This window comes from Rahnella sp. RcJ3 (genome assembly GCF_009498575.1).
Classification (GTDB): domain Bacteria; phylum Pseudomonadota; class Gammaproteobacteria; order Enterobacterales; family Enterobacteriaceae; genus Rahnella; species Rahnella aceris.
Genome location: NZ_QSNX01000002.1, coordinates 552 through 56,700 on the forward strand (window position 1 = coordinate 552; position 56,149 = coordinate 56,700).

Below are 56,149 nucleotides of genomic sequence, written 5' to 3' on the forward strand. Positions count from 1 at the left end.
GCATAGTCCCTGAATCGAAAGATTCAGGGACTTTTTGCATTTATTTTCCAGTGAAAATGCAAACCGGACTCCTTTCTTTCTCTGATATATTTATTATCTCACAGGCTCACGTTTATCTCATCGGCGTTTCTTACAGGATTTAATCCTGAGGAGTTAACTGATATTAAACTATTATCTTTAACTAAATAGAATGGTTATCAGTTTGAATTTATCAAAGAATAAGTATATCCAGACATCCAGGGAATACTTTGTATCAAATTGAAAAATTTGTGTGTTCAGATAAACCTGCAAAGTACTAATAAAGCTCATAATAAATGAGTACTAAAATTCTTAATCCAGTTCAATAAGTTGTCAGATTACAGATGCAAGTTCCAATAAAATACCATAAAGTCTCAATTTGGAATAATCACAAAGATCATCATTATGAAATTCTCATTGGATATACTGGACTGGCGGGCAGTGGCTCCGGGAGTCGATAGTTGTGAGCACTGGATCCAATGGGCTCAGTGCTCAGATATAAATACATTTTCCGGTGAGAACCCCAAAAGCCAGCAAATTCCAATGATGTCAGCACGTCGAATGAGTACCGGCAGTCGTTTTGCTGTTGATGCCGGGCTTGCATTGCTCGTCAATAACAACGTAGATGCGGCAATTTTTACCAGCCGCCATGGTGAGCTGGAGAATACAGGGCGCATTTTGCATTCTCTGGCAGAGGAAGACGCTTTATCTCCGACTGAATTCTCCATGTCAGTACATAATACCGCAGCAGGTTGGCTTACCATTATTAGCAAAAATCCGTTGCCGGTAACCTCATTAGCAGCCGGAAAAGACAGTTTTCAGCAAGGGATACTGGAAGCTCAGTCGATGCTGGCAACCGGTGCTTCCAGCGTCATGCTGGTCGATTTTGATGGTGAAATCCCCGATATATATAACGAATCGGTAAATTCTGAGTTTCTACCTTACGCTGTAGCAATAATATTAACTTCTGGCGATAGTTTGCAGTGCCAGCGTATTTCATTGCCGGGTGAGGATCTGAATTCAGAAATTCCGCAGAGTCTGCAATTTCTGCGAGGTTATCTTTCTTCCTCTTCTTTATTCAATGTCAGTGCAGATAGCCGCCATAGCTGGCAATGGGTTCGGGATTTGTGATGAGAGAAACGCTAGTACCCGAAGAAAAGTCTTCTCTGGTAAATCGCATCTGGCGATGGCTGGTAACTGGATTCTTTTTCGCACTTTTCGGAATTGGCGGGCTGTTGCTTTCTATTATCTGGTTTAATCTGTTGCGACTGATCATCCGGCAACCCGACAGATTGCACCGAATGACGCTAAACAGCATCCGTAATAGTTTTAGGTTTTTTCTGAGTGGATTACGGAGGGTGGGAGTGATGGATTACCGGTTTACCGGTGATGAAAAGTTTCAGCAAGATACCGGGTGTCTGATCGTGGCGAATCATCCCAGCCTTCTTGATTATGTGATCCTGGCATCCCGGATGCCGCGTTGTGACTGCATCGTCAAACAGGCTTTGTTGCAAAACCCATTCTTAAGCGGAGTGATAAAAGCGGCGGGCTACCTGATTAACTCTGGGTCTGACGCTCTGTTGCAGGCCTGTGAAACCCGGTTGCAAGCAGGCGGTACGCTGTTAATTTTCCCGGAAGGAACGCGCTCCTTACCTGAGAAACCGATGACGCTGCAGCGTGGTGCCGCTAACATTGCTCTGAGGGCGGGGTGTGATGTCAGGATTGTCCATATTTCATGTCAGCCACCCATGCTGACAAAAAATGGGAAGTGGTACGAAATTCCCCGTGTAAAACCTCAGTTTGTGATTACCGTTGCCGATAAGGTAAAGGCTGAAGACTTTTTAGATGAAAGCGATCTTTCACCTGCTTTGGCTGCACGGCGTCTGACGCAGTATTTGTGCACTGAGTTGATGCGCAGCAATATGCAAAATAATGAGAATTAAGTCATGGATTCATTAAGTAACGACATAAAAGCACTTATCATTGAGACGCTGAATCTGGAAGGAATGACGCCAGATGAGATAGAGACGCAGGCCCCACTTTTTGGTGACGGATTAGGGCTGGATTCTATTGATGCCCTTGAGCTTGGTCTGGCATTAAAGAAGCAATACGGTGTGATCCTTTCGGCGGAAAGTCAGGAAATGCGCGAGCACTTTTATTCTGTTGAAAGTTTGGCCAGATTTATATCAGTACAGCGTGGTTAAAGAGATTCCTATGCAGAAGCAAGAAATTTACCAGCAGATTAGCGCGTTATTAGTCAAGCTATTTGAAATCGATGAAGATGATATCCGCCCGGATGCAAAACTCTATGAGGATTTGGAATTAGACAGCATTGATGCTGTTGATCTGGTGGTTCATTTGCAGAAAATCACTGGCAGAAAAATTAAGCCTGAAATGTTTAAATCTGTTCGCACCGTTCAGGATGTTGTTGATGCCATAGATGAATTACTTAATTCCCCGGCGCCATAGTATGTGTGGGTATCTTTTTTGTGGATAAACCCCGGCGCTTCTCATTTTCTCAGGTTGCGAAGATTGCCCGCTGGGCGATGCCGGTGGCGGTTATTGTCTATCCGCTAGCCGTATGGTGCGGTTTAAAAAGTTGGGGAATTAGCGTTCTGGCACCTGTGCTGATTGCTGTCTTTATTCTGCGATTACTGACTTTTCGCGGAAAATTATCCCAGTTAACTTTTTTTGGAAAAGCGATTGCGGCCTCAGGGATTGTGCTGGTCGCCAGCAGCCTTTTATTACGCGAAACCTCTATGCTGTTGTATTACCCGGTCGCGGTAAATGCTTTATTACTGGGGGTATTTTTCAGTTCCTTATACGCCCGGCAATCTTTGGTTGAACGTCTTGCGCGACTGAATGAACCCGATTTACCGCCCGAAGGTGTTGTTTATACACGCCGTGTCACCCAGGTCTGGTGCATTTTTTTTCTGTGGAATGGATCATTTGCTTTATATACCTGCCTGAAAGGCGATATGGCCCTATGGGCTCTTTACAACGGCGGGATCAGTTATCTGCTGATTGGCTTATTAATGGGTATTGAATGGATAGTCAGAAAGCGTCTGCGCCAGCCATGACGCTGCCAATGTGCAAATGGCTAAGCACGGAAAGAGCAGATGATTATCTGGTTGCCTGGAGCGAAAGCCGGGAATGGCGTCAGTGTGATTTCCGCCAGGACGTATTATCTCTGCTGACTCATATCAGCGCGACATCGCATACCCGCTGGGCATTGTGTTTTGAAGATAACTATTCATTTGCCGTGGCGCTGCTGGCAGTGCTTTACAGCGGTAACACGCCGGTTTTACCTGGACATTTTCGCCCGGCCGTTCTGGCTGAACAACGCGATGAATTTGATGCGTTAATTACCGATCTTGATTTGACGATTGATTGCCCTGTTCTGCGTTTGCCTTGCTCAGTGGATCAGCCATTGACTGTTTTACCCAACTGGCCAGAAAATCCCGCGCTTCACTTATTTACCTCCGGTTCGACCGGTAAACCGCAAAAAATAATCAAACCAATTACCTGTCTTGAACTGGAGAGCCAGTGGCTTTCAGCGCGATGGGGCGATCAATTCGCAGATGCACACTTTGTTGCCACCGTGGCGCCTCATCATATGTACGGCCTGAGTTTTGCTTTTATGTTGCCGCTGTCGCTTGGCCGGCCTTTTGCGACGAAAAGTGTGGAGTATCACGAACAGTTGCAGTCACTTGCCAGTAAAAATACTTTGGTGCTGACCAGCAGCCCGGCCTTTCTTAAACGCCTTGATCCGGCTTTGGAGCCAACTCACTGCCGGCATGTCTTTTCTGCCGGAGGCCCGCTAAGTAATGAGGCCGCCTTGCTGGTAGAAAATGTCTGTGGTTGTCTGCCGACAGAAATCTATGGCACCAGCGAAAGCGGCATTATTGCTTTTCGTACGCAACATCAGCCAGACGAAGCCTGGACGCTTTTTGAAAATATCCGATTCTCTTCCTGTGCTGATGGCAATATTTCCCTGATTTCTCCGCTGATCCCGCAACCGGAAGGCATGATCCTCAGTGATAAAATCCAGCTATTGCCCGCCGGACAACGCCAGTTTGTTCTTTTAGGCCGTAAGGATCGGATCGTTAAGATTGCAGAGCAGCGGATCTCACTGACTGAAATTGAGCAGCGTTTGTGTGCGTTGGATCTTTTAAGCGACGCCAGCGTGCTGACACTCGAAAAACAGGGGCGGCTTTATATCGCAGCCGTACTGGTATTAAGTCACGGCGGAGAGCTGTTATTACAGGCGCAGGGGCAGGCCGCGCTGCTTGGGCAGATTCGCCTGACGCTGCACCAGTGGTTATCGCCGGTCTCTGTGCCGCGATACTGGCGTCTGGCGTCTGCCATTCCTCTTAACCAGCAAGGCAAACGCGCGACTGCTGAATTACAGGAACTGTTCTTATGATTTTGCCGCAAGTGCTGAACCAGCAACTCGTCAGCGACACCCGTCTGCTTCTCACGTTCCGGTTGTCTGCGGATTTATTCTGGTTTAAAGGCCATTTCCCGTCGTCTCCGATTTTGCCTGGCGTGACACAGGTGAACTGGGCCATGGGCTACGCCGAAGAACTTCTGGGGCTGGATAAAGCGTTTTCCGGCATGGAAGTGGTGAAATTCCAGCGACCACTTTTGCCTGAAGAAACCGTAGATTTGCACATCGACTGGCTGAAAGAAAAAAACCGGCTGGTATTCCGGTACAGCGTAGGTGATGCCGTCGCCAGCAGTGGAAAAATTACCTTATGTCCATAATGCTGTCAGTTTCTTTTTCTCCCTGCCTGATTATTCCCTGCTACAACCACGGGCCGATGATGGCCGGTGTACTGGAGAGTCTCCGGCCATTCGGTTTGCCCTGCATTGTGGTGGATGATGGCAGCGACGAGCAGACAGCAGAAGAGTTGCAACGCCTGGCCAGTGTGACGCCGTGGATGAGCCTGACGCGATTAACTGTAAATCAGGGGAAAGGTGGGGCTGTGATGGCGGCCCTGCGGCTGGCCGTTGAAAAAGGCTTTACGCACGCCTTACAGGTGGATGCCGACGGCCAGCATCAGCTTTCAGACGTTCCCGCGATGCTGTCTGAAGCCAGAAGTCATCCGGATTGTCTGATCTCCGGACAGCCGGTTTACGATGACAGCGTGCCGAAATCGCGCCTGTATGGCCGCTATATCACCCATTTCTGGGTCTGGATTGAAACCCTGTCATTCTCAATCAAAGACAGTATGTGTGGATTTCGCGTGTATCCTCTCAAACCTTGTCTGCAACTGATGGCGGAAAAAACACTGGGTTTACGGATGGATTTCGATACGGAAATCATGGTGCGCCTTTACTGGCAGGGCACGCGCAGCCGTTTCCTGCCCACGCGGGTGACCTATCCCGAAGATGGCCTCTCGCATTTTGATGCAGTGAAGGACAATCTGCAGATTTCCTGGATGCACACGCGGCTGTTTTTTGGCATGTTGGCGCGTATTCCTTATTTGCTGCGTCAGCGAAGAAAATGTCCCCGGCACTGGTCTGCTACACAGGAACGCAAAGGATTGTGGGGTATTCGCCTGATGCTGGCGGTTTACCGGACACTGGGATATCAGGCTTTTCGTCTGCTGCTTTATCCGGTCATCACCTATTTTTGGCTTACCGGCCGCAAACAGCGCAATGCCTCTGCCAGCTGGCTGGAACGTGTCCGCGTAACGGCCGCACATCGCAATATTTCCCTGCCTTATCCGCTGAGCACTTTCCGGCATTTCATGCGGTTTGGTGAATCTATGCTGAGTAAACTGGCGAGCTGGCAGGGCGATAAAACCCTGACCGATGCGGTACTGGTCAATCCCGAAATTTGCGAATCGCATATTGCCTCGGGGCGTGGCACGGTGATCCTCGCCTCGCATTTAGGCGATATCGAATCCTGCCGCGCGATTGGCGCGCTCAATCACCGCATTACCGTCAATGCGCTGGTATTTACCGAACATGCCGAGCGGTTCAATCAGGTAATGAAAGAGATTAATCCGCAGGCCGTGGTTAACCTTATCCAGGTAAGCAAGATGGGGCCGGAGACCGCCATTTTATTGCAGGAAAAACTGGATGCCGGTGAGTGGGTGGCGATTGTCGGCGACCGGACATCTGCCAGTCCTCATCAGCGTGGAGAGCATGCCCGCGTGATTTACAGCGAGTTTCTGGGTGAACCCGCCGCATTCCCGCAGGGGCCCTTTATTCTGGCTGCAGCGCTACGCGCGCCCGTCATGCTGATGTTTGGCATCATGCAGCGACAGCGTCTGCATATTTACTGCGAATCTTTTGCGGATCCTCTGATCCTGCCGCGTACCAGCCGCCTGTCTGCGTTACAGTCTGCCGTCGATCACTATGCCGCACGACTTGAGCATTACAGCCTGCTGGCGCCTCACGACTGGTTCAATTTTTATGATTTCTGGCAACATCCGACGGATGTTGCCCCTGACAGGAAACCTGACTGATATGACTTCCAAACTTGATCCGCGTTTTAACGATCCGCGATTTTCTACCCGCGTTGAAATCACGGTTCCTTTCCACGACGCAGATGCAATGGGCGTGGTCTGGCATGGCAACTATTTCCGTTATCTGGAAGTCGCGCGCGAGCAGTTACTCAAGCAATTTGATTACGGTTATCGTCAGATGCAAGCGTCAGGTTATGTCTGGCCGATCGTTGATACCCGCGTGAAATATATCGCGCCGCTGCTCTTTGAACAGCGTATTGCCGTTCATGCGCAGCTTGAGGAAATCGAAAACCGTTTGCGCATCGGCTATCAGATTTACGACATCGAAACCGGTAAACGCACAACGACAGGTTACACGTTACAGGTCGCGGTAGACGCTGCCACCAAAGAAATGTGTTTTGTCTCGCCGCAGGTTCTTTTTGATAAAACAGGAGTCAGCCTGTGAAAGCCTTTTTGCTATTTGTACTGACGGTTTTCAGCGTAACGGCAAACGCTGTTGCCCTGGAAGAATTACAACAGCGCTTCAGCCAGGTGCCGGTACTCCGTGCTGAGTTTGCGCAGCAAAGAACCATCAGCGGGATGGCGCAACCGCTCAATTCCAGCGGAAATCTGCTGATTGCCCGGCAACAAGGGCTGTGGTGGCAGCAGGAAAAACCGTTCAGCCTGACATTATTACTGACTGAAAACCGCATGGTGCAAATCATGGCGGGGCAGCAGCCACAGGTGGTCACGGCGGAGACGAATCCGCAAATGTTCCAGTTTAATTCCTTGCTCAGCGCGCTGTTCCACGCAGACCGCAAGGTGCTGGAAGAGAATTTTTCGCTTGATTTTACCGATCACGGTAAAGGCGCCTGGACGCTGATTCTGACGCCGAAGGTCTCGCCGCTAAACCGTCTGTTCCGCAGTATTACGCTCAATGGCGAAACCTTTCTGAACAATATCGATATTAATGACATGCAGGGAGACGCCACGCATATTCGTTTCTTCAATCAGAAAACGACGCCAGCCATGCTGACTGACGCAGAGAAACGCCATTTTGCATCCTGACCTTCATCGAAAACTGGCGCAAAGCTGGCTGCTGATTATCGTGCTACTGGTCGCGGCGCTGTTCTGGTTACTGCCACGCAGCCAGATTAACAGCAGCGTTCTGGCGCTGTTGCCGCAGCAGCAGGAAACGGATATTCCGCAGGCTTTTTCTGACGGCTTTACTCAGCGTCTGGATCGCCAGCTGATGTGGCTGGTCAGCCCGCCGCCGGGAGCGGGTATTCAGCCCGCTGCTGAGTGGCTGCAGCATTTGCAGGCGCTGCCTGAACTGAGTCAGGTACAGGGCCCGATGGACGCACAGCGTCAGCAGGAGTGGGGCACTTTCTTCTTCAAACATCGCAATGCGTTGCTCGATGACGCCACACGCCAGCGTCTGATGGCAGGTGCTGAATCGCAAAGCCAGTGGATCCTCGGCCAGATCTATTCGGCGTTTGCCGGTGTCAGCGGCAAAGAGCTGGCAAACGATCCGTTATTGCTGGTTCGTGCCTCGCAGATGGCGCAACAGCAGAGCAGCGGCGGTATGACGCTGGATCAGGGCTGGCTGATGGTCCGTGATAAAAAGGGGCGTAGCTGGTACATGGTGCATGGCGAGCTGAAGGCGTCTTCTTATGACATCACGTCGGCTAAACAAACCGTAGCGGCTCTTGGTGCGGTGAAAGAAGCTTTTGAGGCGCGCTGGCCGGGTGCAAAAGTGCTTGAGCGTGGCACGATTTTCTACAGCAATTATGCCAGCCAGCAGGCTGAGCACGATCTTTCCACGATTGGTGCGGCGTCAGTAACTGGCGTGTTTGTGCTGATTTTACTGATGTTTCGTTCGGTCCTGCCGATGCTGCTCAGCTTACTGTCAATCGCTATCGGCGCGCTGTCAGGCACGGTGTTTACCCTGTGGGTATTTGGTGAAATCCACGTGATGACATTGGTGCTGAGCACCAGCATTGTTGGTATTTCTGCCGATTACACGCTGTATTTCCTGACCGAACGGCGGGTGCATGGCGATTCCAGCACACCGCTGGAAAGTCTGAAAAAACTGTTCCCTGCGTTATCGGTGGCGCTGCTGACCACGGTGGTGGCCTATCTGCTGTTGCTGATTGCGCCATTCCCCGGCTTGCGGCAACTGGCAGTGTTTGCCGCCGCCGGGCTGAGTGCGGCCTGCATCACCGTGATGTGCTGGTATCCGTATTTGTCCAGGCGTTTGCCGACAGGGCCAGCGCCGGGGCTGACGCTGATCATGCGCTGGTTACTGGCCTGGCGCAGTCGCAAGGCTGTGCGCATTGGCCTGCCGTTACTGATTTTAGTGCTGGTGTTGGCAGGAATATCGCGGCTGAAAATCAATGATGACATTGCGGATTTGCAATCTCTTCCGGCTGGTTTGCAACTACAGGAACAGCAAATCGCCGCGCTGACCGGGCAGACGAACGATCAGAAATGGCTGGTGGTATACGGCGATAGCGCAGAGCAGACACTGCAACGTCTGGAAGCATTGCGGCCAAAGCTGGCGCAGGCTAAAGAGAAGGGGGGGATTGACGGATTCCGGGCGATCACTCTGCCTTCTCAGGCACAGCAGCAGCGGGATTTATCGCTGCTTCGCCAGCACGCACCGCAAATTATTGCGCAATTGCAGCAGGCGGGGATCCCGGTGGCGAAGCCGGATCTCAGTGCGCAGACGGTTGATGTGCCGGAATGGCGCAACAGCGTGGTCAGTGAGGGCTGGCGTTTGTTGTGGCTGTCCCTGCCGGACGGGCGCAGCGCCGCACTGATCCCGGTGAATGGCGTTCATGACAGCGCAGCCATGGCGGCGCTGGCGGCATCCATGCCGGGGACCGGCTGGATCGATCGTAAAACTGAATTCAGCGAACTGTTTTCGCAATACCGTGTTTATCTGACCTGGCTACTGGCGCTCGCCGTTGCAGTCATTGCGGTCACTTATCTCTGGCGTTTTCGCCTGCCACACGGGCTTGTTTGTCTGGTTCCGACCTTACTTTCCCTTGGGATGGGCGTCGCTGCGCTGGGCTTCAGTGGCCATAATCTTAATTTGTTTTCCCTGCTGGCGCTGATTCTGGTGCTGGGGATCGGCATCAATTACACCCTGTTTTTCACCAATCCACGCGGCACGCCGACGACATCCATGTTTGCCATTTTTATGGCTGCGGTCACCACGTTGCTGACGTTCGGTATGCTGGTGTTCAGTTCCACGCAGGCGATCAGCAGTTTTGGCATCGTGCTGAGCTTTGGCATATTAACGGCATTTCTGTTGTCGCCACTGACCTTGCCAGCTAAAAAAAGAGGACGCAAAAAATGACCCGGTTTATGCTGCCAGCTCTGACACTCCTGATTTTTATGCTTGGCGGGTGCGCGACAAATCCCCCTTCAGATACGCAGCCTCAAGCCTGGCTGAAACGCGGCGTGCAGGTGAAATTACCCGCGCCCACCCTGGATAAACCGGTCAGCCAGCAGCAGTTGCTGACAGCCACAGTGAAAGGTAAACAACAGTCTTTGCTGGTGCTGCTCAATGCAGATGGAAAGTCGTTACAGCTTGCCGGGCTTTCCCCTCTGGGGATCCGCCTGTTCAAAGTGGTCTACGATCAAACGGGGATCCACACCGAACAGGCCATGAAGATCGACGGTTTACCTCCAGCAAATCAAGTTCTGGCCGATATTATGCTGAGCTACTGGCCAGCGCAGCGCTGGCAGCCGCTGTTGCCGGCGGGCTGGAAACTGGACGATCAGCCGCTGCGCCGCACATTACTGGATAACAAGGGCAAAACGATCACCCGCATCGACTATCTGCCACAGGGCAGCGGACGTCAGCCGGTATCAATCACGCAGATGGCGTTCCACTACCAGATAACTATCCAGAATGTGGGTGACTAACATGATTTATTTTTCGGCTGTGGGCATGGTTAACGCGCTGGGAAACAGCAATGCGCAAATCGCTGCCAGCCTGACATCAGGTGCCGCGCCGGGAATGTCGTTGCAGGAAGGCTGGCTGACGGAAGAACGGCCGGTCTGGCTCGGCGCGGTGACCGGCGAACTGCCCGCGATCCCCGGCTCTCTGTCAGCGCACCGCAGCCGCAACAACCAGTTGTTGCTGGCTGCGCTGGCACAGATTGAGCCTCAGGTTCACGCGGCTGTCAGCCGGTACGGTAAAGATCGTGTCGCGGTCATTATGGGCACCAGTACCTCGGGCATTGCCGAAGGTGAAGAGGCGGTGCGCCATCTGCACCGGCATGGGCAATTTCCGTCGGGCTATGATTACCAGCAACAGGAACTGGGCGATCCTTCACTTTTTATGGCGGAGTTGCTGGATCTCTGTGGCCCGGCTTACACATTATCAACAGCCTGCTCATCCAGCGCGCGAGCGATTATCAGCGGGAAACGCCTGATTGACGCAGGGCTGGCCGACGCGGCGCTGGTGGGTGGCGCTGACAGCCTGTGCCGGATGCCGGTGAACGGCTTCAACAGCCTGGAATCTTTCTCCCGCGGACGCTGTACGCCGTTCGGGCAAGATCGTGATGGCATCAATATCGGTGAAGCCTCGGCGTTGATCCTGCTGACCCGTGAGCCCGCAGACGTCGCATTACTGGGGGCTGGCGAATCATCCGATGCGTGGCATATGTCTGCACCGCATCCGGAAGGCCTCGGCGCGGAACGGGCAATCCGCATGGCACTGGCGCAGGCCGGGCTGAGTGCGGCAGACGTGGGTTACATCAACGCACACGGTACCGCCACACCGCTCAATGATCAGGCAGAAGCCGCTGTCATACACCGGCTGTTTGGCAGCCAGACGCCGTGCAGTTCGACCAAGCATCTCACCGGCCATACGCTGGGCGCGGCGGGTGCGACAGAAGCGGCGCTGGGCTGGCTGATCCTGACGCAAAATCTTAACCTGCCGCCACAGGATTTCAGCGTGATGCCCCGTGATACCCATCTGGCGGCGATCCGGCTGGTGGAAAAAGGCGAAGCGCTGGCGAAACCCGTTATTCTCTCCAACTCGTTTGCCTTTGGCGGTAATAACGCCTGCATTGTGATCGGGAGGCCGTCATGAGTATGCTCAGCGCGGAGCATTATCTGCCGCATGAATCACCGATGGTTTTGCTGGATAAGGTACTTAGCGTCACAGAAGAGACCGCGCTGTGCAGCGTGGTGGTGTCCGAAAACAGCGTGCTGGCACCGTTTCTCAATGTCCGTGGCGCGTTACCTGCGTGGTATGCCCTTGAGCTTATCGCGCAAACGGTCGGCGTCTGGAGCGGCTGGCACGGTGCACAAAGTGGCGAACCGCCTCAGGTTGGCATGTTGCTGGGCGGCAGGGCTTTGAAATGCAGCGTGCCGGAATTTGCGGCAGGCAGTGAATTATTCATCAGCGTCTCAATGGTGCTGCGCGATGAAAAACTCGCCAGCTTCGAAGGCGTGATCTGCATTAAACAAGAAAAAGACAACCTGCAGGTTGCAAAAGGACGGCTGAATACATACCAGCCAGACAAGGATGAACTTATTAAGTTAACTCAGGGGAAACAGGAATGATGCGTTCGGTATTAGTAACCGGTGCCAGCAAAGGGATCGGCAAAGCCATTGCCAGCCAGTTAGCCGGCGATGGTTTTTTGGTGGTCATTCACTACCACAGCGATAAAGCAGGGGCAGAAAGCACCCTGCAACAGATAACCGACAACGGCGGCAGCGGGCGAATTGTGCAGTTTGATATCAGCAACCGCCAGCAGTGCCGCGACGTTATTGAAGCCGATATTGAGGCGCATGGCGCGTACTACGGTGTGATCAATAATGCCGGGATTACCCGCGACGCGGCATTTCCGGCACTGACCGACGAAGACTGGGACGGCGTGATCCACACCAATCTCGACAGCTTCTACAATGTTTTACAGCCCTGCGTGATGCCGATGATTGGGCTGCGTCAGGGCGGGCGTATAATCGCGCTTTCCTCGGTTTCCGGTATTACGGGCAACCGCGGACAGGTCAACTACAGCGCGGCGAAAGCCGGAATTATCGGTGCCTGTAAAGCGCTGTCGCTGGAACTGGCGAAACGCAAAATCACTGTTAACTGTATTGCGCCGGGGCTGATCGACACTGGCATGCTGGATATGGAAAAAACGGCACTCGATGCCGCAATGGGTATGATCCCGCTCAAACGTATGGGCCGGGCAGAAGAAGTTGCCGGACTGGCAAGCTATCTGATGTCAGATATCGCCGGTTATGTGACCCGCCAGGTGATCTCCATCAACGGAGGCATGGTATGAGCCAGCGCGTAGTCATTACCGGTATGAAAGGCATAACGGCGTTCGGCAATCATTGGGACGAGATTTCCATCCGCCTGCAACAGGGTAAAAACGCTGTCCGCCACATGGACGAATGGCTGATTTACCAGGGGCTGAATACGCATCTGGGTGCGCCGGTGGATGATTTTGTTATCCCGGCGCATTACACCCGCAAGCGCATCCGTTCGATGGGCCGCGTCTCCCTGCTGTCAACCCGTGCGGTTGAACTGGCGCTGGAGCAGGCCGGTTTACTGGAAGACCCGGTGCTGACTGACGGCGAAACCGGTATTGCCTTCGGGTCATCCACCGGCAGCACGGGTCCGGTCAGCGAATTCGCGACCATGCTGACGGAAAAGCACACTAACAATATTACCGGTACGACTTACGTGCAGATGATGCCGCACACCACAGCGGTGAATGCAGGTTTGTTCTTTGGCCTGAAAGGACGGGTGATCCCAACCTCCAGCGCCTGCACCTCGGGCAGCCAGGCGATCGGTTATGCCTATGAAGCCATCAGACACGGTTACCAGACGGTGATGGTGGCAGGCGGCGCGGAAGAACTTTGCCCGTCAGAAGCTGCTGTGTTTGACACGCTGTTCGCCACCAGCCAGCAAAATGAGCACCCTGAACTGTCGCCGCGTCCGTTTGATACGCAGCGCGACGGACTGGTGATCGGCGAAGGTGCCGGGGCACTGATCCTCGAGTCACTGGAACATGCACAGGCGCGCGGTGCGAAAATTTACGCCGAGATCGTGGGTTTTGCCACTAACTGCGACGCGTCCCATATCACTCAGCCGCAGCAATCGACGATGCAGATTTGCATCGAAAAAGCGCTGAAAAATGCCGGTATACCTGCTTCTGAAATCGGTTATATCAGTGCACATGGCACGGCCACCGACCGCGGTGATATTGCCGAAAGCCACGCGACCGCTGCGGTGTTTGGCAATCAGACGCCAATCTCGTCACTGAAAAGCTACTTCGGTCATACACTCGGTGCCTGCGGTGCACTGGAAGCGTGGATGTCGCTGGAAATGATGCGCGAAGACCGGTTCGTGCCGACTATCAACCTGACGCAGCCGGATCCGCTTTGCGGCGAACTCGACTACGTAATGGGCGAATCACGTCATATTCAGACTGAATTTATCCAGTCGAATAACTTTGCATTCGGTGGAATTAATACCTCTTTAGTTTTCCGTCGCTGGCCGTAACGATGAATTTTGCGCGTGTCATTACTGCGTCGCTGGATGACAACTTTTCGTTGTCACGTTTGCCCGCAGAATGGCTCGAAAAAAGTGAAGGGATGAATCCTGCCCGCCGCCAGCAATGGTACGCGGGCAGGGCGCTTCTGGCCGAGGCCATGTCAGTTTTCAACGGCTGTGACAACTTACCCGTCCTGCAGATTTCCGCGCAGGGAAAACCGTCTTTTGCGGATGCTTCTCTGCCACATTTCTCCCTCAGCCACAGTAAAAATCATCTGCAACTGTTGTTATGTCCGGCGGGTGAAAGTGGCGGTGATGTGGAGCAAATCCGCCCGCGCCCACGTTATCTTGACGTGGCACGCGCAGCATTCAGTGATATCGAATGTCAGTGGCTGGTGGAACAGGCTTGCCCGCAAACGGCGTTCTGGCAGCTATGGTGTCTGCGTGAGGCGTGGCTGAAACAGCAGGGTGGCAGTGTGTGGCAGATGGACAGGCTTCGCCTGGATCCAGGCAATCAGCGGTTTACTTCACAATCTGCCGCTGAAAGCCGGTTATGGTGCGCTGCGGATGAGTCCGTGATGCGCGCGCTGGCGTTGCCTGCCGGTGTCTCTGACGTTGATGAATATCGGTTTGATGCCGCGTCAGGCGGTTTTATCTGGCAGGTTTCACGGCACTGGACCCGTTTTTCCCTTTCCTGATTATTGCGCTCACATCAAAAGTCTTCTGGCAAAGCGGTCGTTTTTATCCATGAATGCGCAGTCCATACTCTCTCCAAGATTTATCTTCCTGAAACATTAAAAGAGAGAACAGTATGAGTATTCCTGCATTCGGTCTGGGCACATTCCGCCTGAAAGATGACGTGGTCAAAGCGTCCGTAGCCACCGCCGTGGAACTGGGCTATCGCGCCATCGATACCGCACAAATTTATGACAACGAAGCGGCTGTCGGCGATGCACTGGCTGAAAGCGGTGTCTCGCGTGAAGAGTTTTACATCACCACCAAAATCTGGATTGAAAACCTTGCGGCTGACAAAGTCATCGACAGCCTGAAAGACAGTCTGCGCAAACTGAAAACCGATTATGTCGATCTGACGCTGATCCACTGGCCGTCACCGAATCAGGCCGTCAGCGTGGCAGAAACAATGCATGCGCTGGTTGAGGCGAAGAAAATGGGCCTGACCCGTGAAATTGGTATTTCCAACTTTACCGTTGCACTGATGCAGGAAGCGATCGACGCGGTGGGCGCGGATCAGATTGCGACTAACCAGATTGAACTTTCACCGTTCCTGCAAAACCAGACCGTAGTCGATTTTGCCCGCCAGAACGGTATTGCCGTGACGTCTTACATGACGCTGGCTTACGGCGACGCGTTGAAAGATTCGACGATTATTGAGATTGCCGCCCGCCATAACGCAACACCTGCACAGATCGTTCTGGCCTGGGCATTGCAACTGGGTTACGCGGTGATCCCGTCATCGACCAAACGTGAAAACCTGCAAAGTAATCTGCTGGCGCAACAACTGACGCTGACAGATGCGGATATGCAGCAGATCGCTGCGCTTGAACGCAACGGGCGTCTGGTCAGCCCTGAAGGTCTGGCGCCTGCGTGGGATTGATCCACAACGCCTTCCCCTGCAAAGGGGGAGGCGCAGGCATTTAAGCTCTTCCAGCCCCAAGCTTCTCACTCAGAAAATCAATAAAACACCGGATACGTGTGCTGACGGTCTGATCGCTGTAATACACCGCGTGCAACGGCATGGCGATGCGCATAATGTCCGGCACCAGCAGTTTTACCAAATCACCCCGCGCCACATCTTCATCAGTCATAAAATCCGACAGACAGGCAATACCATTGCCCTGCAAACACAGCCTGCGCAGTGTTTCACCGCTTCCTGAACTGATAAATGGTGTGACCGTCAGTTGCTGACCGTCAGCGCACAGCAGCGGCCATTTATTCAGCGCAACCACTTCGTTAAAGCCCAGACAACGGTGTTTCAGTAAATCATCGGCGCTTTGCGGCGTTCCCCATTTTTTCAGGTAATCCGGCGAAGCCAGCACGCTGCGATAGCTCAGCATCAGTTTGCGCGCCCGCAGGCTGGAATCTTCCAGCTCACCGACGCGGATCGCCACATCCACTTTATGGTCGATCAGATTGATATTGCTCTCGGAGGAGAACAGCGCGAGCGACATCTTCGGGAAACGTTCAGTAAATTCCGCCACCAGCGGTGAAATGACATGCAAAATGACCGGCGTTGCGGCATCGATTCGCAACAGCCCCTGCGGATCGTCGCGGTTCTCCAGCAAATCATCTTCTGCAGCCGCCATCTCATGCAGGATTTTTTGTACCCGGACGAAATAGCGCTCGCCTTCGTGCGTCAGGCTGATCTGACGCGTGGTGCGGTTGAGCAGGGTGATCCCCAGCTTTTGTTCCAGACGTTTTAATGTCCGGCTGACCACTGAATTATCCTGACCCAGTTGTTCAGCGGCACGGCTGAAACTGCCACTTTCCACCACAGTCACAAACGTAATCAACTCTTCGGAACTGGCTCGCATTGTTGTTACTCCAGCATAAATAAATTGATACTTTGGTTATTTAAGTCATTTAAGCACAAGCTGATAATCGTCGCCATCAAATCGATATTCATGTGGAGTAAAGGTTATGCCGCTTGCACTATTAGCACTGACCATCAGTGCGTTTGCTATAGGAACAACAGAGTTTGTCATCGTCGGGCTGGTGCCGACTATCGCGCAGCAACTGGGGGTTTCGGTCCCGTCAGCCGGTTTGCTGGTGTCTATATACGCCCTCGGTGTGGCGATTGGCGCGCCGGTTCTGACGGCGCTGACCGGCCGCGTACCGCGCAAAGCGCTGCTGATTGGTTTGATGGTGTTGTTCACGCTGGGTAATCTGCTGGCGTGGCAGTCACCGAATTACAGCACGCTGGTGATGGCGCGTCTGCTGACCGGTCTGGCGCATGGCGTTTTCTTCTCTATTGGCTCGACGATCGCCACCAGTCTGGTGGCGAAAGAAAAAGCGGCTTCTGCGATTGCGCTGATGTTTGGCGGTCTGACCGTCGCGCTGGTGACCGGTGTGCCGCTCGGGACATTTATAGGTCAGCATTTTGGCTGGCGCGAAACCTTCCTCGCCGTGTCAGTTATTGGTGTCGTGGCGATTATTGCCAGCGCTATTCTGGTGCCCAATAACATCAAAAACAAACCTGCGTCACGCATTGTAGATCAGGTAAAAGTGCTGATGAATCCGCGACTGTTACTCATTTACGCCATTACCGCGCTGGGTTACGGTGGCGTATTCACTACCTTTACGTTCCTTGCTCCGATGATGCAGGAACAAGCCGGTTTCTCAGCCAGCATGGTGAGCTGGATCCTGCTGGCGTATGGCGTGTCGGTGGCCATCGGGAATATCTGGGGCGGCAAACTGGCTGACCGTCATGGCGCAGTCAAAGCGCTGACGATTATTTTTGCCGCACTCGCTGTGCTGCTCCTGATTTTCCAGTTCACTTCAGGTTTCGGTATTCCGGCGTTAATCACGCTGTTGGTGATGGGCATCTTTGCTTTCGGTAACGTACCGGGATTACAGGTTTATGTGGTGCAGAAAGCCGAAGAGGTGACGCCAAATGCGGTCGATGTTGCTTCCGGCCTGAACATTGCGGCCTTTAACGTCGGTATTGCCCTGGGGTCAGTGATTGGCGGGCAGGTGGTTTCCACCCTTGGCCTGGCGCAAACGCCATGGATTGGAGCGGTTATCGTCGCGGGCGCGCTGCTGCTTATCTGCCTGAGCGGGCATCTGGACCGAAAACCCAAAGCGGCGCTGGCCTGATTATCCTGTCATTCTGCGTCTGCACGGCTCGCCTCTGGCGGGCCGTTTTTATTTTTATGCTAGCCTATAGATGTGACCAGGTTGTATACCAATGTAAACAGATTTGGCCTGAGCGCTTGCGGGCGTATACTGAGCTTTCGCTGTGAGAATCTCTCTCATATAGCAACGATATAACGGGTAAACAGGCGATTAGCGTGCGGAAAAAAACATATGCAATGAGGTATGTCGCAGGTCAGCCCGCAGAGCAAATCTTTCCGGGAGTCCTCGCACATTTAGGACCAGATTTGCCGCCGGGTGCTGCACTGCCCAATTCGAATATTTTGCGCGTGATGGTGTGGAATATCTTCAAACAACAGCGGGCTGACTGGTTGTCAGTTCTGCGTGATTATGGCAAAGATGCGCAACTGGTCTTGCTTCAGGAAGCCCAGACAACCCCTGAACTGATCCGTTACGCGACCTCAAATTATCTGGCCGCCGATCAGGTGCCTGCCTTTATGCTGCCTCAGCACCCCTCTGGCGTGATGACACTCTCTGCGGCACATCCGGTTTATTGTTGCCCGCTGCGTGAGCGTGAGCCGCTTCTGAGGCTGTCTAAATCGGCTTTAGTTACGGTGTATCCGCTTGTAGATGGTCGTTTATTGATGGTGGTGAACATTCATGCGGTCAATTTCAGCATTGGCATCGACGTTTACAGCAAGCAGTTGGATCCGATTGGTGAGCAGATTGCTAATCACAAAGGGCCGGTGATCATGGCCGGGGATTTTAATGCGTGGAGCAAACAGCGTATCAATGCCTTGTTTGGCTTTGCGGGAAATATCCATCTGGAGGAAGTCCGTTTTCCTTCTGATTACCGCAAGCGGGCGTTCGGCAGACCGCTGGACTTCATTTTCTACCGGGATCTCAGCGTCACCAGCGCATCGGTGATGGAAACACGAGCCTCTGACCATAACCCGTTGCGGGTAGAATTTATGGCGGGAAAACCGCTGACGCAATAACGCTTAATTCGTCCGCTAAAAAACGCAGACATAAAAAAAGCACCCGGAATATTCAGGGTGCTTTTTTATTACCGGTACCTTTCGAATCAGGTATCAGGACTCATCTTGTTGCTGACGAACAACGTTAACTTGTTGCCCGGCTGCAGGTTGTCGGCATTGGTGTTCCAGCGCATCACATCCTTGATGTTGACGCCGTGACGCTTAGCAATGCTCGACAATGAATCACCTTTACGTACCTGATAAGTGATACTGCCGCCATTGGCACTGGTATTGCTGACGCTGTTATCCGCCACCTGCAGTGTTTGCCCAACTTTTAACGCGCCTGCTGAGCGCAAATTGTTCCAACGCTGTAAATCACGGGTCTTCACATTCAGCCGGGCTGCAATGCCAGACAAGCTGTCGCCGGAGCGAACCTTGTACTGTTTTGCACCTGACGGAGTGTTGCTGGCCAGTTTGGTTTCCTGTACTGCGGCAATATCGCCATCAGCCAGTGAATCTTTTAACTGGTCGGCATGCGCCTTCGGCAGAACAATGTAATGCGGGCCATTCGGCGCGGTTACATTTTTCTTGTAGCCAGTGTTAAACGACTTAAGCTTGGTCAGGGACATGCCCGCCATCTCAGCCGCCTGGGTCAGTTGCATCTGCTGTCCGACTTCAACACGCGCAAGAGCACGGTCTTCACTCGGTTTCGGCAGATTGATACCGTATTTCTTGCTGTGCTTGAGAATGTCGCTAAGGGCTAACATTTTCGGCACATAAATCGATGTTTCACGTGGCAGCGCCAGTGCCCAGAAATCCGTGGAACGGCCTCTGGCTTTGTTCGCTTTCACCGCTTGCATGACACGGCCTTCACCGCTGTTATACGCAGCAACGGTCAGTAACCAGTCGCCACCAAACATCTTGTTCAGACGTTGCATCATATCAAGCGCAGCAGTTGTCGAAGCCACAACATCACGGCGTCCGTCATACCACTGGTTTTGTTTCAAACCATAGTTTCGACCCGTCTGCGGCACAATTTGCCACAACCCTGCAGCGTTAGCTGATGAGGTTGCTTTGGGGTCAAAAGCGCTCTCCACTATGGGTAGCAGTACCAGTTCCATCGGCATATTACGTTTCTTAATCTGCTCGGTGATCCAGTACATGTACGGCTCTGCCCGTAATGTTACATCGTGGAGATAGCTCTTATTTTTTAAATATTTAACTCTTTGCTCGCGGATCCGGGGATTATCCGGAACCTTCATCTTCAGCTCGTCGCCTATGAAGTTCCACAGATTTTGTTGGGAGACGGTGTCGTTTCCATCCAACCATCCCCCAGAGGCCGCTCGGCCATCACCTGTGAACTGTCCTGCTTCTTCACTTTGACTTGCTGAAGACAAACTCTGTGCATGTTGTTCCGGTACCTTCACGCCCTGCCTGGACGCCTGGCAACCTGTGAGCAACATGGAGGCGATTATTAGGATCGCGTTTGCCTTCATGTGTGTGTCATAGTTGCTTAAAAGACGAGCGATAATACTTTGCTTCGGAAAAAAACACAACCTTTGGGTCTAGTAGCTATCCTTGAGTGCCCTTAAATAGGCAAAAACCTGCCAGTCAGGCTTTAAGGGATCGTTAAGGTTTAATTTGTTTTGTAAATCAACGTCATTGCATCGTAAAAAGAGGTTGATTTTACGCTCAAGACCGAGGGTTGAAGGCAGGGAAGATTGTCCCTTTTCACGCATTTGTTGCACTTTGTGCTCATGAGAAAGAATATCATCATCCTCCGGTAAAATAGAGCGCGCAAACTTAAGATTTGAAAGAGTGTACTCATGTGCTGCGCAGACTAATGTTTCGTCAGGCAACGCCGCTAACCGTTGAAACGACTGGTACATTTGCTCCGGCGTCCCTTCGAACAAACGACCACATCCGGCGGAAAACATCGTGTCTCCACAGAAAAGATAAGGCGCGCTATAGTATGAAATATGACCAAGCGTATGACCGGGCGTAGCAAAGATCTGCCATTCCAGACCGCCAATTACCCTTTTTTCACCATTTTTAAGACTAGTCTGACTAAATTTATTCTCAGTTTCGTGAGGTCCGTATACTTTTAGACCCGGAAAATGGCTCGAAATCTCATCAACGCCCCCCACATGATCGTGATGATGATGTGTCAGAAGGATGGCTGTCGGGGTTAAATTGGCCTTTTTCAACGCGGCCAAAACAGGCGCTGCTTCGCCGGGATCGACGATCAGGCAATGCCCCTGCTGGTCATCGAGCATCCAAATGTAATTGTCCTGCAACGCCGGAATACTGATAAGATTCATGGCAACCTCTCTTTGGCAACTGCTTGAAAGAAGATAATAAACTATGCGACCAGCCCGCATCCGCAAGACCATTGTTGCTCCGGCTTCCTGGGATGAGATCCCGTGCGGCGGCTACTACCGTGCCGCGCTTGAGCAACAACTGCAACCCTGGTGGGGGAAACTTTACGGTTTCCACCTGCTGAAAATCGGCGCATTAAGTGCCGAAATCGACGCCCGGGCATGCCCGATCTCGCATCAGGTAAACTTTGCCCAGGAAGGCGAGGGGCTGCATGTTCGGGGTGATCCGTACCATTTACCTTTCGCAGCAAAATCAGTGGATGCCTGCCTGCTCAGCCATACGCTGGCCTACGCGGATGACCCGCACCGCATTCTGCGCGAAGTGGACCGCGTGCTGATTGATGATGGCTGGATGGTGCTCAGTAGCTTTAATCCGCTCAGCCTGCTGGGCATTGGCAAACTGATGCCGCTTTTTCGCAAGCGTCAGCCGTACAGCAGCCGCTTGTTTACCCAAATGCGTCTGCTCGACTGGCTGTCGTTGCTTAATTATGAAGTGATGTTGCACCGGCGTTTTCACGTGCTGCCGTGGAAAAAGAATGGCGGAAAATTGCTGAGTACGCACCTTCCCGCGCTGGGGTGCATGACGCTGATTATTGCCCGTAAACGGACTTTCCCGCTGACGCCAACGGCGAAAAAAGTTCTTGCGCAGAAACAGAAAATACCGCAGGCGGTGGGCGCAACGAAGAGTTACCGGAAGGAGCATCGCGACTGAAGTCTTGCGCCTTCCCCTTTCACAAGGGGAAGGTTGAGATGGGCTGTGGGGCCTGCGGAATTAATTCTCCGCCTGATAGCCTAAATCGTCCAGCGTCGGATTCCCTGCGGCTTCTTTCGCCAGTACATCACAGCGTTCATTTTCAGGGTGTCCGGCATGGCCTTTCACCCACATCCAGTTCAGTTCATGCGTCTGGATCGCGGCATCAAGACGCTTCCACAAATCGACGTTTTTCACCGGTTTTTTATCGGCAGTTTTCCAGCCACGTTTTTTCCAGTTGTGGATCCACAATGTGATCCCCTGACGAACATACTGGCTGTCGGTGCTCAGCGTCACTTCGCATGGTGTGCTCAGAGCTTCAAGCGCCACAATCGCCGCCATCATTTCCATGCGGTTATTGGTGGTCAGACGAAAACCCGCGCTGAACTCTTTTTCGTATTGCTTATAGCGTAAAATCGCGCCGAAACCGCCGGGGCCGGGATTACCCAGGCAGGAGCCGTCGGTGAAAATTTCTACCTGTTTGGTCATATCTGGCAGGCTCTTTCATCAAATGTAAAAACCAAGTCTGACATAAACCGCCGTGCCGGGCACAGCAATATCTTGAGGTGTAACTGTCTGAAAGCGGGGGGATGAAACAGGTTGCCCGGGCATTCATCACTCTTTTGGCTGGAGAGCGCTGTCTTTTGCAATATAATAGGAAAATGCAGAGTGCCAGTTCAAAACTCTGAGCGAGTTGAGCCTTTCATAGTTTTTTCACTGCCAATTTTTCAATGCTTTAAGGATGTCTGATGAGAAATGTAACGGTTTCTGCAACACAAATGAGCTGCAGCTGGGATCTGGAAAATAATATTGTTAACGCCGAAAAGCTGGTTCGCCAGGCACATGCCAAAGGCGCGCAAGTTATTCTGATTCAGGAACTTTTTGCTGCACCTTACTTCTGTATTGATCAGAGCCCTGAGCATTACAGCCTGGCACAGGAGCTGGACAACAGCGCGCTTATCCGCCATTTCTCTGCGCTGGCGAAAGAACTGGAAGTGGTGCTTCCTCTGAGCTTCTTTGAGAAGTGCAATAACGCCTATTATAACTCGCTGGTCATGATTGATGCTGACGGCAGTGTGCTGGATGTCTATCGCAAAACTCACATTCCGAACGGCCCGGCCTATCAGGAAAAACAATTCTTCATTCCTGGTGATACCGGCTTCAAAGTGTGGAATACCCGTTACGCGAAAATCGGCGTGGGTATCTGCTGGGATCAATGGTTCCCGGAAACTGCCCGCTGTCTGGCATTGCAAGGCGCGGAAATTATCTTCTATCCGACAGCGATTGGTTCCGAACCGGCCTATCCGGAAATTGACAGCCAGCCACACTGGACACGTGTTCAGCAGGGCCACGCTGCGGCAAATCTGGTGCCGGTGATCGCCTCAAACCGCATTGGTACTGAAAAAAGCAAATTCATTCCTGATTATGAAATGACCTTCTACGGTTCTTCCTTCATTGCTGATCAGACCGGTGCGCTGGTTGAGCAGGCCAACAAAACGGAAGAAGCCGTGCTGGTTCATACCTTTGATCTGGATGCTATCGCTGCACAGCGCGCATCCTGGGGTCTGTTCCGCGACCGCCGTCCTGAAATGTATGGCGCAATCGCGACGTCCGACGGTTCAACAAGGAAATAACTGATGTCTTCTATTGATATCAATCCTCAGGCTGAAGGTTTTGCGATGCCCGCTGAATGGGCTGCGCAGCAGGCTGTCTGGATGATCTGGCCTTATCGCACCGATAACTGGCGCTCTAACGGGCGTCCGGCCCAGTTGGCTTTTGCTAACGTAGCGGCAGCGATTGCGACCAAAACGCCGGTATTTATGGCGGTTCCGGCAGCAGAAATGGCAAATGCACGCGAAGTGATGCCAGCACAAATTACGCTGGTGGAAATGGAAAGCGATGATGCGTGGATGCGTGATACCGGCCCGACCATTGTGGTCAATCCGCAAGGTGAACGTCTGGCAATTGACTGGACATTCAACGCATGGGGCGGCTTGCACGGTGGCCTTTACTCAAGCTGGGAGCGTGATCAGCGGGTGGCGCGTCAGGTGGCGAACTATCATCACATTCCTTATGTTTCAACGGATCTGGTACTGGAAGGTGGCTCCATTCATGTTGATGGTGAAGGCACTTTGCTGACCACCGCTGAATGTTTGCTCAATCCTAACCGCAATCCTGATTTGTCGAAGGCAGAGATTGAGGCGAAATTGCGGGAACTCCTCGGTGTTAAGCAATTCATCTGGCTGGAAGACGGCGTATTTAACGACGAAACAGACGGTCACATTGATAACATGTGCTGCTTCGTGCGTCCGGGAGAAGTCGCATTGCACTGGACTGACGATCAGCAGGATCCGCAATACGCGCGTTCGGCGGCAGCGTTGAAAGTGCTGGAAGCGGCGAAAGATGCCAAAGGGCGCAGCCTGAAAATCTGGAAAATGCCCTCACCTCCGGTTATGCATGCCACTGCGGAAGAAACGATCGGGGTGTTGCCGGGCACAGCCATTGAGCGTGTGGAAGGTAACCGTCTGGCGGCGTCTTACGTCAATTACCTGATCAGCAACAACCACATTATCTTCCCGCTGCTGGACGCTAAAACGGATAAGCAGGCTGAGAAGTTGCTGGGTGAAATGTATCCTGAGTACAAAATCACGGGTATTCCTGCCCGTGAAATTTTGCTGGGTGGTGGTAACATCCACTGCATTACACAGCAAATCCCTGCGTAAGAAAAAGTGCCCGGCGCGTCACCCTGTCTCGCGCCGGGCAGATCGTTTCTGTAATTGACTGTCAGCGTTGGATAATGAGCCATGGATTTACAAAACACCTCTAACAGGATCGTCGTTCTCGATACTGAAACCACCGGTATGAATAAACTCGGCGTCCATTATGAAGGGCACCGGATTATCGAAATCGGTGCTGTTGAAGTGGTTAACCGCCGCCTGACAGGGCGCAATTTCCATGTTTATCTCAAACCCGATCGTCTGGTGGATCCGGAAGCCTTTGGCGTTCACGGTATCAGCGACGAATTCCTCGCTGATAAACCGACGTTTGCCGACGTGGCCGACGACTTCATTGAATACATTCGCGGCGGCGAATTAGTCATTCATAACGCGACGTTCGACATCGGCTTTATGGATTACGAGTTCGACATGCTCGGCCGTAATCTGCCGAAAACCGAGACGTTCTGCAAAATTACCGACAGCCTGGCCATGGCGCGCAAGCTGTTCCCGGGCAAGCGTAATAACCTCGATGCCCTGAGCGATCGCTACCTGATCGACAACAGCAAGCGTACGCTCCATGGCGCGTTGCTTGACTCCGAGATTCTTGCCGAAGTCTATCTGATGATGACCGGCGGCCAGACCAGCATTAAATTCACCCACGAAGGCGAGCAAAATACTGGCGCTGACGGCTTGGGGATCCAGCGTGTTGCGCGGCCAGCCTCCGGGTTAAAAGTCATCGCCGCCACTGATCAGGAACTGGCGTGGCATGAAGAGCGTTTAGATTTAGTGGTGAAAAAGGGCGGCAGCTGTTTGTGGCGTTCGTAAGCCGTTTTTCTGACTTTTGGATTGAAATTGTTCAGCCTGCGGAAAAACTGTGCGGTTGATTGAAAATATCAGGAAAAGCATTGACGTAACGGCGGCCATTCCTTAATATCCGCTCCGTTCTTAACCAGAACACAACGCGGAGCGGTAGTTCAGTTGGTTAGAATACCTGCCTGTCACGCAGGGGGTCGCGGGTTCGAGCCCCGTCCGTTCCGCCACTATTCAGAAGCCCTGAGTGAGAAATCACTCAGGGCTTCGTCGTTTCAGCCGTCCTGGCTATTTCCTTCCTGTTATTCCGCTTCGGTTTTCATATAGCCAATTGCGCCGCTGGTCGCACGATCATGACGGGCGATGTAACGATAGAAACCGCCAGCCAGGAAGGCACCAATAAACCAGCTGAAGTTCGCTACCTGATGCAGGCTCGGCGTAAAGCTTATCACCAGACCAATCACCACCGCCGGCACCAGCGCGGCAATCGCTTTCGGGTTGAACCCGTTGCGGTACCAGTAACGGCCGGAAGGCGTGGCGTTAAACAGCGCATCCACATCCATATGACCGCGTTTAATCAGGTAATAATCCGCCAGTAAAATCCCGAACAGTGGCCCGATAAAGGATCCCAGCACGTCCAGCGTATAGTGGATAATTTCCGGTGACTGGAACAGGTTCCACGGTGTCAGCAGAACAGAACCGACTGCGGCGATCATCCCGCCGGTACGGAAACTGATTTTCTGCGGAGAACAGTTAGAGAAGTCGAACGCAGGAGACACGAAGTTCGCCACGATATTGATACCGATGGTCGCGATGATCATGGTCAGCAGGCCGAGCGCCACAGCCACGCTGTTACCCACACGGCTGACGGTTTCGATAGGATCGGTGATCATCTGCCCGAACAGTGATTGTGTCCCTGAAACGATCACTACGGTCACAATCGAGAACAGCAGGAAGTTAAACGGCAGGCCCCAGCGGTTACCACGACGGATTTCGCCCATGCTTTTCCCGTAACGTGAGAAGTCGCCGAAGTTCAGCAGCGGACCGGAGAAGTAAGACACCACCAGCGCCGTGGCGGTCAGCATTTCCCAGCCTTGCTGGCCGACCGTCAGGGTTTTGGTGGATAACGTAAAGGAGATATTGCTCAGCCCGGTTTTATACAAAATCCAGCCCGCCAGCATCAGCATAACGACATATACCGCCGGACCCGCCACATCGATAAAACGCTTAATCGCGCTCATCCCGTGCCAGAACACCATCGCCTGCAACACCCACATAATGCCGAAACACACCCATCCCAGCGCCGACAATCCCAGCCAGTGCGGAAGGGTCATAGGTGTCAGCGATGGGAAGAATTTGAGCAGCACCAGCATTAACGCATTAGCCGCCAGATAGGTCTGAATGCCGTACCAGGCGAAAGCGATCAGCCCGCGGATCACTGCCGGTATATTCGCTCCGAATACGCCAAATGCCTGACGGCAAATGACCGCGTAAGGCACACCGGCCTGCTGGCTCGGTTTCGCCACCAGGTTGGCACAAATCTGCACGATACAAATCCCGCACAACAAACACAGCAGAACCTGCCAGCTGGTCAGGCCGAGCGTAAAGAAGCTCGCGGCCACCACATAGCCGCCCATACTGTGTACATCGGACATCCAGAAAGAAAATATGTTGTACCAGCTCCAGTTTTGGTCACGGGTGGGCGCTAAATCATCGTTACACAGCTTCGGGCTGTAATAAGGTTTGATGATCCCGGCGCTCTGTTCTGATGACGCCGTGGCGGAGGTGATTTCCTGATTTGGCATAAATCGTGCTCCTGTCATAAACAACATGTGAAAGTCGGAAGCCGGATGCCGGCTGCCAAAAGTTAAAAAGCAGTCACAGGAGCACTGCATGAATCAGGCCAAATTTCATTTTTTGTATACAAAAAATAACTTTCATGTATACGATTAAATTCTCGAACGGTATACGGAGTAACGGCAATGACCAGTTGGAACGGGCTTAATACGGCCTATTTTACCGAGGATAAGGACGACCATATTTATAACGCGCTGGTGAAATCTATTGTGGAACACCAGCTTTTGCCGGGCAGTAAATTGCCGGAAGAAGCGCTGGCTGAGGTGTTTTCAGTCAGCCGCACGGGGATTCGCCGCGTCCTGCAGCGCCTTGCCGCAGTGCAACTGGTGACGTTATTGCCCAAGCGTGGTGCGCATGTCACCACGCCGGACGCTGAAGAATCGCGCGATGTCTTCGCAACCCGTAAAATCCTGGAGTGCGCCAACCTGCCGCTGGTGATTGCGCATTGCCAGTCGCCACATCTGGTGGCGCTGAAAAAACTGGTGCAGGAAGAAAAGCGTGCGCACGATGAACGTGACGGTGCCGCTGCGATCCGCCTTTCCGCCGCCTTCCATGTTCAGCTTCAGGCTATTTCCGGCAATAAAGTGCTGACTGAATCTGTCTCGCAACTGACCCTGCGTTCCTCGCTGGCGATTGCTGCCTGGGGCGCACCGTGGCAACAGGGCTGCCGTTGCCATGATCATGACGACCTTATTGAGTTGCTGAAAAAGTGCGACGTCGCCGGGCTGACGGCAAGCATGGCGCATCATTTCGACACCATCGTCGCCAGTCTGCGTTTTGAGCAACATAACGGGCAGACCCCCGATTTTGCGCAGATATTTGCGGTTCAGAAGCCGGTTGCAGGTAAGGAGCCAGGCTGATGGTCAAATCACTTTGTATACAACTGATCAATCCGAACACCAGCCAGGCGATGACCGAAGTGATGGCGCAAACTGCCCGCTCGGTTGCGGGGATGGATACACAAATTCTGGCCGTTTGCCCTGAAGAAGGTGCGCCGTCAATTGAAGGCCACTTCGATGAAGCGATTGCCACGTTGGGCGTGTTGCAGCAGATAAAAGCCGGGCGCGATGCCGGTGTCGACGGCCATATTATTGCCTGTTTCGGTGACCCCGGATTACTGGCTGCCCGCGAGCTGGCGCATGCGCCGGTTATCGGTATTGCGGAAGCGGCAATGCATCTGGCGACGATGCTGGCGACGCGATTTTCTATCGTGACGACCTTGCCGCGCACACTGACGATCGCCCGGCATTTACTGCATCAGTACGGGTTCGAACGCCATTGCGCGGCCTTGCACGCCATCGATCTGCCGGTGTTATCACTGGAAGACGGCAGCGGGCTGGCGCAGGAAAAAGTGCGCGAGCAGTGTATCGCGGCGAAAAAATCTGACGGCAGCGGGGCGATCGTGCTCGGTTGTGGCGGAATGGCCGATCTGGCGCAGGAACTGACGCGCGAGCTGCGTATACCGGTGATCGATGGCGTCAGCGCGGCAGTCAAAATGATCGAGTCACTGGCAGCTCTTCGCCTGACGACCAGTAAACACGGTGATCTGGATTATCCGCTGGAAAAACCCTTGTCTGGCCGTTTTGCCGGGCTGAATCTGAGAGAACACTATGTCTGATACTGAATACGGTTTTACTGATGCTTACCCGCGCGATTTAATCGGTTACGCCGGACGCCCGCCCCACGCTAACTGGCCGGGCAACGCGCGCATTGCGGTACAGTTTGTGCTCAATTATGAAGAGGGCGCAGAGAATAACGTTCTGCATGGTGATGCCGGTTCTGAACAATTTTTATCGGACATTATCGGTGCCGCCAGTTTCCCCGACCGCCACATGTCGATGGATTCGCTGTACGAATACGGTTCGCGTGCTGGTTTCTGGCGCATCCACAATGAGTTTCAGAAACGCGGCTTACCGCTGACCGTTTTCGGCGTGGCGATGGCACTGGCTCGCAATCCGGAAATCGTCAGTGCGATCAAAGCAGCGGATTACGATGTTGTCAGCCACGGCTGGCGCTGGATCCATTATCAGGACATGAGCAAAGCCGAAGAGGCGGAGCACATGCAAAAAGCCATCACCGTGCTGCGTGACTTGTTCGGCAAAGCGCCATCCGGCTGGTATACCGGACGCGACAGCCCGAACACCCGTCAGCTGGTGGTGGAATCGGGCGGGTTGCAGTATGACAGCGATTATTATGGCGATGACCTGCCGTTCTGGACGCCGGTAAAACTGGAAAATGGCGAAACCAGGCAGCATCTGGTCATCCCTTACACGCTGGAAACCAACGACATGCGGTTTGCCTCTCCGCAGGGTTTCAACACCGGCGAACAGTTTTATACCTATCTGAAAGACACATTTGACGTGTTGTACGCCGAGGGCGAAACCTCACCGAAAATGATGTCGATTGGGATGCATTGTCGGATCCTGGGACGCCCGGGGAGATTTCGCGCTTTACAGCGGTTTCTCGATTACGTCGAATCGCATGATCGCGTGTGGGTGTGTAAGCGGCAGGAAATTGCGGAACATTGGGTTAAACATTTCGGTGTTTAATCTCGAAATTCAAATTCAAATTCAAATTCAAATTCAAAACCTTGGGCTCGCCGCCCAAACTGGCCCAGAGGACGCGTAAGCGCGCGCCCTCTGGACTCCCGCGCTTTTTCACTGCGCGCTATCGCTAGATAATATGTTTCAGGTATCACCGTGACAGGCTGGAAATCTTGCCGCTGCGCGGTTCCCTCTCTCGGTCCTGAAGCCTTAGGTCTTCAGGCCGCTCCGTTCGGCAAGATTTCTGAATCGCCCGCGCGATTTTAAATTCAAAGGCAGACTGCTTTCATCTTTTAGAAAAGTGCATTGGCGTGATCAAAAATTTTGCTGAACGGAGCGGCTTCGAGACCACAGGCTCGAAGACCGAGAGAAGGAACCGCGAAGCGGCAATATTTTGCGGCACTCTCTGTTCTACCGGAACATGTCCGTCATGCCTGCGATAGCGCGCAGTTAAAAGACGTGGGAGATCCAAGAGGGGCCCGTCCTGGCCCCTTTTGGGCGGTTTCGGCGCAGCGCGATAAGTGATCGCTGTTATTGAGAAACCGAAATTATCACCGTTCAGATTTCCCCTCGGTGGGAACCGAAATTGTCACCGTCCATTCCTGGAAAAGAACAGTTTCCTCAGCTTTCCAAAGCTGAACCGCCCATTGGTTCGGTCAAACCATCAGACTCACATGCGCCGCCACAATCTTCCATCCACTCGCCATCTTCACCCACGTTTGCTGCTGGCGACCAATCTTGTCGCTGCCTTCCCGGCGGAATTCTGTGCTGGCGACCGCCATGTCATCGCCAAACGTGGTGATAGTCGTGTTGACCAGTTCCCGGTCTAACCCTTGTGACGATCGCGCGGTGCGGAATGCGCGGATGGCGTCAATGCCGTAAAGATTTTCTCCCGCGCCGTAGCGCACGGTACGCGGGTCGTGCCAGAACAGTTCGTCGAGTACGGCGGTATCGTTGGTGATCAGCGCCTGTTCATAGCGATAAAACGCCGCATTCATTTCGGCGAGGATCGCCGGGCGGTCGATATGTTCAGTTTTCATAGTGACTCTCTTTACTCTTTTCACTTCACCCTGGGAAAACGGGGATGCGGGTTGTTACGCGGGCATCACCGGAGAACTGCTGACATTCACTATTCCCTGCTGCTCAAGTGCCCAGGCGGCACGCAGGCAGAGATCTTCGCGCCACGGTGGCGCAATCAATTGTAATCCTATCGGCAGGCCGGTCGACGTGGTGACCGGCACCGTCACCACCGGCAAGCCGAGGAACGAAATTGGCTGCGTCAGCATGCCCATGTTGGCGCGTGTCGGCAGATCCTGACCGTTGATGCGAATGGTTTCCTGACCAAGCAACGTTGCCGGACACGGCGTGGCAGGGGCGATCAGAATGTCCCAATGATCGAACAAGGGCAAGATTTGCTGCTGAAATTGCTGACGGAAACGCTGCGCCTGAACATACCATGCCGCCGGGATCATTGCGCCAGCGAGCAGACGCTCACGTGAAAGTGGCTCAAACTGTTCCGGAATGCTGCGCAGTTTTGGCAGGTACTGATTGCCGCCTTCCGACGCGCTGATGATAAACGCGGCGGATCGTGCCAGCCCGGCCTGTGGCATTTCAATTTCTTCCTGGGCTTCCAGTGCCTGCGCTATCCGGTGTACGGCTGCTTTGGCGTGGTCGTCACACCAGAGAGAAAAGTATCCGCCCAGTACGGCGCTGCGCAGGCCCTGTTGCCCGCGCTTAAGCTGGGAAAATGTTTCTGTGACAGGTTTGTCAGCCTGAAAGTGATCCTGCGGATCCGTGCCCTGTATGGCGTCATAGACCTGCGACAAATCTTCGCTGCAACGTGCCATCGGGCCGATGTGATCGAGGCTGGCGACAAACGGCTGGCTGCCGCGACGTGAAATCCGCCCGAAGGTCGGTTTCAGGCCGAGAATACCACTTAATGAGGACGGCACACGGATCGAACCGTTGGTATCACTGCCGAGGGTGAAATGCACCAGCCCGGCAGCCACGGCGGCGGCCGAACCACCGGAAGAACCTCCGGCTACCCGCGCCAGATCCCGCGGGTTACGGGTGGCACCGTAATGGCTGTTTTCTGTGGTGAAACCGTACGCGTAAGCATCCATATTCAGCATGCCGGAAAGCATCGCGCCCTGAGAAGCCAGGCGTGAAACCGTCCAGGCGTCATGGCGTGCAGCGGCGTTGCTGCTGTTGAGGCTGGCACCGGCCAGCGTCACTTCACCGGCCACGTCCAGCAGGTTTTTCACCGCATAAGGAATGCCCGCCAGCGGCGGAAGTACGGCACCGCTGGCGCGGCTTTTATCCACTTTCGCTGCTTCACTCAGCATGCGATCGCCGGTGATCTGCGTCCAGGCGTTGATGACCGGATTGGCCTGTTCAACGGCGTCAAGCGTAGAGGTGGCGATTTCTGTGGCCGAGATTTCGCCCTGCGCAATCGCCTGATGTAACTGGCTGATGGTAAAGCTATCAAACGATTTCATGCGCGGTACACCCCGGCAATTTCCAGACGCGGATCCAGCGGTAAATCCATCAGCGGTTGTGCCATTTGGGCAATGCGGCTGAACTGCACCAGCAATTCCTGACGGCGTGCGTCGTCGAGTTCCAGCGCCAGAACGGATTCCATCTGGCGGATATAGGCGGCCCAGTCGGTCGCTGCGGAGGTATTTTTCATTCTGCTTCCTTATCCATTCTGTTATACAAACCCTGATCAAAAACCGGCGGCGCTGCCGTTGCTGCGCGGGTCGGAGGCACCTTCGAACATGCCGTTGGTATGGCGAACGATGGCACCGGCGTGACCGACGGCTTCACTGAAATCCGGCAACAGTTCGACGTCGTGACCACGCTGCCTCAGCCCGGCCAGCGTCGGATAGGCAAAACGGCCTTCGAGTTTCAGTGAATCCGAACTCTCGCCCCAGGTACGGCCAAGCAGCCAGCGCGGGCCGCTGATCGCCTGTTGCAACGATTGCCCCTGTACTACATGGCGGATAAACACGGCGGCCTGCGTCTGCGGCTGGCCGTCACCCCCCATCGAGCCGTAAACCATGGTGCGCCCGTCGTATAAGCGTGCGGCGGCAGGATTGAGGGTATGGAACGGTTGCTTGCCCGGTGCCAGCGCCAGTAAATGGCTGGCGTCGAGGCTGAAGGACGCGCCGCGGTTTTGCCACAACACGCCGCTGCCCGGCAGCACCACGCCACTGCCGAACTCGTGATAAATGCTCTGGATAAAAGAAACCGCCAGCCCGCTGCTGTCCATCACGCCCATCCAGACGGTATCGCCTGGCCCTTTACCTTTACCCCAGTCGGCGGCGCTGTGTGGTTTGATGCGGGTCGCAAGAGCATCGAGATACTGTGGATCCAGCAGTTCCTGTGCATCCTGCGTCATCATGCGCGGATCGGTGATAAAGCGATCGCGCAGACCGAACGCCAGTTTGGTGGCTTCCACCACGCTGTGAATGGTGGCACTTTCGTCCATGGTTTCCAGCGGCAAACGGTCAGTCAGGCCGAGGATCGCCAGCGAAACCAGCCCCTGCGTCGGGGGTGTCAGGTTGTAGATTTCGCCTTTACTGTGTTTGAGCCGCAACGGCACACGGCGCTGTGGCCTGTAAGCCGCGAGATCAGCGCGGGTCACCGGCATGCCGAGCTTTTCCATGTCGGCGGCCATATTGTCGGCCAGCTCACCGCGATAGAAACTGTTCAGCCCGTCCTCGCACAGCATCGATAACGTCTGCGCCAGTTGCGGCTGAGTGAAGCGGTTTCCGGCGCGGGGCACATCGCCGTTAGGCAGAAAAACATCGGCAAAGCTGCGGAAATCTTTCAGTTCGTGTTGCTTGGCGCGGGTCGCCGCTTCCTGCGATGCTGTCACCGGAATACCATCAGCGGCATAACGGATGGCGTCACGCAGCAGGCGGGAGAGCGGTTTTTGCTCGCCGCCAAATTCAGCCGACACATTCAGCGCTTCCTGCCAGCCGCCGACGGTGCCCGCTACCGTCAGCGCGGCTTTCGGGCCACGGTGCGGAATGTGCGTTTCACCGGCGTAGAAATCGAGAGAGGCGAGGGAGCCTGCGGCACCGCTGGCGTCTATCGCCACCGGATTGCCCTGCGGCGGCACGATCAGCCAGAAGCCATCGCCCCCCAGCCCGTTCATGTGCGGATAGACCACGGCAATCGTCGCGGCCGCAGCCACCATGGCTTCGATGGCATTGCCACCTTCGCGCAATACCGCAAGCGCACTCTGGCTCGCCAGATGATGAGGTGTGACCGCCATGCCCAGCGGTGCGCTGTTACTGTTAATCATGCGATGTCCTTTTTAGAAGCGCTTTTTATGCTGCCCGTGCTTGCAGGGTTGTGGGCGCGTAGGGATAAAGTTAAGCAAGAGGTGTTCCACATCGGCAAAACCTTGCAGCTTTAGCGCTAATTTATCTTGCATTGGCAAGCATAGTGCATGGTATGTTCCGCTGATTTACTGAAACATTGGTTACAAAAGGGCCAGAGATGAAACAGATTGATGAGCGTCTGCGTGACCATTACGCAGAACTGACGCCGCAGGAACAGCGGGTGGCCGACTTTATTTTTGCCAGTATTGACGACCTGATGAGCTATAACAGCGCCGAACTGGCGCGGCTTAGCGGCGTATCGAAAGCCACGGTCAGCCGCCTGTTCAAACGCCTCGGTTACCCGAGCTACCGCGATATGCGCGATGAAATGCGCACCCTGCGCCAGAGCGGGATGCCGCTGACCGACAGCCGCGACGCAGTGCAAGGTAACACCTTGTTATCACGGCACTATAAACAGGAAATGGCCAACCTGACGCAGTGGATTAACCAGATTGATGGCACCCAGTTCGGTGCGCTGATCGCCGCCCTGAATCAGGCGCGGCAAGTACGTTTGCTGGGTTTTCGTAACAGTTACCCGGTGGCGCTGCACCTGCGTCAGCAACTGATTCAGGTGCGCGCTGGCGTGATGATAATGCCGCAGCCGGGGCAAACGCTGGCGGAAGAACTGGTGGATCTTACCGCGCAGGACGTGGTGATATTCGTCGCTTTCCGCCGCAGGCCGCGCATGGCGAAGGCAATTCTGATGCAGTTACAGTCACTTGGCGTGCCGGTGTTGCTGATTTGCGAGCCGCAGGCGCAGACACTTATCCCGCTGGCAACCTGGCATCTGGCTGCTCCGCTCGACAGCGTATCGGCGTTCGACAGTTATTCTTCTGCCATGAGTCTGGCGAATTTGCTCAGCAATGCATTGCTGCACGATATGCTCGCTTCAGGCCGCCAGCGTATTCATCAGATAAGCGATTTGTATAACGATCTGGATGAGCTGGAGCAGCGCTGATTCCCGTTTGAAGAACAAATCGGGCGCTTTTCTGGTGCTTGCGCACAATTTCAGTGCATCATATTTTTCATTGGTTCACGCTTTTTGCCCTGATTCAGGGCAAAAAAACCTCTTCTGATCGCGCCTCTCATTGTCTAATTCCTTGTCATACCGTGACTTTGTGCACAATTTTTCTGCTGCACGGCTTTTGGCACATTCGTTGCAAAGCTATAAACATAAGAATCTATCGTTCCAAAAACCTTTCACCGGAGATAATCTATGAACATGAACAAATGGCTGTTGGCATGGGCAGGTGCGGCAATGCTGGTGCTTCAGGCATCCAGCGTAATGGCGGATCAGTTGCAGGATATTCAGAAACGTGGCGTGCTGCGTGTGGCTGTTCCTCAGGATTTCCCGCCGTTTGGTTCGGTGAGCAAGGATTTGCAGCCGGAAGGTTATGACATCGATATGGCGCATTATCTGGCCGATAAGATGAAACTTAAGTTGCAACTGGTGCCGGTCACCAGCGCCAACCGCGTGCCTTATCTGCAAACGGATAAAGTCGATCTGGTGATTTCAAGCCTGGGTAAAAACGCTGAGCGCGAAAAAGTCATCGACTTCAGCAACGCTTACGCACCGTTCTTCCTCGGCGTGTTTGGTGCCCAGGGTGACAAACTGTCCGACCTGAAAGAACTGTCCGGTAAAACCATCGGCGTGACCCGTGGCGCGGTGGAAGATCTGGCACTGACCGGCGTGGCACCGAAAGATGCCAAAATTCAGCGGTATGAAGACAACAACACCACGCTGTCTGCATACCTTTCCGGCCAGGTGGAATACATCGCTACCGGCAACCTGGTGGTCGCCGCGATTGCCCGCATGAACCCGGCCAAAGCACCGGTTTCGAAAGTCATGCTGAAAGATTCACCATGCTACGTCGGTCTGCGTAAAGACGAACCCGCGCTGAAAGACAAAGTGAATGAACTGATCGCCGAAGGCATCAAAGACAAGACGCTGAATACACTGTCTGAAAAATGGATGAAGGCACCGCTGCCAGCGTCCATCGGCGCGTGATCAGAGGCCTGACGGAGATCTTTCATGACCTATCAGCTTAACTTTAGCGCGCTATGGCCTTATATGCCGGAACTGCTGGCCGGTTTATGGACCACCATTGAGCTGACGGTAATGGCAACGGTTGGCGGTGTCGCAATAGGGATTTGCGGCGCGGCCATCCGCTGCGGCAACCATAAAACCCTGCGTGCGGTCTGGGGCGTGTATGTCGAAGCCATCCGTAATACGCCGTTTGTGGTGCAGCTGTTTTTCATTGTCTTTGGCCTGCCAGCCATTGGCCTGAAAATGACTGCCGGTGAAGCGGCGCTGCTGGCGATGCTGATTAACCTCGGCGCCTACAGCACGGAGATTATCCGCGCCGGTATTCAGGTGACGCCGAAAGGTCAGTGGGAAGCCGGGCGCGTGCTGGGATTAACCCGCAGTCAGACGTTTCTGCGCATCGTGCTGCCGCCGTCGCTGAAACGCATTTATCCGTCGCTGGTCAGCCAGTGCATTATCGTGATGCTCGGATCTTCCGTGGTATCGCAGGTGTCCTATGAAGAACTGACGTTTGCCGCGAACTTAATTCAGTCGCGCACCTTCCTCAGTTTTGAAGTGTATCTGGTCACCACGTTGTTTTATTTATTGCTGTCGGTTGCGATGCGTCAGTTGTTGCTGCTGGCCGGACGCCGTGTCTTTGGGAGTGAAAACTGATGATGACCTTCACCGACTGGGACATTGTGCGCAATCTCCTGCTGGCGGCGCGCTGGACGTTATTGTTGTCGCTGACCGCTTTTATCGGCGGCACGCTGGTGACGTTGCCGTTGCTGTTACTGCGTCTCACCAAACGCCGCTGGCCGACGCTTTTTGTCCGTCTGTATTCCGAGCTGTTTCAGGGCACGCCGCTGCTGATGCAGCTATTCCTGGCCTTCTTCGGCCTTGGGCTGTTTGGGATTAATGTCAGCCCGTGGACCGCCGCCGCGCTGGCGCTGACGCTGTATACCAGCGCTTATCTGGTGGATATCTGGAGCGGCAGTATTGCCGCATTACCGAAAGGCCAGTGGGAAGCGTCGCGCTGTCTCGGCCTGAATTTCGGCCAGACGTTATGGCGGGTGATCACCCCGCAGGCGCTGCGCATTGCTATCGCGCCGACCGTCGGGTTTTCCGTGCAGGTGGTGAAGGGGACCGCGCTGGCCTCGATTATCGGTTTTGTCGAACTGACCAAAGCCGGAACGATGCTGAACAACGTGACGTATGAGCCGTTCAAAGTGTTTGGATTAGTGGCGCTGGGCTACTTCCTGATGTGCTATCCGCTGTCCCGTTACAGCCAGCATTTAGAAAAATCATTGCGTGGAGAGAAACAGTAATGCCACTGATCACCATCAACCAGGTTCAGAAATTTTACGGTCAGAACCACGTACTGAAAGGCGTGGATCTGGATATTGACAGCGGCGAAGTGATTTCGATCATCGGCCGCAGCGGTTCAGGGAAAAGTACGCTGTTGCGCTGCATGAACGGGCTGGAAGGCTATCAGGAAGGCAGCATCAAACTCGGCGGGATGACCATTACCGACCGCGATTCTCAGGCGCGTGACATCAGCCGTTCCGTGGGCATGGTGTTCCAGAGTTTCAATCTTTTCCCGCACATGACCGCGCTGGAAAACGTCATGCTGGCGCCACGCCGCGTGCTGAAAAAGTCCGCTGCCGAATGCCGTGAACTGGCCGCGCAGATGCTGGCGAAAGTCGGTCTGGCGGATCGCATGGATTATTACCCGTCGAATCTTTCCGGCGGCCAGCAGCAACGCGTGGCGATTGCCCGTGCGCTGGCCATGAACCCGAAAGTGCTGCTGTGTGATGAAATCACCTCGGCGCTGGATCCGGAACTGGTCGGCGAAGTATTGAAAGTGCTCGAGCAACTGGCGAAAGAAGGCATGACGCTGGTGCTGGTGACACACGAAATGAATTTTGCCCGCGAAGTGGGTGACCGCGTGGTGTTTATGCATCAGGGCACCGTGTGGGAACAGGGCGAAAGCCGGGCGCTGTTTGCTAACCCGCAAACGCCGGAGTTAAAACAATTTATAGCATCCGTACGCGGCCTTACTGAGGCTACCGCAAGCTAACATCGTAAAGGATTAACTATGTCAGATTTCATCTCTCCCGGACAAATCAACCCGCCAACCCGTCTGCTGATGGGGCCGGGACCCATCAATGCCGATCCGCGCGTACTGCGGGCGATGGCGAGTCAACTGGTCGGGCAATATGATCCGGTGATGACCGGCTACATGAACGAAGTGATGGCGCTGTACCGCGCCTTGTACAAAACCGACAATCAGTGGACGTTCCTGATCGACGGCACCTCGCGCGCCGGTATCGAAGCCGTGCTGCTTTCCGGTATCCGTCCGGGCGACAAAGTGCTGGTGCCGGTGTTTGGTCGTTTCGGTCATCTGCTGTGCGAAATTGCCCGTCGTTGTCGTGCGGAAGTTCATACCCTCGAAGTGCCGTGGGGCGAAGTGTTTGATCCGCAGCAAATCGAAGATGCGATTAAATCCGTTAAACCGCGCTGGTTGCTGACCGTGCAGGGCGATACCTCCACCACCATGTTGCAGCCGCTGGAGCAACTGGGTGAAATCTGCCACCGTCACGGCGTGCTGTTCTACTCCGATGCCACGGCGTCCTTTGGCGGTAACCCGCTGGAAACCGACGCATGGGGTTTAGACGCCGTATCTGCCGGTTTGCAAAAATGCCTCGGCGGTCCGTCAGGCAGCTCGCCAGTGACCATCAGCCCGCGCTTTGAAGAACAAATCCGCCGCCGTAAATGTGTCGAGCAAGGTATCCGTACCGCCGACCATGCTGATGGCGACGACGAGATGATCTACTCCAACTATTTCGATCTGGGGATGATCATGGATTACTGGGGGCCGGAGCGTCTTAACCACCATACCGAAGCCACCAGCATGCTGTTTGCGGCGCGTGAATGCGCGCGCATCATTCTGGAAGAAGGGCTGGATACCGGCATCGCCCGTCATAAATTACACGGCGGCGCATTACTGGCAGGCATTCAGGGCATGGGGCTGGAAGTGTTCGGCGACCTGAATAACCGCATGAGCAATGTACTCGGCGTAGTCATTCCACCGGGCATCCACGGCGAACAGGTTCGCCAGATGATGCTTAATGATTTCAGCATTGAAATCGGCACCTCATTTGGTCCGCTGGCCGGGAAAATCTGGCGTATCGGCACCATGGGTTACAACGCGCGTAAAGACTGCGTGTTGCAAACGCTGGTGGCGCTTGAAGCGGTGCTCAACCGTCTCGGCTTTGCGTCAAAATACGGCGCAGGGGCGCAGGGTGCCTGGGATCATTACGCGGGAGGTCAGTAATGGCTGAAGCTTTTACGCTGGCTGCGGTTTCAGAAAGCGCAAAGCTTGCCGCTGAACGGGTGATGGCGCGTTGCGACGCACTCGCCGCCATCAGCGAAACGCCGGGACAACTGACCCGCGTCTATCTCTCGCCGGAACATTTGCAGGCTAACCGACAGGTGGGCGAGTGGATGACTGCCGCCGGGATGCGTGTCTGGCAGGACAGCGTCGGCAATATCTGCGGGCGCTATGACGGGCTGGATGCGACATCGCCGGCCATTTTGCTGGGATCACATCTCGACAGCGTGCGTAATGCCGGGCGTTACGACGGCCCGCTGGGCGTGCTGACTGCGCTGGAAGTGGTGGCGCATTTGCATCAGAACGGCATTCGTTTGCCGATGGCGGTGGAAATTGTCGGGTTCTGCGATGAGGAAGGCACACGTTTTGGCATCACGCTGCTCGGCAGTCGTGGACTGACCGGTACCTGGCCTGCGGACTGGCTGGAACGTCAGGACGCGCAGGGGATTTCGGTCGCCCAGGCGATGCGTGATGTCGGGCTGGATCCGCTGAGAATCGGCGCATCACAGCGTGCGGTCAGCGACTTTTGCGCTTACCTGGAATTGCACATCGAGCAGGGGCCGTGCCTGCAAACGGCGGATGTGCCGCTCGGCGTGGTCACGGCGATTAACGGCGCGCGTCGCCTGAATTGTGAATTTACCGGTCACGCCGGTCATGCCGGTACCGTGCCGATGGGGCAGCGTCAGGACGCGCTGACTGCCGCCGCCGAATGGACGCTGGCCATTGAAAGTATCACCACCGCCACCGGCCGCAATCTGGTGGCGACAGTGGGCACGCTGGAATGCCTGCCGGGTGCGGTGAATGTCATTCCGGGACAGGTGAAATTGTCGCTGGATGTACGCGGACCGCGTGATGATGATTTATCGGCACTGCTGGAAACGCTGCTGGCGAAGGGCCGCGATATTGCTGCACGTCGCGGGCTGACGTTTGCCGCCGAACAGTTTTATGGCATCAGCGCGACTGAATGTAACGACGGTTTACAGCATCGTCTCAGCCAGAGTGTTTTGCATTTACAGGGGCAGGCGATGTCACTGCCAAGCGGCGCAGGGCACGACGCGATTGCTATCGCTGAATGCTGGCCGGTCGGCATGTTGTTTGTGCGCTGCAAGGACGGCATCAGCCATCATCCTGATGAATCGGTCACCACCGGCGATGTAGCTTACGCGGTGCAGGCGTATATCAATACGGTGCTGAGTTTTGCTGAGGGACATTTATGACCTTTGAAGAATTCAACGCATTATCCGAATTCGAAGCGGTAGCCCTGTTACGCCCGCTGGTGAATATCCCGTCGTGGGCGAAAACCGTCAGCGATGCGCGGCCTTATGCTTCTGTGCAAGACGTATTGCACAGCGCCGGAGCGGCCTGCGAAAACTGGCAGCCGGAAGATATTACTCAGGCGCTGTCGGCGCACCCGCGTATCGGTGAACGCGCCGCCGGTGCCAGTAAAGAAGCGCAGCTTTCCCGTGGCGAACAGGCGACGCTCAATATCAGCCAGCAGGCAGTGATTGATGCACTGCACGAGGGGAATCTGCGTTATGAGCAGCGTTTCGGGCGGGTGTTTCTGATCCGCGCTAAAGGGCGCAGTTCAGGGGAGATCCTTGATAATCTGCAACGGCGGCTACAGAATTCGCCGGAGGCTGAAGATCAGGAAACGGCGCAACAACTCAAAGAAATTACCCTGCTGCGTTTAAAGGAGATATTTCAATAATGACCCGCATCACTACCCATATTCTCGATACGTCTTTAGGGCAGCCCGCGGCGAATGTGCGCGTCTGGCTGGAATGTATTGAAGGGCAGAACGTCACGATCATCAGTGAAATCCAAACCGATGCCGATGGCCGCGCCGCAAAATTAACGCCGGAACCGGCCACCTCCGGGCATTACCGGTTGTGTGCGGATATCGGCGCGTATTTCGCCGCCACCGGTCGTGAGACGCTGTATCACTCGGCGATCATTGATGTGGTGATCGACGGTGATCAGGATCATTACCATCTGCCGCTGCTGATCAGTCCGTATTCTTATTCAACGTATCGCGGCAGTTAGATCTTTCTGTCAGTCAGCCCATCAGCAGGTGCGGATGTTTAAGCCGCACGCTTTGGGTCAGCGCGGCGTGGCTGACATCGCGGTCACGGTTGCCCTGACGGACCTGTTGCAGGAACGCCATCAGCAGCGGATTTGGCCGCTCGCGGCGTGACATCAGCTCCGGCTGCCCCTGCACACCCATAAAGAACGGATGATTGTTCAGCTCAATTGCCTGCGCCTGTTCGCCACTTTCGTCATACCCTGAAACGATCAGCCCGGCGTTTTCCAGCTCAGCCAGCAAATGCGGATTCAGATAGCGGCGCTGGTTGTAGCGCAGCATAAATTCATCCCCCGTTTTATTGGCCAGCAGGCTGCCGTTGCGGGTAATGACCGGATGATTTCCCACACGCGGCTGCACGTGCTCGGCCAGTGGCAACGCGGTTTGCAGGCTGCCGAGCGTCGACGGCCCGTGCATCACCACGCGTTCCTGCCCGAGCACTTTCTGCCCCAGCGCAGTGATCATCTGATGCATACCCTGATTAATCCCTAATACCGGCGTCTGGTTTTCCAGAGCCCAGGTGGCGGTCGCCAGTTGTCCGGCCTGCGTGTCGCTGCGGGTGAGTGTCGCGCCCGGCAACATAATGCCGTCAACCTCAAACAGCGTGCAATCAAGCTGGCTGCCCAGTAACGTCGATGGCACATAGATCACATCAATGTTCATTGCCAGTGCATCGGCGGCGTCTCCCAGTGCAGCCAGCATCGCCGGATAACTGTCACGCTGCTCGGTAAAATCCCCGACCAGTGCCACACGCAGGGTTTTTCCTGCCCGCATGACCGGTTGTGAAACCGGGCCTAATGCCCAGCGGCCAAAGGCATCACGCCCCCAGCCGTTGCTGCGAATTTTGCCGGTGATGCCGTCTTCCAGCTGGAATTTATCCTGATTACGCACCACGGTTAATGATTCAATTTCAATACCCTGTTCCGCGATTTGCACTGCCAGTTCTGCGGATAACGGTTCACGCAACGGTACGACGATATCTTCTTTAAGTGCCCGATAAATCAGGGATTCAACACCGGATTCTTCACCCGCACCGCGCCCGGTCAGGCGCTCAAGCCACAGCAGTCCGCTGGTCAGTGCATGCCCTTGCGCCGTCACGTGCTGGCGGGCATTCGGGTAACGTTGCGCATCATGGCTGACGGGAAAGTGACACAGCGGCAAAGCGCGTAGCTCAGCAAGTATCGCTGCCATCGCGCCGTACAACGCAGGTTCGGGCGTGGAGTGGGCAATAAAGGTGATAGTCATCAGTGATCCTCTGTCAGATGTTTTTGCGGGGGTATTGAATGCAAGAAGTGATCCACACCGGGATGTTTTTACATGCGCTGACAAAAAGACAGGGGCAGCTCGCAAAGCGGATTTTTCGTCACACTTCATTGCTATAAAACGGCGCGCTGTTCAGACCATAACGCGCTAAGGTAGCGCCAGTTGTTCTAACCCATCATTATTGAGGAAGCATCATGTCAGCATCGCTTTATGGCAGTACGGCGGCACAATTTGTTCGTGGTTTACAAAATCTTTCAGCCTTGCTGGAAAAAGGCGCGGCATGGGCAAAGGAAAACGGAAAATCAGAAGAAGAAGTCCTGAATACCCGTCTGGCAGAAGATATGTATCCACTGGCGCGACAGGTGCAAATCACCAGTGATATGTCAAAAGGCGCAATTGCCCGTCTGGCCGGTATCGCCGCGCCTGCAATGGAAGACAATGAAGTGACATTCGCCCAGTTGCAGGAGCGCATCGCCAAAACGCTGCGTTTTATCGAAAGTGTGGATGCACAACAACTGGAAGGCGATGAATCCCGTGAGATCGTGGTGAAAGGCAGAAATCGTGAAATGAAATTTACTGCGCACAGCTATGTTACCGTGTTTGCCGTGCCGAACTTCTATTTCCACATCACCACCGCCTACAACATTCTGCGCCATCTGGGCGTGAACATCGGTAAAATGGACTTTATTGGTGGGAACTAAACAGACAGGCAGGAATTAAAAATGCCCCGGCTGAAAAGTCCGGGGCATTTTTTTAGTCATGTAACAAATAGGTATCGGCATCGCGCCAGGCGGGGAAGGTTTCGCGGTAATCCTGTAACGCTTCCAGCGACAACTCTGCGTCGATAATCATCGCCGAACCCGGCTCAGCACGCGCCAGCTCTTCCCCCTGCGGATTAATAATCAGGCTGTCACCGCTGTAGTAGTGGCCGTTGTCATCGGTGCCGACGCGGTTGCATCCGGCGACATAAGCCTGATTTTCAATCGCCCGGGCGGCGAGCAGCGTCTGCCAGTGGCGGCTGCGTGGGGCAGGCCAGTTGGCGACGTAAAGCGCCAGGTCATAATCCTGCCGGTTGCGTGAATACACCGGAAAACGCAGGTCATAGCAGACTTGCGGCAGAATACGCCAGCCTCGCCATTCCACGATTTCACGACGTTTACCCGCTACATAATAATTGTGTTCACCGGCCATGCGGAACAGGTGACGTTTATCGTAAAAATGCACCTTGCCCTGCGGTTCAACCAGCAGGAAACGGTTCACGGCGCCTTCCGTAGTGCTTAACGCCACACTGCCGCCAATCATCGCCCCGAGTTGTTTCGCCCACTGTTGCAGCCATTGCACGACACGCGATTCAGGCAGCGCACTGCCCGGTGCCTGCATGGCGAAACCGGTGGTAAACATTTCAGGAAGAACAATCAGGTCGCGGCCGGTCAGCGCACTGAGCAGGCCGTCGAAATGTGCGAGGTTCGCCTCGCCATCCAGCCACACCAGCGGCTGTTGCAATACGGACAGTTTTAAAGTTGACACAGGCGCTCCGAAGCAGCGTCCAGCGTGGCTTCCTGTTTGGCGAAGCACAGCCGGATCAGTTTATGTGGGAAAGGCGCGGCGCAGAAGACCGACATCGGAATGGCCGCTACGCCCACATGTTCAGTCAGCCAGTGGCAGAATGCAACATCGTCTAAACCGGAAACCTCGCTGTAATCGACCAGCAGAAAATAGGTGCCCTGGCTCGGTAAAACTTTCAGGCGGCTGTTCGCCAGCCCTTGCGCCAGACGGTCGCGCTTGGCCTGATAAAAGGCCGGTAATTCCTGCCAGTGTTCCGGCGCTTCACGCAGCATATCCGCCAGCGCCAGTTGAACCGGCGTGGTGACGGAGAAGGTCAGATACTGGTGCACCTTGCGCAGTTCGGCGCTGATAACCGCCGGTGCGATGCAATATCCCACGCGCCAGCCGGTCATGTGGTAAGTCTTGCCGAACGACGATACGGCAATGGCGCGCTGACGCAGCTGCGGATGTCGCAGCACGCTGGCGTGACCTTCCGGCGCAAAACAAATGTGCTCGTACACTTCATCGCTCAGCACGAAAATGTGTTTATCCGCAATGATCTGCCAAAGCTGCCCGACGTCGCTGTGGCTCCAGACGGTAGCCGACGGGTTATGCGGCGTGTTGATGATCACAAGCTTTGTGCGGTCGGTAATCTGATCGGCGAATTCCGCCCAGTTCACTTTGAATTCCGGTGGCTGCAACTGAATGCGTTTCATCACGCCGCCTGCCAGTTCTACCGCCGGGGCGTAACAGTCATAGCTCGGGTCGAAAGCAATCACTTCGTCGCCTTTCGACACCAGCGCGGTGATGGCGATATACAGCGATTCTGTCGCGCCCGCCGTGATGGTGATGTCGGTGTTGGCGTCCGGTGCATAGCCGTAAATCTGTTCAGTTTTGGTGGCAATCGCTTCACGTAGCTGCGCCGTGCCGGTCATCGGGGCGTACTGGTTCGCGCCCTGACTGACGTGATACGCCAGACGATCCCTCAGATATTGCGGGCCGTCGAAATCAGGAAACCCCTGCGACAGGTTAATGGCATTGTGTTTCTGCGCCAGCGCACTCATTTGGGTGAAAATCGTGGTGCCTAATGCAGGAAGTTTACTTTCGGGGATCAATGCTGCTGTGCTCATGGCGGGTCAATACTCCTGGACCGTTGACCTGACAGGCGTCAGGTGTGCAAATAGCGATGTTGCTCACAATATAACACGATGTTAATATTTGGCAATCGAGACGCTTAGATGGCTAAATGCCAATTCGATCTAAGCCGCAACACATTGAATATATCGCGGTAAATAGCGTCAATTTCATTCCGAACTCCGTCCCTCAACGCACAGCTTTTCAGGAATACGATGACAGAGAATTTGCAACTGGGCGCGCTGCTGGCAGCCTGTCACTGGATTGGTCAGAAGGGCTGGAGCCCGGCAACGGGCGGCAATATGTCCGTCCGCGAAGGCGATGCTCATTGCCTGATCACCGAATCGGGAAAAGATAAAGGATCACTCACCGCAGACGATTTCCTGCTGGTGGAACTGGAAAGCGGCCTTGCGCCCAGCGGACGTCGTCCTTCTGCGGAAACCGGGCTGCACACCATGCTGTATTCCCGCTATCCTGAAACAGGCGCGGTGCTGCATACCCATTCGGTCAATTCGACAGTGTTATCGCGGGTAGAACGCAGTGGTGCGCTGGTGCTGGAAGGCTATGAGATGCAGAAATCGCTCAGCGGCCAGACCTCGCACCTTGATCAGGTGGTGATCCCGATTTTCGACAACAGTCAGGATATTCCCGCGCTGGCGCAGAAGATCATCGCATCAGCGGAGCACGCGCCGTTGCAGTATGGTTTTCTGCTGCGCGGTCATGGGCTGACCTGCTGGGGACGGGATGTGGCCGAAGCGCGCCGCCATCTGGAAGGGCTGGAATTTTTATTCCAGTGTGAACTGCAACGTCGCCTGCTGGAGGCTAAATGATCCGCGCCATTGTGACTGATATTGAAGGTACCACCACGGATATCCGTTTTGTGCATCAGGTGTTGTTCCCGTATGCCCGTCAGCGTCTTGCTGAATTCCTGCGCCATGAGCATGAACAGCCGGACGTTGCGGCGGCACTGGATGCCTTACGCGCAGAAATCGACCGGCCACAGGCCAGCGTCGAGGCGCTGATTGAACAACTCTTTACTTACATGGATAACGACGTGAAATCGACGTCGCTGAAAGTGTTGCAGGGCATCATCTGGCGTACCGGTTATGAAAACGGTGATTTTCGCGGGCATCTGTATGCTGACGTCGCACCGCAGCTGGAAGCGTGGAAAGCTGAAGGTCTGCAACTTTGCGTGTATTCCTCGGGGTCGGTGGACGCGCAAAAGCTGTTGTTTGGTTACAGCGATGCCGGTGATTTAACCTCGCTGTTCAGCGGATATTTCGATACCCGCGTCGGTGCTAAGCGTGAAACCGAGTCGTATCAGAACATCGCTGAGCAACTGATCCTGCCGCCGCAGGATTTACTGTTTTTATCAGACATCCGTCAGGAGCTGGACGCCGCGCGCTTAGCGGGCTGGCATACCTGTCAGCTGATCCGCGATGACGCGGACGAACTCAGCGATCACCTGCAAGTTAATCGTTTTGATCAGATAGCCTTAGAAACATTCTTATAAGAGGGTTGACCATGAGTGCATTAACGATTTTTAGTGACCAGGATCCTTCCGCACCGTTGTGGGAAAGCCGCGACGGGGACGCGATCGCTGCTGAACTGAGCAAAATTGATGTGCGTTTCGAACGCTGGCAGGCTGACCGCGATTTAGGCGAGAACCCGCAGCCGCAGGACGTGATTGCCGCCTATCAGCATGAAATCGACAAACTGGTCGAAGAGAAGGGCTATCAGAGCTGGGATGTGATCAGCATGCGCCCGGACAACGAACAGCGTGAGGTGCTGCGCACCAAGTTTCTCTCTGAACATACACATGGCGAAGACGAAGTGCGTTTCTTCGTCGAAGGTGCCGGGCTGTTTTGCCTGCATCTGAACGGCAAGATTTTTCAGATCCTGTGCGAGAAAAACGATCTGATTTCCGTACCGGCTAATACCCGCCACTGGTTTGATATGGGCGGATCCCCGTCGTTTACCGCGATCCGTGTATTCGATAATCCGGAAGGCTGGGTGGCGCATTTCACCGGCGATAAGATTGCGGATGCGTATCCGCGGATGGGGGAGTAAGCTTTGACTCCCTCCCCTGCGAAGGGGAGGGTTGGGGTGGGGTTTTAAAGCAAAATCAAGATGTTGAAGTGTGCTTTAACTGAGGTGTTAGCCCTTAAAACCCCCTCCCAGCCTCCCCCTTCGCAGGGGGAGGAGTAAAACCGAGTTGTTTGCCACAGTTTGCCGGGAGGAGAAAAGATTACTTCAACGCCTTCGCAAACACACCATCCCGTACCTGCTCCGGCGTCACCACCCCCACATCCAGCACCCATCCGCTGATCAACTCCGCCGGTGTGACATCAAACGCCGGGTTATAAACCTGCGCACCGAGCGGCGCCCATTGTACGGAACCAAAGCTGCCGGAAACGCCGGTCACTTCATTTGCCGCGCGCTGTTCGATAGGGATGGCGGCACCGTTCGGGCAGTGCGGGTCATGGGTGGTATGCGGCGCGGCAACATAGAACGGAATACCGTGATATTTCGCCAGCACCGCCAGGCTGTAAGTGCCGATTTTGTTGGCGACATCGCCATTCGCAGCAATGCGGTCAGCGCCGACCCAGATGGCATCAACGCGTTTTTGCGCCATCAGGCTGGCGGCCATCGAATCACAAATCAGCTGATAAGGAATGCCCAGCTCGCCAAGTTCCCACGCGGTCAGGCGCCCCCCTTGCAACAACGGACGGGTTTCATCCACCCAAACCTGTTCTATATTGCCCTGTTCATGGGCTCGGCGGATCACGCCGATGGCCGTGCCGACGCCCGCTGTTGCCAGGCCGCCGGTGTTGCAGTGGGTGAGCAGACGGCTGCCGGGCGTGACCAGTTTTGCGCCGTGAGTGGCAATGCTGTCGCACAATGTCTGATCTTCATCCACCAGCCGCAATGCTTCTTCCACCAGCGCTTTCACGTAATCAGCTTGTTGCAACGCGGCCTTCATACGGTCGAGATTGTTCATCAGATTCACTGCGGTCGGGCGCGAGGCACGCAATGTCTCCAGAGCCTGATGCAATTCATCCTGCGCCATTCCCTGTTCGGCCAGCAGCGCCAGCAACAGACTGGCGGACAAACCAATCAGCGGCGCACCGCGTACGCGCAGGGTGCGGATGTGATCCACCAGTTCGCTGACATCACGGCATTCGCGCCAGTCTGAACGTTGCGGCAGAGCTTGCTGGTCGAGGATCCACAGCTGGTTTTCACGAATACGTAAACTGGTGGTTGTGAGGCTTTGCATTGTTAGTTAAATCCTTGTTGCCCGGTTGCATCTGTTCACTTATTCTGCCAACATGCTTCACGGATGTATAGACGTCTAAACGCTTTAAAGGCTAAAAAAAGAATTCGAGAGGTCAGGATGTCACGCTACTACACATTTACCGCCAACGATGCCGTTGAATATGCCCGTCAGTTTGGTGGCGTGGCGGATCCGCAATCTCTTGTCACGGCCGATGAAATCGGTGACGGAAACCTGAACCTGGTGTTTAAGATCCGCGATACTGCGGGGAAAAACCGGGTGATTGTAAAACAGGCGCTGCCGTACGTGCGGTGTGTGGGGGAATCCTGGCCGCTGACGTTAGATCGTGCGCGCATTGAAGCCGAAACCCTGATTATCCACGGCCAGTACTGTCCGCAGCACACGGTTAATGTGTTGCATCACGACGCTGAACTGGCGGTGATGGTGCAGGAAGATTTATCGGATCATCAGATCTGGCGCAGTGAACTGGTACTGGGGAAACATTACCCGCAGGCGGCAGCCCAGCTCGGTGAGTATCTGGCACAGACACTGTTTCATACTTCCGATTTCTACCAGAATGCGCAGGCCAAAAAAGCCGAAGTCTCGCGTTTTACCAACCCTGAATTGTGTCAGATCACTGAAGATCTGTTCTTCACCGATCCGTATGTTGACCATGAGCGCAATAATTTTGAGCCGGTATTGCAGCCGGCGGTGGATGCACTGCGTCAGGACAAACCGCTGCGTCTGGCTGTGGCCGCGCTCAAACATCGTTTCCTGAGCAAGGCCGAAGCGCTGTTGCACGGTGATATTCACAGTGGTTCGATTTTTGTTGCTGAAGGCAAACTGAAAGCCATTGACGCGGAGTTCGGTTATTACGGCCCGATGGGCTTTGATCCCGGTTCTGCTATCGGCAACCTGTTGCTGAACTATTGTGGTCTGCCGGGGCTGGTGGGTGTGCGCGAGGCGGCGGACGGTCGCGAGCAGCGCCTGAAAGATGTGCGTGAACTGTGGATGAGTTTCTCAGAGCGTTTCCTGCAACTGGCGCGGGATAAATCTCAGGATCCGACGCTGGCGGAAACCGGCTATGCCGGACTCTTTTTGCAGGAAGTCTGGCACGATGCCGTCGGTTACTGCGGCGCGGAGTTAATCCGTCGCACCATCGGCCTGGCACATGTTGCTGATCTCGATACCATTAAAGATGATGCGATGCGCGCCGACTGCCAGCGTCATGCGCTGAGCCTTGGGCAAAAACTGATCCTCACTGCACAACAAATCGGCGATGTGGAGTCACTTATTGCGCGGATACGTCAGTTCAGCTAATCCTGTAAGTTTCTTGTATAATGCCCGCCTTCGAGGTGCGTAGGGGTAAACCCGGTGGCATTTCCTCGGTTTACTTTTAACAGGAATACAGAATTATGATGCATAACCATGTCTTACGCAGCGTGCGCTACATGTTGGATTTAAGCGAAGGCCAGCTGATCGAGATCCTTAAAACCACCGGTACGCCCGTCAGCCCTGACGTGATGTCGCGTTATCTGAAAAAAGAAGACGAAGAAGGTTACATGGAAGTGCCTGACGAAGTGATGGCGAACTTCCTCAATGGCCTGATTACCTTCAAACGCGGTAAAGACGATCGCTTCCCGGCACCGGAAGTGGAAAAACGCCTGACCAATAACATCATGCTGAAAAAATTGCGTGTGGCGTTTGAGCTGAAAACCGAAGACATGATTTCTGTACTGACGGCGGCTGATTTCAAAGTGTCTGAAGGTGAACTGAGCGCATTCTTCCGCAAAGAAGGCCACAAAAATTACCGTCCGTGCGGCGATCAGGTGATGCGTTATTTCCTGAAAGGGCTGACGGCGAAAGTGCGTCCTAAAAAAAGCTGAATATAAAGTATTCATGAAATAAATATTTATATACTGAATGCTTTAATGGTGAATAATAAGCGGGAGCCTTTTTTAAAAGGCTCCCGCTTTACGTTTATTTACTCTGTAATGACGAAATTTCGTTATTTTACTTCCCACATCACGTTTCTCTAGTTTATTTTTGACAGCATATTAATTCGGAAACTATCTTCATCCTTCGCCGTAATACCTCAGGGCACTATTTCAAAAAATAAAACACCGCTGTTAATTGACTGGCAGCGGGTAATTTTTATAGTGAAAAGGATATCTTATTATGACAAAAATTAAACTATTGGCCTTATTCGTCGGATTCGCCATTTCGGGTTCTGCGGTTGCCGCCACGTCTGGAAGCAGCCTTGAAGCCCGTATGGCACAGCTTGAGCAGCGTCTTCAGCAGGCGGAAACACGGGCTGAAACTGCCGAAAAACAAATCCAGCAGTTGAAGCATCAGGATATTAAGCGCGAGCAGGAAATTGCCCGCGTGAAAGAAGCCAGTCCGGTAGAAGTTAAAAAGGATGGTATATCGGAAGACAAATTATTAACACTTAATGGATTCGATAATTTAAAACTGTACGGTGATGTGGAATTTAACGTTGACGGTGCCAGCCGCAGCGGGCAATTAACCTCCGTCAGAACTAAGGACAATAAAAACTGGAAGCCGGGGAATAATGAGCGTTGGGATGTTAACGGACGGTTATTAATCGGTCTTGATGGTTATCGTCGAAATGATAATGGTCAGTTCTCCGGTTTCTCTGTGCAGCCAACGGCTGACCTGAACGGTTCAATGAATCTTGATGATGCCGCTTTCTTCTTCGGTGAAGAAAAAAACTGGATGGCAAAAATCGGCCGCTTCGAAGCTTACGATATGTTCCCGCTTAATCAGGACACCTTCGTTGAATACTCCGGGAATACCGCCAATGATCTGTACGCCGACGGCTACGGTTATGTCTACATGATGAAAGAAGGGCGCGGTCGCAGTGACAGCGGCGGCAACATCATGCTGAATAAAAATATCGGCAACTGGTATTTCGAGCTGAACACCCTGCTGGAAAACGGCACCTCACTGTTTGCTGAGCAAAACTACCACGGCAACCAACTTGAGAATGATAAAAACGTCGCGTACCTGCGTCCGGTCATTGCCTGGAAAGGGGATGCGTTCTCTGTGGCCGCCGCAATGGAAACCAACGTGGTGAACAATGCGTACGGCTACACCGGTGAAAATGGCGAATTCGTTGATCAGTCCAAACGTAATGGTTATGGCATGACCATGACCTGGGACGGGCAGAAAGCGGACCCTGAGAACGGCGTGGTGGCTAACCTGAGCACGGCCTATATGGATGCATCGGATGAAAAAGACTTCACCGTCGGTGCCAATGCCTTATGGAAACGCTTCGAGCTGGGCTACATCTATGCGCACAACAAAATCGAAGACTTCAGCATCAAGGGCCTTCGCGCATCCGATTACGACGATGACTGGTTTGATGAACCGGGCAGCTACGACATTCATACCGTTCACGCCAGTTACCTGATCCCGAACGTGATGGATATGGAAAACTTCAACGTGTATCTGGGCGCTTATGTCTCCATGCTGGAAGCAGATAAAACCTACAGCGGCGATGATGACAGCGATGAGCGGTATGGGGCGCGGGTACGCTTTAAATACTACTTCTGATTACCCGTCATATTTCGCGTCACAGATGCGTTGGTTGCACTCCCAGGGTGAGTGAGCTTACCGCCTTTCTGCAACACGAACTATTTAGGGTAATATGTATGTATCTTCATAAATAATAAAAGCCTGAGTGCGTAAACACTCAGGTTTTTTTATGGATTAACAGTTAAATCAGGCAGCTTCGGTGTGGCGGGGTTTCGCCTCAGCCTTTTTTACGCTGTCTTTCTCCGCTTCTGGTTTTTGTGCGGCCAGTGCGTCAGGTTCAAACTCATCGACGTTGATTGAACGCAGACGGCTTTCTTCCGCACGGCTCAGGATACGCGCATCGTCGGCGCTCAGATGACCGGCATCCAGACCTTTTTGCGCCAGAATATCCAGACGGGTGAACGGCAGTTTTTTGCCCATCGCTTCGCACAGACGTTTGTGAACCGGCTCAGCGGCCAGAATATCCTGCAAGGCTTCTTCCAGCAGACCGACCGGGTTGTGCTCGCCGGGTGTCAGATACTGACCACGACCGATGCGGCTGCGTGTCGCTGAAGGCACCTGCAGAATACGCGCCAGTTGGTGATCCAGACGATCAGACGGTGCGGAGTGCGAACGGCCCAACGGGAAAATCACCAGGCGCATCACGCCAGCCACAAAACGGTTCGGGAAGTTACGCAGCAAATCGTCGATAGCGACTTCGGCCTGATGCAGACAATCCTGCACGCCCCAGTGCACCAGCGGTAAATCCGCTTCGTGACAGCCTTCTTCGTCATAACGTTTCAGCGTCGCCGTCGCCAGATACATCTGGCTGAGGATATCACCGAGGCGGGCGGAAATGCGTTCGCGACGTTTCAGGCTGCCGCCGAGCACGCCCATCGACACATCAGCCAGCAATGCCAGGTTAGCGCTCAGACGGTTGATGTGCTGATAGTAACGGGCGGTTTTATCATTGACCGGCGTATCACTGGTGCGGCCGTTAGTCAGACCGAGCCAGAAACTGCGCATTTTGTTACTGCCGACGTGGCCGATATGCCCGAAGAGTGCACGGTCGAAATCAACCAGATCGTTTTTCTCCGCCGCTGCCATTTCACGAAGAACATAAGGATGACAGCGGATCGCACCCTGACCAAAGATGATCATGCTGCGGGTGAGAATGTTGGCACCTTCCACGGTAATCGCAATCGGCGCACCCTGATAAGCGCGGGCCACGAAGTTGCTGCTGCCGAGCATAATGCCTTTACCACCGGTGATATCCATCGCATCCATCACGGCGCGCTGGCCGCGGTGAGTACAGTGGTATTTGACGATAGCGGACAGCACCGCTGGTTTTTCACCCAGCATAATGCCGTTCGTGATAAGCGTTGCGGCGGCATCCATCACGTAAGCGTTACCGGCAATGCGCGCCAGCGGTTCTTCGATACCTTCCATTTTACCGATAGGCAGTTTGAACTGACGGCGGATATAGGCATAAGCCCCGGTCGCCAGCGCCAGAGATTTCAGGCTGCCGGTAGAGTTAGACGGCAGCGTGATGCCACGGCCGACAGACAGACATTCCACCAGCATACGCCAGCCCTGACCGGCCATTTTCGGGCCGCCAATGATGTAATCGATCGGTACAAAAATATCGCTGCCGCGCGTCGGGCCGTTCTGGAATGGCACGTTCAGCGGGAAGTGGCGGTGACCAATTTCAACACCGGCGGTGTCGGTTGGGATCAGCGCACAGGTAATGCCCAGATCCGTTTCGTTGCCGAGCAGGTGATCGGGATCTTTCAGTTTAAACGCCAGGCCCAGCACGGTGGCGATAGGTGCCAGCGTGATGTAACGCTTGTTCCAGGTCAGGCGCATGCCAAGCACTTCCTTACCCTGCCACTGGCCTTTACACACGATACCAAAGTCCGGGATGGCACCGGCATCAGAACCCGCTTCCGGGCTGGTCAGGGCGAAACAGGGAATTTCCAGACCTTCGGCCAGACGCGGCAGATAGTGATCTTTCTGCTCCGTGGTGCCGTAATGTTGCAGTAATTCGCCTGGCCCGAGGGAGTTCGGCACACCGACGGTGATCGCCAGAATGCCTGACACACCGGCCAGTTTTTGCAGCACACGCGCCTGCGCATAAGCCGAGAATTCCAGACCGCCGTACTCTTTCTTAATGATCATTGCGAAGAAGCGGTGTTCTTTCAGATACGCCCACAGTTCCGGCGGCAAATCAGCCAGTTCATGGGTGATCTGGAAGTCATTCGCCATACGGCAGGCTTCTTCAACCGGCCCGTCAATAAAGCGCTGCTCTTCCTCTGTCAGTTGCTGCTCAGGATAATCCTGCAATTTCTTCCAGTCTGGCTTGCCACCAAACAGGTCACCTTCCCACCAGGTGGTGCCTGCTTCAATCGCTTCTTTTTCCGTGCGCGACATTGCGGGCATCACTTTACGGAAGGTGCGAAGCGCCGGGCCGGAGAACAATGAACGGCGCATGACAGGGATATTGAAGGGCAGGAGAATGATCGCCAGCGGCAATAACAGCCAAAGTGTCCACAGATTAATGGCACCCATAACCGCCGTAAACGCCAGTAAAATCAGGCTGCTCAGGGCGAGATTGACCTTGTGATAGAACAACGCACCAAGGATCACGATAAATGCAACAATGCTAAGAACCATCATAGTAAAGCTCCTGAGTAGTAGGAGGTCTGACCTGTTGTAGGGATATAATGGTTTTAGTTCATGCCCATTTCTTTATCAATGTGTTTACATACTAATTACAACGCAGCTCACAAACCGGCCGCACGAAGCGTCAAAAACAGAAACTATCGGAATCATTACCGCTTCATGGCTTCTCGCTGTTTCGGCTTTCCGTTAAACTGCACAGCGGAACGTTTTATTGCTATCGGCCGTGCTGAAACCGGCTGCAAATGGACATAAAAGAGGCTGCTATGTACCAGGATATTATCCGTACTGAACTGAACGAAGCTGCTGACACGCTGAATAAATTCATCAGCGATCCGGCAAATATTGAGTCTATTCAACGTGCAGCGGTGCTGCTGGCCGATTCATTCAAAGCGGGTGGGAAAGTGATTTCCTGTGGTAACGGGGGTTCACACTGCGATGCCATGCATTTCGCCGAAGAACTGACAGGCCGCTATCGTGAAAACCGTCCGGGCTATCCGGCAATTGCGATTTCTGACGTCAGCCACATCTCTTGCGTCGGCAACGATTTCGGTTACGAATACATCTTTTCCCGTTATCTGGAAGCCGTAGGCCAGAAGGGCGACGTGCTGCTGGGCATTTCCACTTCCGGTAATTCCGGTAACGTGATCAAAGCCATCGAAGCCGCACGCGCTAAAGGCATGAAAGTTATCACCCTGACCGGTAAAGATGGCGGGAAAATGGACGGTTCAGCCGATGTGGAAATCCGCGTTCCGCACTTTGGTTTCGCTGACCGCGTGCAGGAAATCCACATCAAAGTCATTCATATTTTGATTCTTCTGATCGAAAAAGAGATGGCAAAGGCATAAGCCTTTTGCCGTAAAGGAGGCTGGTGATGTGCGAATTGCTCGGGATGAGCGCTAACGTTCCTACTGATATTTGTTTCAGTTTCAGTGGATTAGTGCAGCGTGGTGGCGGG

59 protein-coding genes and 1 tRNA gene (1 of these 60 running past the window's edge) are annotated in these 56,149 nt (G+C 54.0%); 46 read left to right on the forward strand and 14 right to left on the reverse strand.

Features of this window, described 5'->3' with window-relative positions:
• Positions 1-423 precede the first annotated feature (423 nt).
• From DXU84_RS02580 to dkgB, 18 genes are all read left to right on the forward strand, one after another.
• The gene (locus DXU84_RS02580) at positions 424-1,149 is read left to right on the forward strand and encodes a beta-ketoacyl synthase chain length factor (protein WP_153374769.1); all 726 of its coding nucleotides are present in this window, start codon (positions 424-426) and stop codon (positions 1,147-1,149) included.
• A complete protein-coding gene (locus DXU84_RS02585; RefSeq protein WP_121019615.1) occupies positions 1,149-1,961 on the forward strand; it encodes a lysophospholipid acyltransferase family protein in 813 nt (270 codons plus the stop codon). The genes DXU84_RS02580 and DXU84_RS02585 overlap by 1 nt, the downstream gene beginning before the upstream one ends.
• Before the next feature lie 3 nt (positions 1,962-1,964).
• Positions 1,965-2,222: a phosphopantetheine-binding protein gene (locus DXU84_RS02590; RefSeq protein ID WP_013574228.1), complete on the forward strand. Its 258-nt coding sequence runs from the start codon at positions 1,965-1,967 to the stop codon at positions 2,220-2,222.
• Between the two features lie 10 nt (positions 2,223-2,232).
• Positions 2,233-2,487 (forward strand): acyl carrier protein, encoded by a 255-nt coding sequence (locus tag DXU84_RS02595; RefSeq protein ID WP_037036563.1) that lies wholly within the window; start codon positions 2,233-2,235, stop codon positions 2,485-2,487.
• Positions 2,488-2,492: 5 nt separating this feature from the next.
• Positions 2,493-3,098, forward strand: coding sequence for a hypothetical protein (locus DXU84_RS02600; RefSeq protein ID WP_223509665.1), 606 nt, complete (start codon positions 2,493-2,495; stop codon positions 3,096-3,098).
• Positions 3,065-4,444 carry an AMP-binding protein gene (locus tag DXU84_RS02605; RefSeq protein WP_225444878.1) on the forward strand — a complete coding sequence of 460 codons (1,380 nt, stop codon included), beginning with the start codon at positions 3,065-3,067 and terminating at the stop codon, positions 4,442-4,444. The genes DXU84_RS02600 and DXU84_RS02605 overlap by 34 nt, the downstream gene beginning before the upstream one ends.
• The gene (locus DXU84_RS02610; RefSeq protein WP_013574232.1) at positions 4,441-4,785 is read left to right on the forward strand and encodes a 3-hydroxyacyl-ACP dehydratase FabZ family protein; all 345 of its coding nucleotides are present in this window, start codon (positions 4,441-4,443) and stop codon (positions 4,783-4,785) included. The genes DXU84_RS02605 and DXU84_RS02610 overlap by 4 nt, the downstream gene beginning before the upstream one ends.
• Positions 4,785-6,497 (forward strand): glycosyltransferase, encoded by a 1,713-nt coding sequence (locus DXU84_RS02615; protein ID WP_370447449.1) that lies wholly within the window; start codon positions 4,785-4,787, stop codon positions 6,495-6,497. Before DXU84_RS02610 ends, DXU84_RS02615 begins: the two co-directional genes overlap by 1 nt.
• 1 nt (position 6,498) lies before the next feature.
• On the forward strand, positions 6,499-6,942 hold the full coding sequence (locus DXU84_RS02620) for a thioesterase family protein (protein WP_013574234.1): 444 nt from the start codon (positions 6,499-6,501) through the stop codon (positions 6,940-6,942).
• Positions 6,939-7,544 carry an outer membrane lipoprotein carrier protein LolA gene (locus tag DXU84_RS02625; protein ID WP_112197232.1) on the forward strand — a complete coding sequence of 202 codons (606 nt, stop codon included), beginning with the start codon at positions 6,939-6,941 and terminating at the stop codon, positions 7,542-7,544. The genes DXU84_RS02620 and DXU84_RS02625 overlap by 4 nt, the downstream gene beginning before the upstream one ends.
• Positions 7,534-9,840, forward strand: coding sequence for an MMPL family transporter (locus tag DXU84_RS02630; RefSeq protein ID WP_153374773.1), 2,307 nt, complete (start codon positions 7,534-7,536; stop codon positions 9,838-9,840). Before DXU84_RS02625 ends, DXU84_RS02630 begins: the two co-directional genes overlap by 11 nt.
• On the forward strand, positions 9,837-10,412 hold the full coding sequence (locus DXU84_RS02635) for a DUF3261 domain-containing protein (RefSeq protein WP_015689442.1): 576 nt from the start codon (positions 9,837-9,839) through the stop codon (positions 10,410-10,412). Before DXU84_RS02630 ends, DXU84_RS02635 begins: the two co-directional genes overlap by 4 nt.
• A gap of 1 nt (position 10,413) precedes the next feature.
• On the forward strand, positions 10,414-11,586 hold the full coding sequence (locus DXU84_RS02640) for a beta-ketoacyl-[acyl-carrier-protein] synthase family protein (protein WP_153374775.1): 1,173 nt from the start codon (positions 10,414-10,416) through the stop codon (positions 11,584-11,586).
• The gene (locus tag DXU84_RS02645; RefSeq protein ID WP_013574239.1) at positions 11,583-12,062 is read left to right on the forward strand and encodes a hotdog family protein; all 480 of its coding nucleotides are present in this window, start codon (positions 11,583-11,585) and stop codon (positions 12,060-12,062) included. Before DXU84_RS02640 ends, DXU84_RS02645 begins: the two co-directional genes overlap by 4 nt.
• Positions 12,059-12,790, forward strand: coding sequence for a 3-ketoacyl-ACP reductase FabG2 (locus DXU84_RS02650; RefSeq protein WP_013574240.1), 732 nt, complete (start codon positions 12,059-12,061; stop codon positions 12,788-12,790). The genes DXU84_RS02645 and DXU84_RS02650 overlap by 4 nt, the downstream gene beginning before the upstream one ends.
• A complete protein-coding gene (locus DXU84_RS02655; protein WP_153374777.1) occupies positions 12,787-14,016 on the forward strand; it encodes a beta-ketoacyl-ACP synthase in 1,230 nt (409 codons plus the stop codon). Before DXU84_RS02650 ends, DXU84_RS02655 begins: the two co-directional genes overlap by 4 nt.
• Positions 14,017-14,018: 2 nt before the next feature.
• Positions 14,019-14,705, forward strand: coding sequence for a 4'-phosphopantetheinyl transferase superfamily protein (locus DXU84_RS02660; protein WP_153374779.1), 687 nt, complete (start codon positions 14,019-14,021; stop codon positions 14,703-14,705).
• 113 nt (positions 14,706-14,818) lie between these two features.
• Positions 14,819-15,622 carry a 2,5-didehydrogluconate reductase DkgB gene (dkgB, locus tag DXU84_RS02665; RefSeq protein WP_013574243.1) on the forward strand — a complete coding sequence of 268 codons (804 nt, stop codon included), beginning with the start codon at positions 14,819-14,821 and terminating at the stop codon, positions 15,620-15,622.
• 40 nt (positions 15,623-15,662) lie between these two features.
• On the opposite strand, the gene yafC is transcribed toward dkgB, so the two are convergent.
• Positions 15,663-16,559 (reverse strand): DNA-binding transcriptional regulator YafC, encoded by an 897-nt coding sequence (gene yafC, locus DXU84_RS02670; RefSeq protein WP_013574244.1) that lies wholly within the window; start codon positions 16,557-16,559, stop codon positions 15,663-15,665.
• 106 nt (positions 16,560-16,665) lie between these two features.
• On the opposite strand from yafC, the gene DXU84_RS02675 reads away from it, so the two are divergent.
• Positions 16,666-17,841, forward strand: coding sequence for an MFS transporter (locus DXU84_RS02675; protein WP_013574245.1), 1,176 nt, complete (start codon positions 16,666-16,668; stop codon positions 17,839-17,841).
• Between the two features lie 194 nt (positions 17,842-18,035).
• Positions 18,036-18,836, forward strand: a complete 801-nt coding sequence (locus tag DXU84_RS02680; protein ID WP_013574246.1) for an endonuclease/exonuclease/phosphatase family protein — start codon at positions 18,036-18,038, stop codon at positions 18,834-18,836.
• 86 nt (positions 18,837-18,922) lie between these two features.
• Here DXU84_RS02680 and mltD read toward each other — a convergent pair whose 3' ends face one another.
• Entirely contained in the window at positions 18,923-20,311 is a 1,389-nt protein-coding gene (gene mltD / locus DXU84_RS02685) for a murein transglycosylase D (RefSeq protein ID WP_037036550.1), read from the reverse strand.
• 69 nt (positions 20,312-20,380) lie between these two features.
• Positions 20,381-21,136, reverse strand: coding sequence for a hydroxyacylglutathione hydrolase (gene gloB, locus DXU84_RS02690; protein WP_153374781.1), 756 nt, complete (start codon positions 21,134-21,136; stop codon positions 20,381-20,383).
• A gap of 43 nt (positions 21,137-21,179) precedes the next feature.
• On the opposite strand from gloB, the gene DXU84_RS02695 reads away from it, so the two are divergent.
• Positions 21,180-21,905, forward strand: a complete 726-nt coding sequence (locus DXU84_RS02695) for a class I SAM-dependent methyltransferase (protein ID WP_153374784.1) — start codon at positions 21,180-21,182, stop codon at positions 21,903-21,905.
• A 60-nt stretch (positions 21,906-21,965) separates the two neighbouring features.
• On the opposite strand, the gene rnhA is transcribed toward DXU84_RS02695, so the two are convergent.
• A complete protein-coding gene (rnhA, locus tag DXU84_RS02700) occupies positions 21,966-22,433 on the reverse strand; it encodes a ribonuclease HI (protein ID WP_153374786.1) in 468 nt (155 codons plus the stop codon).
• A 260-nt stretch (positions 22,434-22,693) separates the two neighbouring features.
• Between rnhA and aguB the strand changes: the two genes are divergently transcribed.
• From aguB to DXU84_RS02720, 4 genes are all read left to right on the forward strand, one after another.
• The gene (gene aguB / locus DXU84_RS02705) at positions 22,694-23,578 is read left to right on the forward strand and encodes an N-carbamoylputrescine amidase (protein WP_013574251.1); all 885 of its coding nucleotides are present in this window, start codon (positions 22,694-22,696) and stop codon (positions 23,576-23,578) included.
• Between the two features lie 3 nt (positions 23,579-23,581).
• Positions 23,582-24,667, forward strand: coding sequence for an agmatine deiminase (gene aguA / locus DXU84_RS02710; protein WP_013574252.1), 1,086 nt, complete (start codon positions 23,582-23,584; stop codon positions 24,665-24,667).
• Positions 24,668-24,748: 81 nt separating this feature from the next.
• On the forward strand, positions 24,749-25,486 hold the full coding sequence (dnaQ, locus tag DXU84_RS02715) for a DNA polymerase III subunit epsilon (RefSeq protein ID WP_013574253.1): 738 nt from the start codon (positions 24,749-24,751) through the stop codon (positions 25,484-25,486).
• A gap of 138 nt (positions 25,487-25,624) precedes the next feature.
• A tRNA-Asp gene (locus DXU84_RS02720) sits at positions 25,625-25,701 on the forward strand.
• Positions 25,702-25,773: 72 nt separating this feature from the next.
• Here DXU84_RS02720 and DXU84_RS02725 read toward each other — a convergent pair.
• Positions 25,774-27,276, reverse strand: a complete 1,503-nt coding sequence (locus DXU84_RS02725; RefSeq protein WP_013574254.1) for an NCS1 family nucleobase:cation symporter-1 — start codon at positions 27,274-27,276, stop codon at positions 25,774-25,776.
• 177 nt (positions 27,277-27,453) lie between these two features.
• Here DXU84_RS02725 and DXU84_RS02730 point away from each other — a divergent pair, with 177 nt between their 5' ends.
• The 3 genes from DXU84_RS02730 to puuE are packed head-to-tail and all read left to right on the forward strand — an operon-like array spanning position 27,454 to position 29,877.
• Positions 27,454-28,188, forward strand: coding sequence for a GntR family transcriptional regulator (locus DXU84_RS02730; protein WP_153374788.1), 735 nt, complete (start codon positions 27,454-27,456; stop codon positions 28,186-28,188).
• Positions 28,188-28,946, forward strand: coding sequence for an aspartate/glutamate racemase family protein (locus tag DXU84_RS02735; RefSeq protein ID WP_153374790.1), 759 nt, complete (start codon positions 28,188-28,190; stop codon positions 28,944-28,946). Before DXU84_RS02730 ends, DXU84_RS02735 begins: the two co-directional genes overlap by 1 nt.
• Entirely contained in the window at positions 28,939-29,877 is a 939-nt protein-coding gene (gene puuE / locus DXU84_RS02740) for an allantoinase PuuE (RefSeq protein ID WP_153374792.1), read from the forward strand. The genes DXU84_RS02735 and puuE overlap by 8 nt, the downstream gene beginning before the upstream one ends.
• 650 nt (positions 29,878-30,527) lie before the next feature.
• Here puuE and hpxZ read toward each other — a convergent pair.
• From hpxZ to DXU84_RS02760, 4 genes are read right to left on the reverse strand one after another with little or no spacing between them, the layout of a single operon-like run.
• Complete coding sequence (gene hpxZ / locus DXU84_RS02745; RefSeq protein WP_013574258.1) at positions 30,528-30,911, reverse strand: oxalurate catabolism protein HpxZ; 384 nt, start codon at positions 30,909-30,911, stop codon at positions 30,528-30,530.
• A gap of 54 nt (positions 30,912-30,965) precedes the next feature.
• Positions 30,966-32,369: an AtzE family amidohydrolase gene (locus DXU84_RS02750; protein WP_153374794.1), complete on the reverse strand. Its 1,404-nt coding sequence runs from the start codon at positions 32,367-32,369 to the stop codon at positions 30,966-30,968.
• Entirely contained in the window at positions 32,366-32,560 is a 195-nt protein-coding gene (gene hpxX, locus DXU84_RS02755; protein WP_013574260.1) for an oxalurate catabolism protein HpxX, read from the reverse strand. The genes DXU84_RS02750 and hpxX overlap by 4 nt, the downstream gene beginning before the upstream one ends.
• Before the next feature lie 36 nt (positions 32,561-32,596).
• Complete coding sequence (locus DXU84_RS02760; RefSeq protein WP_121019609.1) at positions 32,597-34,183, reverse strand: gamma-glutamyltransferase family protein; 1,587 nt, start codon at positions 34,181-34,183, stop codon at positions 32,597-32,599.
• Between the two features lie 197 nt (positions 34,184-34,380).
• On the opposite strand from DXU84_RS02760, the gene DXU84_RS02765 reads away from it, so the two are divergent.
• From DXU84_RS02765 to uraH, 9 genes are all read left to right on the forward strand, one after another.
• A complete protein-coding gene (locus tag DXU84_RS02765) occupies positions 34,381-35,220 on the forward strand; it encodes a MurR/RpiR family transcriptional regulator (protein WP_037036543.1) in 840 nt (279 codons plus the stop codon).
• A gap of 258 nt (positions 35,221-35,478) precedes the next feature.
• Positions 35,479-36,270 (forward strand): transporter substrate-binding domain-containing protein, encoded by a 792-nt coding sequence (locus DXU84_RS02770; RefSeq protein WP_153374796.1) that lies wholly within the window; start codon positions 35,479-35,481, stop codon positions 36,268-36,270.
• A 24-nt stretch (positions 36,271-36,294) separates the two neighbouring features.
• A complete protein-coding gene (locus DXU84_RS02775) occupies positions 36,295-36,960 on the forward strand; it encodes an amino acid ABC transporter permease (RefSeq protein WP_013574264.1) in 666 nt (221 codons plus the stop codon).
• A gap of 2 nt (positions 36,961-36,962) precedes the next feature.
• Entirely contained in the window at positions 36,963-37,613 is a 651-nt protein-coding gene (locus DXU84_RS02780) for an amino acid ABC transporter permease (RefSeq protein WP_099049209.1), read from the forward strand.
• Entirely contained in the window at positions 37,613-38,365 is a 753-nt protein-coding gene (locus DXU84_RS02785; protein WP_013574266.1) for an amino acid ABC transporter ATP-binding protein, read from the forward strand. Before DXU84_RS02780 ends, DXU84_RS02785 begins: the two co-directional genes overlap by 1 nt.
• A gap of 18 nt (positions 38,366-38,383) precedes the next feature.
• Complete coding sequence (locus DXU84_RS02790; RefSeq protein ID WP_013574267.1) at positions 38,384-39,622, forward strand: alanine--glyoxylate aminotransferase family protein; 1,239 nt, start codon at positions 38,384-38,386, stop codon at positions 39,620-39,622.
• Positions 39,622-40,896 (forward strand): allantoate amidohydrolase, encoded by a 1,275-nt coding sequence (gene hpxK / locus DXU84_RS02795; RefSeq protein ID WP_013574268.1) that lies wholly within the window; start codon positions 39,622-39,624, stop codon positions 40,894-40,896. The genes DXU84_RS02790 and hpxK overlap by 1 nt, the downstream gene beginning before the upstream one ends.
• A complete protein-coding gene (gene uraD, locus DXU84_RS02800) occupies positions 40,893-41,387 on the forward strand; it encodes a 2-oxo-4-hydroxy-4-carboxy-5-ureidoimidazoline decarboxylase (protein ID WP_112151326.1) in 495 nt (164 codons plus the stop codon). The genes hpxK and uraD overlap by 4 nt, the downstream gene beginning before the upstream one ends.
• Positions 41,387-41,722, forward strand: coding sequence for a hydroxyisourate hydrolase (uraH, locus tag DXU84_RS02805; protein WP_153374798.1), 336 nt, complete (start codon positions 41,387-41,389; stop codon positions 41,720-41,722). The genes uraD and uraH overlap by 1 nt, the downstream gene beginning before the upstream one ends.
• Positions 41,723-41,735: 13 nt before the next feature.
• Here the strand turns inward: uraH and DXU84_RS02810 are convergent, their stop codons facing one another.
• Positions 41,736-43,004 (reverse strand): glutamine amidotransferase, encoded by a 1,269-nt coding sequence (locus DXU84_RS02810; RefSeq protein WP_013574271.1) that lies wholly within the window; start codon positions 43,002-43,004, stop codon positions 41,736-41,738.
• 212 nt (positions 43,005-43,216) lie between these two features.
• Between DXU84_RS02810 and DXU84_RS02815 the strand changes: the two genes are divergently transcribed.
• Positions 43,217-43,723 carry a DUF1993 family protein gene (locus tag DXU84_RS02815; protein WP_013574272.1) on the forward strand — a complete coding sequence of 169 codons (507 nt, stop codon included), beginning with the start codon at positions 43,217-43,219 and terminating at the stop codon, positions 43,721-43,723.
• A 52-nt stretch (positions 43,724-43,775) separates the two neighbouring features.
• On the opposite strand, the gene DXU84_RS02820 is transcribed toward DXU84_RS02815, so the two are convergent.
• Together DXU84_RS02820 and DXU84_RS02825 are read right to left on the reverse strand one after the other, a co-directional pair.
• On the reverse strand, positions 43,776-44,549 hold the full coding sequence (locus tag DXU84_RS02820) for an amidohydrolase (protein ID WP_112151324.1): 774 nt from the start codon (positions 44,547-44,549) through the stop codon (positions 43,776-43,778).
• On the reverse strand, positions 44,537-45,697 hold the full coding sequence (locus DXU84_RS02825; protein WP_013574274.1) for a pyridoxal phosphate-dependent aminotransferase: 1,161 nt from the start codon (positions 45,695-45,697) through the stop codon (positions 44,537-44,539). Before DXU84_RS02825 ends, DXU84_RS02820 begins: the two co-directional genes overlap by 13 nt.
• 219 nt (positions 45,698-45,916) lie before the next feature.
• Here DXU84_RS02825 and DXU84_RS02830 point away from each other — a divergent pair, with 219 nt between their 5' ends.
• Genes DXU84_RS02830 through DXU84_RS02840 form a run of 3 tightly spaced genes read left to right on the forward strand, consistent with a single transcriptional unit; the run spans position 45,917 to position 47,771 of the window.
• Positions 45,917-46,531: a methylthioribulose 1-phosphate dehydratase gene (locus DXU84_RS02830; RefSeq protein WP_013574275.1), complete on the forward strand. Its 615-nt coding sequence runs from the start codon at positions 45,917-45,919 to the stop codon at positions 46,529-46,531.
• Positions 46,528-47,214 (forward strand): acireductone synthase, encoded by a 687-nt coding sequence (gene mtnC / locus DXU84_RS02835; RefSeq protein WP_013574276.1) that lies wholly within the window; start codon positions 46,528-46,530, stop codon positions 47,212-47,214. The genes DXU84_RS02830 and mtnC overlap by 4 nt, the downstream gene beginning before the upstream one ends.
• Before the next feature lie 11 nt (positions 47,215-47,225).
• Complete coding sequence (locus DXU84_RS02840; RefSeq protein ID WP_013574277.1) at positions 47,226-47,771, forward strand: acireductone dioxygenase; 546 nt, start codon at positions 47,226-47,228, stop codon at positions 47,769-47,771.
• Positions 47,772-47,949: 178 nt separating this feature from the next.
• On the opposite strand, the gene mtnA is transcribed toward DXU84_RS02840, so the two are convergent.
• Positions 47,950-48,978, reverse strand: coding sequence for an S-methyl-5-thioribose-1-phosphate isomerase (gene mtnA, locus DXU84_RS02845; RefSeq protein WP_153374800.1), 1,029 nt, complete (start codon positions 48,976-48,978; stop codon positions 47,950-47,952).
• 117 nt (positions 48,979-49,095) lie between these two features.
• Between mtnA and mtnK the strand changes: the two genes are divergently transcribed.
• The 3 genes from mtnK to DXU84_RS02860 all read left to right on the forward strand — a co-directional run bounded on the left by mtnK (position 49,096) and on the right by DXU84_RS02860 (position 52,551).
• Complete coding sequence (gene mtnK / locus DXU84_RS02850) at positions 49,096-50,295, forward strand: S-methyl-5-thioribose kinase (protein ID WP_153374802.1); 1,200 nt, start codon at positions 49,096-49,098, stop codon at positions 50,293-50,295.
• A 95-nt stretch (positions 50,296-50,390) separates the two neighbouring features.
• The gene (locus DXU84_RS02855; protein ID WP_013574280.1) at positions 50,391-50,861 is read left to right on the forward strand and encodes a DUF1456 family protein; all 471 of its coding nucleotides are present in this window, start codon (positions 50,391-50,393) and stop codon (positions 50,859-50,861) included.
• Positions 50,862-51,153: 292 nt separating this feature from the next.
• On the forward strand, positions 51,154-52,551 hold the full coding sequence (locus DXU84_RS02860; protein WP_112151321.1) for a carbohydrate porin: 1,398 nt from the start codon (positions 51,154-51,156) through the stop codon (positions 52,549-52,551).
• A gap of 168 nt (positions 52,552-52,719) precedes the next feature.
• On the opposite strand, the gene fadE is transcribed toward DXU84_RS02860, so the two are convergent.
• Positions 52,720-55,188 (reverse strand): acyl-CoA dehydrogenase FadE, encoded by a 2,469-nt coding sequence (gene fadE, locus DXU84_RS02865; protein ID WP_126124652.1) that lies wholly within the window; start codon positions 55,186-55,188, stop codon positions 52,720-52,722.
• Between the two features lie 269 nt (positions 55,189-55,457).
• On the opposite strand from fadE, the gene lpcA reads away from it, so the two are divergent.
• Entirely contained in the window at positions 55,458-56,039 is a 582-nt protein-coding gene (gene lpcA / locus DXU84_RS02870; RefSeq protein ID WP_013574283.1) for a D-sedoheptulose 7-phosphate isomerase, read from the forward strand.
• A gap of 26 nt (positions 56,040-56,065) precedes the next feature.
• On the forward strand, positions 56,066-56,149 hold the start of the coding sequence (locus tag DXU84_RS02875) for a class II glutamine amidotransferase (RefSeq protein ID WP_015696178.1). It continues 684 nt past the right edge of the window; only the first 84 of its 768 coding nucleotides appear in the window; its start codon is at positions 56,066-56,068; the stop codon falls past the right edge of the window.

Excerpts from the sequence above, each read along its gene's own strand:
- DXU84_RS02580 (WP_153374769.1), top strand. The coding sequence starts at position 424 with ATGAAATTCTCATTGGATATACTGGACTGGCGGGCAGTGGCTCCGGGA.
- DXU84_RS02585 (WP_121019615.1), top strand. The coding sequence starts at position 1,149 with ATGAGAGAAACGCTAGTACCCGAAGAAAAGTCTTCTCTGGTAAATCGC.
- DXU84_RS02590 (WP_013574228.1), top strand. The coding sequence starts at position 1,965 with ATGGATTCATTAAGTAACGACATAAAAGCACTTATCATTGAGACGCTG.
- DXU84_RS02595 (WP_037036563.1), top strand. The coding sequence starts at position 2,233 with ATGCAGAAGCAAGAAATTTACCAGCAGATTAGCGCGTTATTAGTCAAG.
- DXU84_RS02605 (WP_225444878.1), top strand. The coding sequence starts at position 3,065 with ATGGATAGTCAGAAAGCGTCTGCGCCAGCCATGACGCTGCCAATGTGC.
- DXU84_RS02610 (WP_013574232.1), top strand. The coding sequence starts at position 4,441 with ATGATTTTGCCGCAAGTGCTGAACCAGCAACTCGTCAGCGACACCCGT.
- DXU84_RS02615 (WP_370447449.1), top strand. The coding sequence starts at position 4,785 with ATGCTGTCAGTTTCTTTTTCTCCCTGCCTGATTATTCCCTGCTACAAC.
- DXU84_RS02620 (WP_013574234.1), top strand. The coding sequence starts at position 6,499 with ATGACTTCCAAACTTGATCCGCGTTTTAACGATCCGCGATTTTCTACC.
- DXU84_RS02635 (WP_015689442.1), top strand. The coding sequence starts at position 9,837 with ATGACCCGGTTTATGCTGCCAGCTCTGACACTCCTGATTTTTATGCTT.
- DXU84_RS02640 (WP_153374775.1), top strand. The coding sequence starts at position 10,414 with ATGATTTATTTTTCGGCTGTGGGCATGGTTAACGCGCTGGGAAACAGC.
- DXU84_RS02645 (WP_013574239.1), top strand. The coding sequence starts at position 11,583 with ATGAGTATGCTCAGCGCGGAGCATTATCTGCCGCATGAATCACCGATG.
- DXU84_RS02650 (WP_013574240.1), top strand. The coding sequence starts at position 12,059 with ATGATGCGTTCGGTATTAGTAACCGGTGCCAGCAAAGGGATCGGCAAA.
- DXU84_RS02655 (WP_153374777.1), top strand. The coding sequence starts at position 12,787 with ATGAGCCAGCGCGTAGTCATTACCGGTATGAAAGGCATAACGGCGTTC.
- DXU84_RS02660 (WP_153374779.1), top strand. The coding sequence starts at position 14,019 with ATGAATTTTGCGCGTGTCATTACTGCGTCGCTGGATGACAACTTTTCG.
- dkgB (WP_013574243.1), top strand. The coding sequence starts at position 14,819 with ATGAGTATTCCTGCATTCGGTCTGGGCACATTCCGCCTGAAAGATGAC.
- yafC (WP_013574244.1), bottom strand. The coding sequence starts at position 16,559 with ATGCGAGCCAGTTCCGAAGAGTTGATTACGTTTGTGACTGTGGTGGAA.
- DXU84_RS02675 (WP_013574245.1), top strand. The coding sequence starts at position 16,666 with ATGCCGCTTGCACTATTAGCACTGACCATCAGTGCGTTTGCTATAGGA.
- mltD (WP_037036550.1), bottom strand. The coding sequence starts at position 20,311 with ATGAAGGCAAACGCGATCCTAATAATCGCCTCCATGTTGCTCACAGGT.
- gloB (WP_153374781.1), bottom strand. The coding sequence starts at position 21,136 with ATGAATCTTATCAGTATTCCGGCGTTGCAGGACAATTACATTTGGATG.
- DXU84_RS02695 (WP_153374784.1), top strand. The coding sequence starts at position 21,180 with ATGCGACCAGCCCGCATCCGCAAGACCATTGTTGCTCCGGCTTCCTGG.
- rnhA (WP_153374786.1), bottom strand. The coding sequence starts at position 22,433 with ATGACCAAACAGGTAGAAATTTTCACCGACGGCTCCTGCCTGGGTAAT.
- aguB (WP_013574251.1), top strand. The coding sequence starts at position 22,694 with ATGAGAAATGTAACGGTTTCTGCAACACAAATGAGCTGCAGCTGGGAT.
- aguA (WP_013574252.1), top strand. The coding sequence starts at position 23,582 with ATGTCTTCTATTGATATCAATCCTCAGGCTGAAGGTTTTGCGATGCCC.
- dnaQ (WP_013574253.1), top strand. The coding sequence starts at position 24,749 with ATGGATTTACAAAACACCTCTAACAGGATCGTCGTTCTCGATACTGAA.
- DXU84_RS02725 (WP_013574254.1), bottom strand. The coding sequence starts at position 27,276 with ATGCCAAATCAGGAAATCACCTCCGCCACGGCGTCATCAGAACAGAGC.
- DXU84_RS02730 (WP_153374788.1), top strand. The coding sequence starts at position 27,454 with ATGACCAGTTGGAACGGGCTTAATACGGCCTATTTTACCGAGGATAAG.
- DXU84_RS02735 (WP_153374790.1), top strand. The coding sequence starts at position 28,188 with ATGGTCAAATCACTTTGTATACAACTGATCAATCCGAACACCAGCCAG.
- puuE (WP_153374792.1), top strand. The coding sequence starts at position 28,939 with ATGTCTGATACTGAATACGGTTTTACTGATGCTTACCCGCGCGATTTA.
- hpxZ (WP_013574258.1), bottom strand. The coding sequence starts at position 30,911 with ATGAAAACTGAACATATCGACCGCCCGGCGATCCTCGCCGAAATGAAT.
- DXU84_RS02750 (WP_153374794.1), bottom strand. The coding sequence starts at position 32,369 with ATGAAATCGTTTGATAGCTTTACCATCAGCCAGTTACATCAGGCGATT.
- hpxX (WP_013574260.1), bottom strand. The coding sequence starts at position 32,560 with ATGAAAAATACCTCCGCAGCGACCGACTGGGCCGCCTATATCCGCCAG.
- DXU84_RS02760 (WP_121019609.1), bottom strand. The coding sequence starts at position 34,183 with ATGATTAACAGTAACAGCGCACCGCTGGGCATGGCGGTCACACCTCAT.
- DXU84_RS02765 (WP_037036543.1), top strand. The coding sequence starts at position 34,381 with ATGAAACAGATTGATGAGCGTCTGCGTGACCATTACGCAGAACTGACG.
- DXU84_RS02770 (WP_153374796.1), top strand. The coding sequence starts at position 35,479 with ATGAACATGAACAAATGGCTGTTGGCATGGGCAGGTGCGGCAATGCTG.
- DXU84_RS02775 (WP_013574264.1), top strand. The coding sequence starts at position 36,295 with ATGACCTATCAGCTTAACTTTAGCGCGCTATGGCCTTATATGCCGGAA.
- DXU84_RS02780 (WP_099049209.1), top strand. The coding sequence starts at position 36,963 with ATGACCTTCACCGACTGGGACATTGTGCGCAATCTCCTGCTGGCGGCG.
- DXU84_RS02785 (WP_013574266.1), top strand. The coding sequence starts at position 37,613 with ATGCCACTGATCACCATCAACCAGGTTCAGAAATTTTACGGTCAGAAC.
- DXU84_RS02790 (WP_013574267.1), top strand. The coding sequence starts at position 38,384 with ATGTCAGATTTCATCTCTCCCGGACAAATCAACCCGCCAACCCGTCTG.
- hpxK (WP_013574268.1), top strand. The coding sequence starts at position 39,622 with ATGGCTGAAGCTTTTACGCTGGCTGCGGTTTCAGAAAGCGCAAAGCTT.
- uraD (WP_112151326.1), top strand. The coding sequence starts at position 40,893 with ATGACCTTTGAAGAATTCAACGCATTATCCGAATTCGAAGCGGTAGCC.
- uraH (WP_153374798.1), top strand. The coding sequence starts at position 41,387 with ATGACCCGCATCACTACCCATATTCTCGATACGTCTTTAGGGCAGCCC.
- DXU84_RS02810 (WP_013574271.1), bottom strand. The coding sequence starts at position 43,004 with ATGACTATCACCTTTATTGCCCACTCCACGCCCGAACCTGCGTTGTAC.
- DXU84_RS02815 (WP_013574272.1), top strand. The coding sequence starts at position 43,217 with ATGTCAGCATCGCTTTATGGCAGTACGGCGGCACAATTTGTTCGTGGT.
- DXU84_RS02825 (WP_013574274.1), bottom strand. The coding sequence starts at position 45,697 with ATGAGCACAGCAGCATTGATCCCCGAAAGTAAACTTCCTGCATTAGGC.
- DXU84_RS02830 (WP_013574275.1), top strand. The coding sequence starts at position 45,917 with ATGACAGAGAATTTGCAACTGGGCGCGCTGCTGGCAGCCTGTCACTGG.
- mtnC (WP_013574276.1), top strand. The coding sequence starts at position 46,528 with ATGATCCGCGCCATTGTGACTGATATTGAAGGTACCACCACGGATATC.
- DXU84_RS02840 (WP_013574277.1), top strand. The coding sequence starts at position 47,226 with ATGAGTGCATTAACGATTTTTAGTGACCAGGATCCTTCCGCACCGTTG.
- mtnA (WP_153374800.1), bottom strand. The coding sequence starts at position 48,978 with ATGCAAAGCCTCACAACCACCAGTTTACGTATTCGTGAAAACCAGCTG.
- mtnK (WP_153374802.1), top strand. The coding sequence starts at position 49,096 with ATGTCACGCTACTACACATTTACCGCCAACGATGCCGTTGAATATGCC.
- DXU84_RS02855 (WP_013574280.1), top strand. The coding sequence starts at position 50,391 with ATGATGCATAACCATGTCTTACGCAGCGTGCGCTACATGTTGGATTTA.
- DXU84_RS02860 (WP_112151321.1), top strand. The coding sequence starts at position 51,154 with ATGACAAAAATTAAACTATTGGCCTTATTCGTCGGATTCGCCATTTCG.
- fadE (WP_126124652.1), bottom strand. The coding sequence starts at position 55,188 with ATGATGGTTCTTAGCATTGTTGCATTTATCGTGATCCTTGGTGCGTTG.
- lpcA (WP_013574283.1), top strand. The coding sequence starts at position 55,458 with ATGTACCAGGATATTATCCGTACTGAACTGAACGAAGCTGCTGACACG.